The organism is Streptomyces sp. NPDC005374 (genome assembly GCF_042872225.1).
Classification (GTDB): Bacteria; Actinomycetota; Actinomycetes; order Streptomycetales; family Streptomycetaceae; genus Streptomyces.
Window position 1 is genome coordinate 564,331 of the sequence record NZ_JBIAKA010000001.1, and the last position, 56,205, is coordinate 620,535.

51 protein-coding genes and 1 pseudogene (2 of these 52 cut by a window edge) are annotated in these 56,205 nt (G+C 69.3%); 24 read left to right on the plus strand and 28 right to left on the minus strand.

What is annotated here, in order from left to right; genetic code table 11:
* Positions 1–302 carry the 3' portion of an aldehyde dehydrogenase family protein gene (locus ACFYRX_RS02680; protein WP_389096908.1) on the plus strand. The gene continues 1,135 nt to the left of window position 1, outside the view, so only the last 302 of its 1,437 coding nucleotides appear in the window; its start codon lies off the left edge, out of view; its stop codon occupies positions 300–302.
* Positions 295–1,182 (plus strand): aldehyde dehydrogenase family protein, encoded by an 888-nt coding sequence (locus ACFYRX_RS02685; RefSeq protein WP_389095950.1) that lies wholly within the window; start codon positions 295–297, stop codon positions 1,180–1,182. Before ACFYRX_RS02680 ends, ACFYRX_RS02685 begins: the two co-directional genes overlap by 8 nt.
* 105 nt (positions 1,183–1,287) lie before the next feature.
* Here the strand turns inward: ACFYRX_RS02685 and ACFYRX_RS02690 are convergent, their stop codons facing one another.
* Positions 1,288–1,683, minus strand: coding sequence for a hypothetical protein (locus ACFYRX_RS02690; protein ID WP_389095952.1), 396 nt, complete (start codon positions 1,681–1,683; stop codon positions 1,288–1,290).
* A gap of 162 nt (positions 1,684–1,845) precedes the next feature.
* Between ACFYRX_RS02690 and ACFYRX_RS02695 the strand changes: the two genes are divergently transcribed.
* Positions 1,846–2,448: a uridine kinase gene (locus tag ACFYRX_RS02695; protein WP_389096909.1), complete on the plus strand. Its 603-nt coding sequence runs from the start codon at positions 1,846–1,848 to the stop codon at positions 2,446–2,448.
* Positions 2,449–2,652: 204 nt separating this feature from the next.
* Here ACFYRX_RS02695 and ACFYRX_RS02700 read toward each other — a convergent pair whose 3' ends face one another.
* Entirely contained in the window at positions 2,653–3,390 is a 738-nt protein-coding gene (locus ACFYRX_RS02700; RefSeq protein ID WP_389095954.1) for a SigE family RNA polymerase sigma factor, read from the minus strand.
* 254 nt (positions 3,391–3,644) lie between these two features.
* On the opposite strand from ACFYRX_RS02700, the gene afsQ1 reads away from it, so the two are divergent.
* The 5 genes from afsQ1 (at position 3,645) to ACFYRX_RS02725 (ending at position 7,433) form a co-directional block, all read left to right on the plus strand.
* Positions 3,645–4,322 (plus strand): two-component system response regulator AfsQ1, encoded by a 678-nt coding sequence (afsQ1, locus tag ACFYRX_RS02705; RefSeq protein WP_046261189.1) that lies wholly within the window; start codon positions 3,645–3,647, stop codon positions 4,320–4,322.
* A complete protein-coding gene (locus ACFYRX_RS02710) occupies positions 4,319–5,899 on the plus strand; it encodes an ATP-binding protein (RefSeq protein ID WP_389095956.1) in 1,581 nt (526 codons plus the stop codon). The genes afsQ1 and ACFYRX_RS02710 overlap by 4 nt, the downstream gene beginning before the upstream one ends.
* Positions 5,896–6,495: a hypothetical protein gene (locus ACFYRX_RS02715; RefSeq protein ID WP_389095957.1), complete on the plus strand. Its 600-nt coding sequence runs from the start codon at positions 5,896–5,898 to the stop codon at positions 6,493–6,495. Before ACFYRX_RS02710 ends, ACFYRX_RS02715 begins: the two co-directional genes overlap by 4 nt.
* A gap of 93 nt (positions 6,496–6,588) precedes the next feature.
* Positions 6,589–7,140 carry a VanZ family protein gene (locus ACFYRX_RS02720; protein WP_389095959.1) on the plus strand — a complete coding sequence of 184 codons (552 nt, stop codon included), beginning with the start codon at positions 6,589–6,591 and terminating at the stop codon, positions 7,138–7,140.
* Positions 7,141–7,232: 92 nt separating this feature from the next.
* Complete coding sequence (locus tag ACFYRX_RS02725; protein ID WP_037718826.1) at positions 7,233–7,433, plus strand: PspC domain-containing protein; 201 nt, start codon at positions 7,233–7,235, stop codon at positions 7,431–7,433.
* An 84-nt stretch (positions 7,434–7,517) separates the two neighbouring features.
* Here the strand turns inward: ACFYRX_RS02725 and ACFYRX_RS02730 are convergent, their stop codons facing one another.
* Positions 7,518–7,877, minus strand: coding sequence for an ATP-binding protein (locus ACFYRX_RS02730; RefSeq protein WP_389095961.1), 360 nt, complete (start codon positions 7,875–7,877; stop codon positions 7,518–7,520).
* Positions 7,878–8,014: 137 nt separating this feature from the next.
* Positions 8,015–9,178, minus strand: a complete 1,164-nt coding sequence (locus ACFYRX_RS02735; protein ID WP_389095963.1) for an adenosine deaminase — start codon at positions 9,176–9,178, stop codon at positions 8,015–8,017.
* 113 nt (positions 9,179–9,291) lie between these two features.
* On the opposite strand from ACFYRX_RS02735, the gene ACFYRX_RS02740 reads away from it, so the two are divergent.
* Complete coding sequence (locus ACFYRX_RS02740; RefSeq protein WP_389095965.1) at positions 9,292–10,047, plus strand: dienelactone hydrolase family protein; 756 nt, start codon at positions 9,292–9,294, stop codon at positions 10,045–10,047.
* 102 nt (positions 10,048–10,149) lie between these two features.
* Here the strand turns inward: ACFYRX_RS02740 and ACFYRX_RS02745 are convergent, their stop codons facing one another.
* Positions 10,150–11,100, minus strand: a complete 951-nt coding sequence (locus ACFYRX_RS02745; RefSeq protein WP_389095966.1) for a LysR family transcriptional regulator — start codon at positions 11,098–11,100, stop codon at positions 10,150–10,152.
* Between the two features lie 64 nt (positions 11,101–11,164).
* Between ACFYRX_RS02745 and ACFYRX_RS02750 the strand changes: the two genes are divergently transcribed.
* Positions 11,165–12,442, plus strand: coding sequence for an MFS transporter (locus ACFYRX_RS02750; protein WP_389095968.1), 1,278 nt, complete (start codon positions 11,165–11,167; stop codon positions 12,440–12,442).
* Between the two features lie 289 nt (positions 12,443–12,731).
* Positions 12,732–13,745 carry a sigma-70 family RNA polymerase sigma factor gene (locus ACFYRX_RS02755; protein ID WP_389095970.1) on the plus strand — a complete coding sequence of 338 codons (1,014 nt, stop codon included), beginning with the start codon at positions 12,732–12,734 and terminating at the stop codon, positions 13,743–13,745.
* On the opposite strand, the gene ACFYRX_RS02760 is transcribed toward ACFYRX_RS02755, so the two are convergent.
* Positions 13,629–14,015: an STAS domain-containing protein gene (locus ACFYRX_RS02760; RefSeq protein WP_389095972.1), complete on the minus strand. Its 387-nt coding sequence runs from the start codon at positions 14,013–14,015 to the stop codon at positions 13,629–13,631. The genes ACFYRX_RS02755 and ACFYRX_RS02760 overlap by 117 nt on opposite strands.
* A gap of 130 nt (positions 14,016–14,145) precedes the next feature.
* On the opposite strand from ACFYRX_RS02760, the gene ACFYRX_RS02765 reads away from it, so the two are divergent.
* A complete protein-coding gene (locus ACFYRX_RS02765; protein WP_389095974.1) occupies positions 14,146–15,069 on the plus strand; it encodes an AEC family transporter in 924 nt (307 codons plus the stop codon).
* Between the two features lies 1 nt (position 15,070).
* Here ACFYRX_RS02765 and ACFYRX_RS02770 read toward each other — a convergent pair whose 3' ends face one another.
* The 8 genes from ACFYRX_RS02770 to ACFYRX_RS02805 all read right to left on the minus strand — a co-directional run bounded on the left by ACFYRX_RS02770 (position 15,071) and on the right by ACFYRX_RS02805 (position 24,210).
* Positions 15,071–15,655, minus strand: coding sequence for a Uma2 family endonuclease (locus ACFYRX_RS02770; RefSeq protein ID WP_389095976.1), 585 nt, complete (start codon positions 15,653–15,655; stop codon positions 15,071–15,073).
* Between the two features lie 95 nt (positions 15,656–15,750).
* Positions 15,751–17,028 (minus strand): thymidine phosphorylase, encoded by a 1,278-nt coding sequence (locus ACFYRX_RS02775; RefSeq protein WP_389095978.1) that lies wholly within the window; start codon positions 17,026–17,028, stop codon positions 15,751–15,753.
* A gap of 84 nt (positions 17,029–17,112) precedes the next feature.
* On the minus strand, positions 17,113–17,505 hold the full coding sequence (locus ACFYRX_RS02780; RefSeq protein WP_389095980.1) for a cytidine deaminase: 393 nt from the start codon (positions 17,503–17,505) through the stop codon (positions 17,113–17,115).
* Positions 17,502–18,788 (minus strand): ABC transporter permease, encoded by a 1,287-nt coding sequence (locus tag ACFYRX_RS02785; protein ID WP_389095982.1) that lies wholly within the window; start codon positions 18,786–18,788, stop codon positions 17,502–17,504. The genes ACFYRX_RS02780 and ACFYRX_RS02785 overlap by 4 nt, the downstream gene beginning before the upstream one ends.
* Positions 18,788–19,915, minus strand: a complete 1,128-nt coding sequence (locus tag ACFYRX_RS02790; protein ID WP_389095983.1) for an ABC transporter permease — start codon at positions 19,913–19,915, stop codon at positions 18,788–18,790. The genes ACFYRX_RS02785 and ACFYRX_RS02790 overlap by 1 nt, the downstream gene beginning before the upstream one ends.
* Positions 19,912–21,471, minus strand: coding sequence for an ABC transporter ATP-binding protein (locus ACFYRX_RS02795; RefSeq protein WP_389096910.1), 1,560 nt, complete (start codon positions 21,469–21,471; stop codon positions 19,912–19,914). Before ACFYRX_RS02795 ends, ACFYRX_RS02790 begins: the two co-directional genes overlap by 4 nt.
* Before the next feature lie 168 nt (positions 21,472–21,639).
* Positions 21,640–22,701 (minus strand): BMP family protein, encoded by a 1,062-nt coding sequence (locus ACFYRX_RS02800; RefSeq protein ID WP_389095985.1) that lies wholly within the window; start codon positions 22,699–22,701, stop codon positions 21,640–21,642.
* Between the two features lie 288 nt (positions 22,702–22,989).
* Positions 22,990–24,210: a M20 family metallopeptidase gene (locus tag ACFYRX_RS02805; RefSeq protein ID WP_389095987.1), complete on the minus strand. Its 1,221-nt coding sequence runs from the start codon at positions 24,208–24,210 to the stop codon at positions 22,990–22,992.
* A 346-nt stretch (positions 24,211–24,556) separates the two neighbouring features.
* Between ACFYRX_RS02805 and ACFYRX_RS02810 the strand changes: the two genes are divergently transcribed.
* A complete protein-coding gene (locus ACFYRX_RS02810; protein ID WP_389095988.1) occupies positions 24,557–24,754 on the plus strand; it encodes a hypothetical protein in 198 nt (65 codons plus the stop codon).
* Here ACFYRX_RS02810 and ACFYRX_RS02815 read toward each other — a convergent pair.
* A complete protein-coding gene (locus tag ACFYRX_RS02815) occupies positions 24,751–25,152 on the minus strand; it encodes an ATP-binding protein (protein WP_389095990.1) in 402 nt (133 codons plus the stop codon). The genes ACFYRX_RS02810 and ACFYRX_RS02815 overlap by 4 nt on opposite strands.
* Positions 25,153–25,375: 223 nt before the next feature.
* Here ACFYRX_RS02815 and ACFYRX_RS02820 point away from each other — a divergent pair, with 223 nt between their 5' ends.
* A complete protein-coding gene (locus ACFYRX_RS02820; protein ID WP_389095992.1) occupies positions 25,376–26,227 on the plus strand; it encodes a helix-turn-helix domain-containing protein in 852 nt (283 codons plus the stop codon).
* 8 nt (positions 26,228–26,235) lie between these two features.
* Positions 26,236–26,415 (plus strand): DUF397 domain-containing protein, encoded by a 180-nt coding sequence (locus ACFYRX_RS02825; protein WP_389095994.1) that lies wholly within the window; start codon positions 26,236–26,238, stop codon positions 26,413–26,415.
* Between the two features lie 152 nt (positions 26,416–26,567).
* Here the strand turns inward: ACFYRX_RS02825 and ACFYRX_RS02830 are convergent, their stop codons facing one another.
* Together ACFYRX_RS02830 and ACFYRX_RS02835 are read right to left on the minus strand one after the other, a co-directional pair.
* Positions 26,568–27,098 carry a hypothetical protein gene (locus tag ACFYRX_RS02830; protein WP_389095995.1) on the minus strand — a complete coding sequence of 177 codons (531 nt, stop codon included), beginning with the start codon at positions 27,096–27,098 and terminating at the stop codon, positions 26,568–26,570.
* A gap of 10 nt (positions 27,099–27,108) precedes the next feature.
* Positions 27,109–27,321, minus strand: a pseudogene (locus tag ACFYRX_RS02835) (IS5/IS1182 family transposase); the annotation flags it as partial.
* Positions 27,322–27,553: 232 nt separating this feature from the next.
* Here ACFYRX_RS02835 and ACFYRX_RS02840 point away from each other — a divergent pair.
* Together ACFYRX_RS02840 and ACFYRX_RS02845 are read left to right on the plus strand one after the other, a co-directional pair.
* Positions 27,554–28,204: a class I SAM-dependent methyltransferase gene (locus ACFYRX_RS02840; RefSeq protein WP_389095997.1), complete on the plus strand. Its 651-nt coding sequence runs from the start codon at positions 27,554–27,556 to the stop codon at positions 28,202–28,204.
* A gap of 108 nt (positions 28,205–28,312) precedes the next feature.
* Positions 28,313–29,752 carry an ATP-binding protein gene (locus tag ACFYRX_RS02845; protein WP_389095999.1) on the plus strand — a complete coding sequence of 480 codons (1,440 nt, stop codon included), beginning with the start codon at positions 28,313–28,315 and terminating at the stop codon, positions 29,750–29,752.
* A 579-nt stretch (positions 29,753–30,331) separates the two neighbouring features.
* On the opposite strand, the gene ACFYRX_RS02850 is transcribed toward ACFYRX_RS02845, so the two are convergent.
* From ACFYRX_RS02850 to ACFYRX_RS02885, 8 genes are all read right to left on the minus strand, one after another.
* Entirely contained in the window at positions 30,332–31,015 is a 684-nt protein-coding gene (locus ACFYRX_RS02850; protein ID WP_389096001.1) for a hypothetical protein, read from the minus strand.
* 1,399 nt (positions 31,016–32,414) lie between these two features.
* A complete protein-coding gene (locus ACFYRX_RS02855) occupies positions 32,415–37,097 on the minus strand; it encodes a putative T7SS-secreted protein (protein WP_389096003.1) in 4,683 nt (1,560 codons plus the stop codon).
* Positions 37,097–37,714, minus strand: a complete 618-nt coding sequence (locus tag ACFYRX_RS02860; protein ID WP_389096005.1) for a hypothetical protein — start codon at positions 37,712–37,714, stop codon at positions 37,097–37,099. Before ACFYRX_RS02860 ends, ACFYRX_RS02855 begins: the two co-directional genes overlap by 1 nt.
* On the minus strand, positions 37,711–38,109 hold the full coding sequence (locus ACFYRX_RS02865; RefSeq protein WP_389096007.1) for an SseB family protein: 399 nt from the start codon (positions 38,107–38,109) through the stop codon (positions 37,711–37,713). The genes ACFYRX_RS02860 and ACFYRX_RS02865 overlap by 4 nt, the downstream gene beginning before the upstream one ends.
* Before the next feature lie 76 nt (positions 38,110–38,185).
* Positions 38,186–39,250 carry a hypothetical protein gene (locus ACFYRX_RS02870; RefSeq protein ID WP_389096912.1) on the minus strand — a complete coding sequence of 355 codons (1,065 nt, stop codon included), beginning with the start codon at positions 39,248–39,250 and terminating at the stop codon, positions 38,186–38,188.
* Between the two features lie 98 nt (positions 39,251–39,348).
* Complete coding sequence (locus tag ACFYRX_RS02875) at positions 39,349–40,290, minus strand: N-acetylneuraminate synthase family protein (RefSeq protein WP_389096008.1); 942 nt, start codon at positions 40,288–40,290, stop codon at positions 39,349–39,351.
* A gap of 14 nt (positions 40,291–40,304) precedes the next feature.
* The gene (locus ACFYRX_RS02880; protein ID WP_389096010.1) at positions 40,305–41,570 is read right to left on the minus strand and encodes a cytidylyltransferase domain-containing protein; all 1,266 of its coding nucleotides are present in this window, start codon (positions 41,568–41,570) and stop codon (positions 40,305–40,307) included.
* Positions 41,571–41,712: 142 nt separating this feature from the next.
* Positions 41,713–43,074 (minus strand): DUF6716 putative glycosyltransferase, encoded by a 1,362-nt coding sequence (locus ACFYRX_RS02885; RefSeq protein WP_389096012.1) that lies wholly within the window; start codon positions 43,072–43,074, stop codon positions 41,713–41,715.
* Between the two features lie 198 nt (positions 43,075–43,272).
* Between ACFYRX_RS02885 and ACFYRX_RS02890 the strand changes: the two genes are divergently transcribed.
* From ACFYRX_RS02890 to ACFYRX_RS02915, 6 genes are all read left to right on the plus strand, one after another.
* Complete coding sequence (locus ACFYRX_RS02890) at positions 43,273–44,259, plus strand: glycosyltransferase family 2 protein (protein WP_389096014.1); 987 nt, start codon at positions 43,273–43,275, stop codon at positions 44,257–44,259.
* Positions 44,259–45,602 carry an alpha-2,8-polysialyltransferase family protein gene (locus ACFYRX_RS02895; RefSeq protein WP_389096015.1) on the plus strand — a complete coding sequence of 448 codons (1,344 nt, stop codon included), beginning with the start codon at positions 44,259–44,261 and terminating at the stop codon, positions 45,600–45,602. The genes ACFYRX_RS02890 and ACFYRX_RS02895 overlap by 1 nt, the downstream gene beginning before the upstream one ends.
* A gap of 134 nt (positions 45,603–45,736) precedes the next feature.
* Positions 45,737–46,579, plus strand: coding sequence for an FkbM family methyltransferase (locus tag ACFYRX_RS02900; protein ID WP_389096017.1), 843 nt, complete (start codon positions 45,737–45,739; stop codon positions 46,577–46,579).
* Between the two features lie 107 nt (positions 46,580–46,686).
* Entirely contained in the window at positions 46,687–47,709 is a 1,023-nt protein-coding gene (locus ACFYRX_RS02905) for a glycosyltransferase family 2 protein (RefSeq protein WP_389096019.1), read from the plus strand.
* Positions 47,699–48,121 (plus strand): GtrA family protein, encoded by a 423-nt coding sequence (locus ACFYRX_RS02910; RefSeq protein ID WP_389096021.1) that lies wholly within the window; start codon positions 47,699–47,701, stop codon positions 48,119–48,121. Before ACFYRX_RS02905 ends, ACFYRX_RS02910 begins: the two co-directional genes overlap by 11 nt.
* Positions 48,118–49,386 (plus strand): NAD(P)/FAD-dependent oxidoreductase, encoded by a 1,269-nt coding sequence (locus ACFYRX_RS02915; protein WP_389096023.1) that lies wholly within the window; start codon positions 48,118–48,120, stop codon positions 49,384–49,386. The genes ACFYRX_RS02910 and ACFYRX_RS02915 overlap by 4 nt, the downstream gene beginning before the upstream one ends.
* On the opposite strand, the gene ACFYRX_RS02920 is transcribed toward ACFYRX_RS02915, so the two are convergent.
* Genes ACFYRX_RS02920 through ACFYRX_RS02930 form a run of 3 tightly spaced genes read right to left on the minus strand, consistent with a single transcriptional unit; the run spans position 49,376 to position 54,868 of the window.
* Positions 49,376–51,067, minus strand: coding sequence for a hypothetical protein (locus ACFYRX_RS02920; RefSeq protein WP_389096025.1), 1,692 nt, complete (start codon positions 51,065–51,067; stop codon positions 49,376–49,378). The genes ACFYRX_RS02915 and ACFYRX_RS02920 overlap by 11 nt on opposite strands.
* 7 nt (positions 51,068–51,074) lie before the next feature.
* Complete coding sequence (locus ACFYRX_RS02925; protein WP_389096026.1) at positions 51,075–53,408, minus strand: glycosyltransferase; 2,334 nt, start codon at positions 53,406–53,408, stop codon at positions 51,075–51,077.
* On the minus strand, positions 53,405–54,868 hold the full coding sequence (locus ACFYRX_RS02930) for a glycosyltransferase family 29 protein (RefSeq protein ID WP_389096028.1): 1,464 nt from the start codon (positions 54,866–54,868) through the stop codon (positions 53,405–53,407). Before ACFYRX_RS02930 ends, ACFYRX_RS02925 begins: the two co-directional genes overlap by 4 nt.
* 264 nt (positions 54,869–55,132) lie before the next feature.
* On the opposite strand from ACFYRX_RS02930, the gene ACFYRX_RS02935 reads away from it, so the two are divergent.
* A protein-coding gene (locus tag ACFYRX_RS02935) for an acyltransferase family protein (protein ID WP_389096914.1) crosses the window boundary here: on the plus strand, positions 55,133–56,205 show its 5' portion. It continues 25 nt past the right edge of the window; the window shows 1,073 of its 1,098 coding nt (coding positions 1–1,073); its start codon is at positions 55,133–55,135; the stop codon falls past the right edge of the window.

The following is a 56,205-nucleotide window of genomic DNA, read 5'->3' on the forward strand; positions in this document are numbered from 1 at the left end:
TCACCCAGGCGCACACCATCGCGCGGGACGAGATCTTCGGCCCGGTGCTGTCGGTCCTGACCTTCCGTACGCCCGACGAGGCGGTCGCGAAGGCGAACAACACCCAGTACGGCCTCTCGGCGGGCATCTGGACCGAGAAGGGCTCGCGCATCCTGGCGGTCGCGGGCAAGCTGCGGGCCGGGGTCGTCTGGTCCAACACGTTCAACAAGTTCGACCCGACCTCGCCGTTCGGCGGGTACAAGGAGTCGGGCTTCGGCCGCGAGGGCGGCCGCCACGGCCTGGAGGCGTACCTCAATGTCTGACCGTTTGAGCGTCTTCAAGACCTACAAGCTGTACGTCGGCGGGAAGTTCCCGCGTTCCGAGAGCGGCCGGGTGTACGAGGTGACCGACGCAAAGGGCAAGTGGCTGGCGAACGCGCCGCAGTCCTCCCGCAAGGACGCCCGTGACGCGGTCGTGGCCGCGCGCAAGGCGTTCGGCGGCTGGTCCGGCGCGACGGCATACAACCGCGGCCAGGTCCTCTACCGCGTCGCGGAGATGCTGGAGGGCCGCAGGGCGCAGTTCGTCCACGAGGTGGCCGACGCGGAGGGCCTGTCGAAGTCGAAGGCGGCCGAGCAGGTCGAGGCTGCCGTCGACCGCTGGGTCTGGTACGCGGGCTGGACCGACAAGATCGCCCAGGTGGTCGGCGGCGGCAACCCGGTCGCGGGCCCGTACTTCAACCTGTCCTCCCCGGAGCCGACCGGCGTGGTGGCCGTCCTGGCCCCGCAGGAGTCGTCGTTCCTGGGCCTGGTCTCGGTACTGGCGCCGGTGATCGCGACGGGCAACACGGCGGTCGTGGTGGCCTCCGAGAGGTCCCCGCTCCCCGCCCTCTCCCTGGGCGAGGTCCTGGCCACCTCGGACGTCCCCGGAGGCGTGGTCAACGTCCTCACGGGCCGCACGGCGGAGATCTCCACGCCCCTCGCCTCCCACCAGGACGTCAACGCGATCGACCTCGCGGGCGCGGACGAGATCCTGGCCAAGGAACTGGAGATCGCGGCGGCGGACAACCTGAAGCGAGTCCTGCGTCCACAGCCTGTGGGCAACTGGACGGCGACTCCGGGCACCGACCGCCTGACGGCCTTCCTGGAGACGAAGACGGTCTGGCACCCGACGGGTTCGCTGGGCGCGTCGGGCTCGGCGTACTGAGCAGGCCGAAGGCCGCTCAGTAGGGGCGCGGGGAACTGCGCGACCAGCCACGGCGATCCCGCAGTCGGCAACGGTCCGCAGTCCCCCCACCGCTCCCCGCTCGCGTCACCCGTTGCCGAGAAGCCCCGCCACCTGCCCCACCACCGGCATCGAGCCGATCGACTGCGCCTGGGCCACCGGCCCGGTCAGCGCCTGCGTGGCCAGCGGCTGGAAGTCGGCGAGCTGTGTGCCGGCCCCGTTGTCCAGCGGGTCCACGCCCGTCCCCGCCAGCGGGTTCGGCTTGAGACCGGCGACCGGGCCGGTCACATAGCCGACCGTGCCCGTCAGGGACTGCAGCCCGGCCTGAGGGTCGACGTTCCCCAGCGAGGTGGGCCGGGTGCGCACCACGTCGAGGACCGGTTCCGCGGCGGAGGCCGCCGTCGCACCGGCGCCGAGCGCCACTCCGGCGGTCGCGAGGGCGACCAGTGCGCGCTGGGCGGTCGGGGTCTCATGTCGGGCCATCGTTTGTGCCACCTTCTCCGTACAAGGGGTAATCAGGTCGACACGAAGGGTAGTTGAGGTGTGACGCGCGCTTCAAAGCCGACCCGCGGGGTCGATGAACAGCAGGTGAATGCCCCACACTGGTGACCCGTGAGTCCCCAACCACCCATACCGGCCCGAGTCGTGCTGCTCTGCGGCCCCTCCGGCTCCGGCAAGTCCCTCCTCTCGGCCCGTTCCGGACTTCCGGTTCTCAGGCTCGACGACTTCTACAAGGAGGGCGACGACCCGACGCTGCCGCTGGTGGCGGGGAGCTCCGACATCGACTGGGACCACCCCGGGTCGTGGGACGCGGACACCGCGGTGACCGCGATCGTGGAGCTGTGCCGCGCGGGCCGTACGAAGATCCCGGTCTACGACATCTCGCTCAGCGCCCGTACCGGCGAGGAGTCGCTCGACATGGGCCGTGTCCCGCTGTTCATCGCGGAGGGCATCTTCGCCGCCGAGATCGTCACCCGCTGCCAGGAGCTCGGTGTGCTGGCCGACGCGCTGTGCCTGAGCCGGGGTCCGGTGCGCACCTTCCGCCGCCGCTTCCTGCGGGACCTGCGCGAGGGCCGCAAATCGGTGCCGTTCCTGCTGCGCCGCGGCTGGCGGCCGATGCGCCTGGAGCGCTCGATCATCGCCCGCCAGACCGCTCTGGGCGCCCACCGCTGCGACAAGGACGAGGCGCTGGGCCGCCTCGCCGCCGCGGGAGCGGGCCGCCGCCCGGCGGCGACTCCGGCGCGCTGAACACCGACGGCGCCTTCAGCACCGTAGGACAGAGAAAAGCGGGACTGGACGGACCCCCCGGCCCTCCAGTCCCGCTTCTTGGTGCTTCCCCCGTGGTGACGCTCCCCCGCGCCACCGTTTCCCCGTTGTTCCCCGCCCGGGTACCGGCCCCCCAGCCAGTACCCGGGTCCCCCGTTCCCCCCGGTTCCTTGCTTTCCCCCACCCTCAGGCGACGAGCTCCCCGAAGGCGTTCTCCTCGTCACGGCCGAAGCTGAGGACGTCGTCCTCGCGCAGCCGGCGGAGTGACCGCCAGATGCTGGACTTCACCGTGCCGACACTGATGTCGAGGATCTCCGCGATCTCCGGGTCGGTGCGGCCCTCGTAGTAACGAAGGACCAGCATCGTGCGCTGGAGTTCGGGGAGCCGGGCGAGCGCCTGCCACAGGACCGCGCGCAGTTCGGTGCCGCGCATCGCGTCCGTGTCGCCGGGCGTCTCCGGCAGTTCCTCGGTCGGGTACTCGTTCAGCTTGCGGCGGCGCCACGCGCTGATGTGCAGGTTGGTCATGGTGCGGCGGAGGTAGCCCCCGACCGCGGCCTTGTCACTGATCCGGTCCCACGCCCGGTAGGTCGAGAACAGCGCGCTCTGCAGCAGGTCCTCGGCCTCGAAGCGGTCCCCGGTCAGGTGGTACGCGGTGGCGTACAGGGAGGCGCGACGCTCCTGGACGTAGGCGGTGAACTCCGCCTCCGACAGCGAACGGCGCTCCCCCGTGCCCTCCCTGTACGACGATCCCCCGTGCGATTCCCCCGTGAAGGTGTCAACCACCGACATGTACCCGGTGTGCTGACGCCCGGTGCCGCGAGCGCACCCCCGCCCGCTTGCGGCACCGGACTTCTCGGAACCCCGGGTCACGTCGTGCAGCCGCGTGACCACTGCGCTGGTGCTGGTGCTGTGCAGCGTGTTCATCTCGCGCCCCCCGTCGTGGACTTACCGGTGTTCGGCTTGCTCAGGTGCCGGTCCGCCGCTGGTGTTCCGCGGTGCTTCCTTGCCTGTGCCGAGAACTCTGCCGCCGCCACTTCATCGCTGTGTCCGCCGACTGTCACAGACCTGTCACAGGGGTCCGTCCCAGGAATTGCACAGGGGAGGCATTGATGAATGCCGTAGGCACTGCCGTGGCCCACAGGTCGAACAGCACCCCCTCCATGGGCCAGAATGAGCCCGTGCCTTCCCTGTTGCTGATCGAGGACGACGACGCCATCCGTACGGCCCTGGAGCTGTCCCTTACGCGCCAGGGTCACCGGGTTGCCACCGCTGCCACCGGTGAGGACGGCCTGAAACTGCTCCGTGAGCAGCGGCCGGACCTGATCGTGCTGGACGTGATGCTGCCCGGCATCGACGGGTTCGAGGTGTGCCGGCGCATCCGGCGCACGGACCAGTTGCCGATCATTCTGCTGACCGCGCGCAGCGACGACATCGACATCGTCGTCGGGCTGGAGTCCGGCGCCGACGACTATGTCGTCAAGCCGATCCAGGGCCGGGTGCTGGACGCCCGGATCCGGGCCGTGCTGCGCCGCGGGGAACGCGAGTCGACCGACGCGGCGAGCTTCGGCTCCCTGGTCATCGACCGCGCGGCGATGACCGTCACGAAGAACGGCGAGGACCTCCAACTCACCCCGACCGAGTTGAGGTTGCTCCTGGAGCTGAGCCGCAGGCCCGGCCAGGCGCTGTCCCGCCAGCAGTTGCTGCGGCTGGTGTGGGAGCACGACTACCTCGGTGACTCCCGCCTGGTGGACGCCTGTGTGCAGCGGCTGCGCGCCAAGGTCGAGGACGTGCCCTCGTCCCCGACGCTGATCCGTACCGTGCGGGGTGTGGGCTACCGGCTGGACACGCCTCAGTGACCGAAGCGCAGGGCGGGGTCCGCGACTGGTTCGCGGCTCGCAGGGGTGTGTGGTCACGGCTGCGTTTCACCAGTCTGCGGCTGCGTCTGGTGGTGGTGTTCGGCCTGGTGGCGCTGACCGCCGCCGTGTCCGCGTCCGGGATCGCGTACTGGCTCAACCGCGAGGCGGTGCTCACCCGCGCCCAGGACGCGGTGCTGCGGGACTTCCAGCAGGAGATGCAGAACCGCGCGGGCGCGCTGCCCGAGGACCCCACGCAGGACGAACTCCAGCAGGCGGCCGGGCAGATGGCGGGCAGCAGCCAGCGCTTCAGCGTGCTGCTCGTCGCCGACGACGCCAAGGGCCGGACGGTGTACGGCAATTCGGGCGCCCTGGACGGTTTCACACTCCAGGACGTGCCGGTGTCGCTGCGCGAGGCGGTGAACGAGAAGCAGCCCGTCGACTCCGCCAACAAGTACGCCTACCACCTGTACTGGCAGCGGATCGTCAACCACGACACCCCGTACCTGGTCGCCGGTACGAGGGTGATCGGGGGCGGGCCGACCGGGTACATGCTCAAGTCCCTGGAGCCGGAGGCCAAGGACCTCAACTCCCTTGCCTGGTCGCTGGGTATCGCCACCGGGCTCGCCCTGATCGGCTCCGCGCTGCTCGCGCAGGCCGCCGCGACGACCGTACTGAAGCCGGTGCACCGGCTCGGGGTCGCCGCGCGCCGGCTCGGCGAGGGCAGGCTGGACACCCGGCTGCGGGTGTCCGGCACGGACGAACTCGCGGATCTGTCACGGACGTTCAACTACGCGGCCGAGGCGCTGGAGAAACGGGTCGACGACATGGCCGCGCGTGACAACGCGTCCCGGCGGTTCGTCGCGGACATGAGCCACGAGCTGCGTACGCCGCTCACCGCGATCACCGCGGTGACGGACATCCTGGAGGAGGAGCTGGAGGCGGAGACCGGGTCGGTGGACCCGATGATCGAGCCCGCCGTGCGCCTGGTGGTCAGTGAGACGCGCCGCCTCAACGACCTCGTCGAGAACCTCATGGAGGTCACCCGCTTCGACGCGGGCACGGCCCGCCTCGTCCTGGACGACGTGGACGTGGTCGACCAGATCACCGCGTGCATCGACGCGCGGGCGTGGCTGGACGCGGTGGACCTGGACGCCGAGCGCGGCATCCACGCCCGTCTGGACCCGCGCCGCCTCGACGTCATCCTGGCCAACCTGATCGGCAACGCCCTCAAGCACGGCGGCTCCCCGGTGCGGGTCTCGGTGCGGGCCGCGGCCGACGAGGTCGTCATCGGGGTGCGCGACCACGGCCCCGGCATCCCCGAGGACGTCCTCCCGCATGTGTTCGACCGCTTCTACAAGGCCAGCGCCTCCCGTCCCCGCTCCGAGGGCAGCGGCCTCGGCCTCTCGATCGCCCTGGAGAACGCCCACATCCACGGCGGCGAGATCACCGCGGCGAACTCCCCCGAGGGGGGCGCCGTGTTCACCCTCCGCATCCCCCAGGACGCCTCGGAACTGGCCGAGGAACTCCTGGCGGCCAAGAAGGACCACGACGGTTCGAAGAAGGGGGACGCCCTATGAACGCACGACGGCTGCTCGCGCTCCCCGCTCTCGCCCTCCTGCTCGCCGGGTGCGGGATCCGTTCCACGGAGGTGCCCACCGACTTCGGGCCCGCGCCCTCCCGGGTGCGGTGTTCGCTGTCCGAGCCCGATGTGGCGGCGCAGGCCTCGCAGGGGCTGGCCGTGCAGGTGTTCCTGCTGTGCGGGGCGTCCCTGGTGGCCGTGGACCGGACCTTGCGGGTGCCGGACGGCACGGCGGACTCCGAGCGGCGGGTGCTGGTCGCGCAGGGGCTCCTCGACCAGCTCGCCGAGTCCCCGTCGGCCCCCGAGCGCGAGGCCGGCTACCAGACGTACGTCCGTGGCGCCACGACCGTGAGCGGGCCGCGCCCCAAGGACCCCGAGGACACGCTCCGGCTGAGCACCCCGCCCACCGAGCTGTCCGCGTACGCCCTCGCCCAGCTCGTGTGCACGTTCTCCGACTCGGCCGCGGCCGAGGGCGACGGTTCCGTCATCCTCGGCGGCCCCGCCACCACACTGCGCCGCTACGAGTGCACGGACCAGGTCCGCTCCCGGCCGGGCAGCACCCAGCCCCCGTCGCGTGAGGTGACGGGCGGCTGACGCGGGGCTGACCGCCATGTGTGGCGCAGACCTCACCCAGGTACCTCGGGGTGTTCCGGAACCGTTCGTGGCGGGCGTGGCGTCTTGGGGGGCGTGCAGCGTCAAGGCTTCGTCGGCGGCAGTGCCGCCCTTCGCGTCCGTGTGGCAGGAGGTGCCCTCCTGGTCGCACACCTCGCGTTCGTCGCCTGGTTCACGCTGCGGCCCCTGGACGTGCCCTGGGTCGTCCCCCCCAATCTGCACCCGCTCGCCGGTATCCGTGCCGACCTCGCCCTGGGCGGGCAGGAGGCTGCACGCCGGATCGGTGCGGGCCTCGCGCTGCTGGCTCCGCTCGGTTTCCTGATCCCGATGGCGCACGGCAGGCTCCACGTCTCCCCGCTCGGCTCCCTGATCCGTACGTCCGCCGCGGGTGCCCTGATCTCCCTGGGCATCGCGCTGCTGCAGACCGGGGTCCCCGGCCAGGTCCTCGACATCGACTCGCTGCTCCTGAACACCGCGGGCGTGGCCCTCGCGCACGTCGTGGTGGTGCCGACGGCACGGCACTGGCTCCGCCGCGGGTCGGAGCGCCGTCGGCGGACCGCCGTCCGCCAGGAGGAGCCGGCTCAGGGTCTGACCCCGACGATTCCCAGGGTCGGGGTCGCACCGTAGAGCGACGCTTTGTGGCGTTCGTCTCCGTAGCGTTGAAGTCAGTTGGAGAGGGTCACCCGGACCCGACCACCGACGCTCACGAAGGAGCCGCAATGTCCCGCCTCGCCCGCCCCACCAACGGCCGCATGATCGGCGGAGTGTGTGCCGCGCTGGCACGGCGCTTCGGCACCTCCGCGACCACGATGCGCGTGATCTTCCTGGTGTCCTGTCTGCTGCCGGGTCCGCAGTTCCTGCTCTACATCGCGCTGTGGATCCTGTTCCCCTCGGAGGAGAAGGCGCAGGCCGCCTGGTAACCCTCCCCCGCACACGTACGCCGGTGGGGCGCACCCCGTGATCTCGGGGTGCGCCCCACCGGCGCGTGCGAGGAGCGGTACGACTCAGCCGAGCGGCAGGCCGTTCACGCCGGTGCCGGCGCCGCCGGGCAGGAGCTTGCCGACCGGCAGGCCGCCGAGGAGACCGGCGACGGGCGCGGTCGGGCCGTCGGCGAGGACCTTCTGTGCGGCGGGCTGCGCGGCGGCGAGACCCGCACCGAGGGCCGGCTGGGCCTGCGCCAGCGCCTCACCGGCACCCGGCAGCGCCTTGGTGACGTTCTCGGTGGGGAGCCCGTGGCTGACGGAGCCGAGCGCCTGGGTGGCGTCCGGGACTGCCGGAGCGGCGTTCGCGGCACCCGCGCCGACGGCGGCGAAGGCGGCACCGAGGGCGGCGACACCGAGGGTCTTGGCAGCAGACTGCTTCATGAAATGCGTCCTCGAAATGGGGTTTACGGGGATGAGCGGTCCACGACCGTAAACACGTGGACCCGCCCGCCGCAAACATCGAAATGCGGACGGATTGTGAACACCCGCCCGTATTCCGTGCCGCCGGATTTCCCCGGTCAGTCGCCCTCGGCCACAGAACCGCTGGTGGAAGCGGTCTGCTGGAACAGCCATTCGGACTTCAGCTCGGCATATCCGGGCTTGATGACGTCATTGATCATCGCGAGTCGTTCATCGAAAGGAATGAACGCTGATTTCATCGCATTGACGGAGAACCACTGGAGATCATCGAGCGTATAGCCGAACGCCTCGACAAGATGCTCGAATTCCCGGCTCATGCTGGTCCCCGACATCAGCCGGTTGTCGGTGTTCACGGTCGCCCGGAAGTGCAGCCGCCGCAGCAGCCCGATGGGGTGCTCGGCGTACGAGGACGCGGCCCCGGTCTGGAGGTTGGAACTGGGGCACAGCTCCAGCGGGATCCGCTTGTCGCGGACGTAGGAGGCGAGCCGGCCGAGCTTGACCGTGCCGTCCTCGTGGACCTGGATGTCGTCGATGATGCGCACACCGTGCCCGAGCCGGTCGGCGCCGCACCACTGCAGGGCCTGCCAGATGGACGGCAGCCCGAACGCCTCACCGGCGTGGATGGTGAAGTGGTTGTTCTCGCGCTTGAGGTACTCGAAGGCGTCGAGGTGCCGGGTGGGCGGGTATCCGGCCTCGGCGCCGGCGATGTCGAAGCCCACGACCCCCAGGTCCCTGTACCGGTTGGCGAGTTCGGCGATCTCCAGGGCACGGGCCGCGTGCCGCATCGCGGTGAGCAGTGCGCCGACGCGGATGCGGTGTCCGTTCGCCCTGGCCCTTCGTTCGCCTTCCCGGAAGCCCTCGTTGACGGCCTCGACGACCTCTTCGAGGGTCAGGCCCTTTTCGAGATGCTGTTCGGGGGCGTACCGCACCTCCGCGTAGACGACGCCGTCCTCGGCGAGGTCCTCGGCGCACTCGGCGGCGACCCGCACGAGTGCCTCGCGGGTCTGCATGACCCCGACGGTGTGCGAGAAGGTCTCCAGGTACCGCTCCAGCGAACCGGAGTCGGCGGCCTCGCGGAACCAGACGCCCAGCCGGTCCGCGTCGGTCTCGGGGAGCCCGCTGTACCCGGACTCCCGGGCGAGGTCGACGATCGTGCCGGGGCGCAGCCCGCCGTCGAGGTGATCGTGCAGCAGAACCTTGGGTGCTCGGCGGATCTGGTCCGAGCTCGGGGCGCTCCCCGTCCGGTCAGTCTGGCTCGTCATTTCCGCACTCTAACGCCTACGCGCGTAGATCGCCCGCTGTACGAATCCGCCGATACGTAACGGTGACCGCCCCGCCCCGTGTCGTCCACCCGGGCTTCTGACACTGTTCTGTCATGGCACAGCAAGCGACGCCGGTTCGCAGCGCCCGACTGGGCAGGAAACTCGGCCCGGAGCCGGCGGCGGTGAGCGGGGTGGTGCTGCTCCTTCCGGGCGGTGGCGAAACCTCTCTGCGCAAGCCCTCCTCGGTACGACTCCCCTCCGCCATAAGGGCGTTGGGACGCAGGCTGACCCGGGCAGGACACAAGGACGGGCTCGCGGCGCACGTCGTGCACTACCGCTACCGGGGCTGGAACGGCAGCGAGGCGCATCTCGCGCAGGACGCGACCTGGGCCGCGGACGAGGTCGTACGGCGATACGGCGACGTCCCCGTGGCTCTGGTCGGTGTCGGCATGGGTGCGCGGGCCGCGCTGCGGGCGGGCGGGCACGAGGCCGTCAACTCCGTGGTGGCGATCGCTCCTTGGCTGCCCGAGGAGGACGTGGCGGCGACACCCGAACCGGTGAAGCAGCTCGTGGGGCGCCGGGTCCTGCTCGTGCACGGGACGAACGACCAGCGGACCGATCCCGAGTTGTCGTTCCGGCTGGCGTCCCGGGCGAAGAAGGCGAACCGCGAGGTGTGCCGGTTCGAAGTGCACTCCGACGGACACGCGTTGCACCAGTACCGGGCCGAAGTGCAGGCGCTGACCGAGGACTTCGTGATGGGAGCGCTGTTCGGACGGGCACTGTCCCGGCCGGTGCGGGACGCCCTGGCCGCGCCACCGCCGCTGGGGCTGCGGATGCCGCTCGCTTCCGGGTTCGGGCGCAGCCGGTAGGCCGGCCGGGGCAGCGGGTTCACGAACCTGTCGTCACCCCCACACCGCAACCGGCGGCAACCCACCCGTCACCAGGTTGACCAACCTCCCTGGGCAGTACACCTAGGGCAGCAGGTTGCCCCTTCTCGACAGCAGGAACTTCTTGAAGGCGGCCACCGGGGGTGTGTCCGGGTGGCCGTCCAGCCAGGCGACGCCGATCTCCCGTACGGCCCTCGGGGCCGTGACCGTCAGTTCCGCAACGCCCGGGCGGGGGAAGGCGGGTGGGGGCAGCAGCGCGACTCCCAGCCCCGCCGCCACCAGGCCCCGCAGTGTCTCCGCCTCCTCGCCCTCGAAGGCGATCCGCGGCTTGAACCCGGCCTCCTGGCACAGGTCGTCGGTGATGCGGCGCAGTCCGTAACCCGGCTCCAGGGTCACGAAGGACTCGTCGGCGGCCTCGGCCAGGCGTACCCGCCTGCGGGCGGCGAGACGGTGGTCGGCGGGGACCACGAGCCGCAGCTTCTGTTCGTCGAGGCGGCGGGCGACCAGGTCGGGGGCGTCCGGGACCGGGGACGTCAGACAGAGGTCCAGCTCCCCGGCCCGCAGCCGCTCGATCATCGCCTCGCCGTAGTTCTGGACCAGGCTGAAACGGACGCGGGGGTGGTCGGCGCGGAAGGCCCGGACGAGACCCGGGACCGTTTCCGAACCCATGGTGTGCAGGAAGCCGAAGGCGACCTTGCCGGTGGCCGGGTCGGCGTCCGCGCGGACCTCGTCGGCGGCGCGCCCGATCTCGGCGAGGGCCCGTTCGACGGAGGCGAGGAAGGTGCGGCCGGCGGGGGTGAGGGAGACGGTGCGGCCGATCCGTGCGAACAGGTCCACGCCCAGATCCTGTTCCAGGCGGACCATCGCGCGGGAGAGCGTCGACTGGGGTACGTCCATCTCCTGCGCGGCACGGGTGACGTGCTCGGTGCGGGCCACCCCGGCGAAGTAGGCGAGCCGCGGCGCCAGCGCCATCACCATGTCTTCTGTGTCACTGGACGGTGACAGACGAGCCTGTGACCTCTGCTGATGCTCCATGGGAACGATTATGGCGAATCCGTGCATTGGACGGATGAGCGGAGCCGTACGTAACTTCGAGGACATGCCTGCCAGTACCGAGGCGTCCACCCGCGTGGGCGCCGACCCCGTTGTCCCTGCCGCCTCCTCCGTCACCGACTCCCGGCTGACCCCGGGCGGCCCCGGCTACCGCCGGATGAGCTTCGCCCTCTTCCTCGCCGGTGTCGCGACCTTCGCGCTGCTGTACTCCACCCAGGCCCTCCTCCCGCTGATCTCCGGCGAGTTCGGGGTGGCGGCGAGCGACGCGAGCTGGACCGTGGCGGCGGCGACCGGCGGACTGGCGCTGTTCGTGCTGCCGATGAGCGCCCTCTCCGAGCGCTTCGGACGCCGTACGGTCATGACGGCCTCGCTGGGGGTCGCGGTGGCGGTGGGTGTCCTGGTCCCCTTCGCGCCCTCGCTGCCCGCGCTGGTCGCGCTGCGGGCCGTGCAGGGGGCGGCCCTGGCCGGGCTGCCGGCCTCGGCGACGGCGTATCTCGCCGAGGAGGTCCGCCCCAAGGCCCTGGTCACGGCGATCGGCCTGTTCGTCGCCGGGAACAGCGTCGGCGGGATGAGCGGCCGGGTCATCACCGGCTGGGTCGCCCAGGAGTGGGGCTGGCGGGTGGCCGTGGGAGTCATCGGCGCGATCGCGGTGGCCTGCGCGGTGGCGTTCCGTCTGCTGCTCCCGGCACCGAAGCACTTCGTCGCGGGCTCGCTGCGGCCCGGCGTGCTGCTCGGCACGGTCCGCGGACACCTGGCCGACCCGCTGCTGCGCCGCCTCTACGCCATCGGCGCCCTGTTCATGACGGTCTTCGGCGGCGTCTACACGGTGATCGGCTACCGCCTGACCGAGGCGCCCTTCTCACTCCCCCAGGGCATCATCGGCTCGATCTTCCTGGTCTACCTGGTGGGCACCGTGTCCGCGTCGACGGCGGGGCGCCTCGTCGGGCGCCTGGGCCGCCGGGGCGCGCTGTACGCGGCGGGCGGTACGACGGCGACGGGGCTGCTCGTGTCCCTGTCCGGCTCCCTGTGGCTGGTCCTGCTCGGCCTGGTCCTGATCACCGGCGGGTTCTTCGCGGGGCACGCGGTGGCGTCCTCGGCGGTCAGCAAGACGGCCACGCACGGGCGCGCCCAGGCTTCGGCGCTCTACCAGTCCGCGTACTACATCGGCTCCAGTGCGGGCAGCACCGTCGGTGCGGTCGCGTTCCACGCGGGTGGCTGGGGCGGGACCGTCGGGGTCGGACTGCTGGCGGTCCTCGGCGTGGTGTCGATCACCGTGCTCGGCACGCGTGCGGCGAGGGTCGAACGGCGGCTCGCCACGGCTTGAGCGGGCCGATGTTTTTCGCCCCCGCCGCCCCTTCCCGTCCCGTCCTTCGGGGGCTCCGCCCCCGGCCCCCGCTCCTCAAACGCCGGAGGGGCTATTCGTAGCCCGTCCGGCGTTTGAGGACGAGGCCCCTTCAGGGCCGATGGGGGTCTGGGGGCGCAGCCCCCAGGGACAGGACCGGGGCTGAGCTGCAGGTTTGTTCACTCGGCACGCCATTGTCAGACCCCTGCGGTAGCTTCCAAGTACTGGGCGCAAAGGCGCGACACAGCACGGCCACAGGGGTGGGTGGACGATGGACGGTACGGCGACGACAACAGACCTCGACATCAGGCTCGAGAAGCACCGCACCGAGCTGACGGGGTACTGCTACCGCATGCTCGGTTCCTCCTTCGAGGCCGAGGACGCCGTGCAGGACACGATGGTGCGGGCGTGGCGGAGCTACGAGAAGTTCGAGGGCCGTTCCAGCCTGCGCTCGTGGCTGTACCGGATCGCGACGAACGTCTGCCTGGACATGCTGACAGCGGGCAACAAGCGCGCCCGTCCGATGGACCTCTCGGAGTCGACGCCCCTCGCCCAGGCCGCGCTCTCCCCCCGCCCGGACCACACCTGGCTGGAGCCGATGCCGGACAACCGCATCCTGCCCACCGTCGAGGACCCGGCGGACGCGGCGGTCGCGAAGGAGACCGTGCGGCTCGCGTTCATGGCCGCCCTTCAGCAGCTGCCGCCCAAGCAGCGCGCGGTGCTGATCCTGCGTGAGGTGCTGGCCTGGAAGGCGAGCGAGGTCGCCGAGCTGCTCGACACCTCCGTCGCCTCGGTCAACAGCGCCCTGCAGCGGGCCCGCGCCACCCTCGCCGAGCGGGAGCAGCACGGCGCCGACGCGGCCGTGTCCGACCCCTTGGACGAGGAGCAGCAGAAGCTCCTGGAACGCTATGTGAAGGCGTTCGAGGGGTACGACATGACGGCGCTGACGGCCCTCCTCCACGAGGACGCGATCATGTCGATGCCGCCGTTCGACCTGTGGCTGACGGGCCACGAGGACATCGTGGGCTTCATGACCACCCTGGGCGCGGCCTGCGAGGGCTCGCGTCTGCTGCCGGTTCAGGTCAACGGGCTGCCGGGGTTCGCCCAGTACAAGCCGGACCCGGAGAAGGGCGGCTTCACCCCGTGGTCGGTCCAGGTGCTGGAGATCTCAGACGGCCGGCTCACCGGGTTCCACTTCTTCCTCGACACCCAGCGCTGGTTCCCCCTGTTCGGTCTGCCCCTCCACCTCGAAGCGGAGGCCGACGAGATCAAGGAGGGCGTGTAGTCCTGGGTCGGGGTCGCGCAGCCTGATCCGGCCCCCGGCGCGCCGGGCTGCGAGCTGGAGCCGGGCGAGCAGGTCGACGGTCCCGAGCCCGGGCGGCCCGAGCCCGGCGACATCGCACACCACGATCCCGGCGCCGCTCGTCAGCAACAGCGCCCGGACCTCGTCGCTCAGCCCCGCCACCTCGTCCCGGGTGACGGGGCCGGCGAGCACGAGTACGGAGGGTGTCATGGCGTCCACGAGCGGTAGACCGGGCGGGCGGGCGTAACTCATCGGCCGACGCCTCCGGGCGGGCAGGATCACGTTGACCTGGGTGCCGTCTGCCCCCGAGGGTTACCTGTATGCGCCACCCATCAGCACCTCCCCGGATATGCCACGCCCTCTTCACCCCCGGGGAGTCTCCGTGCAGGGGGTGCTGACCGGCTTCGCGGTGATCGCGGTCGTCATCGGGGTGGGCTATCTCATCGGCCTGCGCGGCTACCTCGGCGACCAGGGCCGAGAGGTGCTGACCAAGCTCGCCTTCCATGTGGCGTCCCCGGCCCTGCTGTTCACCACGCTCGCCCGGACCGACCTGTCGGTGATCTTCTCCAGCCGCCTCCTGGTGACCGCGCTCAGCACGGCAGCGGCGGCAGGGGTCTTCGTCGCGGTGGGTGTCGTACGCGGCTGGGGCGTCGGCCGTACGACGATCGGCGCGCTGTGCTCGTCCTACGTCAACTCCGGCAACCTCGGTATCCCGATCGCGGTGTACGTGCTGGGCGACGCGTCGCTGGTGGCGCCGGTGCTGTTGTTCCAGTTGATCGGGGTGACCCCGGTCGCGCTGACGGTTCTCGACCTGGCGTCGGGCGGGGGTGAGAAGAGCCCGTTGTGGCGGCGGCTGCTGACCCCGCTGCGCAATCCGATCGCGCTGGGCTCACTGGCCGGTGTGGCGGTCTCGGCGGCCGGGCTGAAGGTCCCCGCCCCCGTCATGGACCCCCTGACCCTGATCGGCGGCATGTCGGTCCCGGCCGTCCTGCTCGCCTTCGGCATCTCCCTGTGCGGCAGCACACTGCCCGGCCGGGGCCCGGACCGGCAGCTCGTCCTGCTCTCGGTCGCACTGAAGTCGGTGGGACAGCCCGTGGCGGCCTGGGCACTGGCCGCCGGTGTCTTCGGCCTCCACGGAGCCCAACTCCTCGACGTGGTGGTGACATCGGCCCTGCCGGCCGCGCAGAACCTGTACACGTACGCGTCGACCTACGGCGTGGGAGAACGCCTGGCCCGCGACTCGATCCTGGTGTCGACGGTGCTGTCGGTGCCGATGCTGGTGGTCGTGGCGGCGCTGTTGGGGTGAGTCACGTCTCGGGGAATTCGCCGGTGTCGATGACGAGATCGAAGGGCGCCGGGATGGTGAGGAGTTCGCCGAACTTGGCGACGGCCAGGGGGCGATAGACGTCTCCCTGCGGCTCTCCGTAGAGCGTCGCGGTGGGGCCCTCGGGCGCCCAGCGGTCGACGAGGAGGTAGAGCGGGATGCCCGCGGAGGCGTAGGCGGCCGGCTTGCTCACGCGGTCGTGGCGGGCGTTCTTCCTGGAGGTGACCTCTACGACGAGCTCGGCCGCTGCGGCCGGCAGATAGGTCTCCGCCTCGGTGCACTCCTGGATCGGGGCGACCAGGATGTCCGGGATGAACATGCCCAGCCGCGACGGAACGGCGATGGCCTGCGTCTGGAAGACCCCCCAGTCATCGGGGATCACGGAGTACAAGCGACGCTGGATGCGTTCCGCGATCACATTGTGACGCGGCGCCGGAGCAGGTGACACGGTGATGATCCCCTCGATGATCTCCACCTTGCTGCCCTCGGGCCATTCCATCTCCTCCCAGAGCTGGACGAGGTCGTCCCAGCTCTGTCCGGGGTCGTGGCTGACGGTGAGTGCGCTCATGGCGGTCTCCTATCGGTGCGTCACCGAGTCCAGCATGCCGAACGGGACCGGCGGTGGTCCACCGATCCCGTTCACCCGAATGAGGAAACTGCAGGTCAGGCGATGCGCTCCAGCACCACCGGCGACGCCGTGAGCGCCGTACCCGTCGGCGCGATGTCGTAGGAGCCCTCGATCGACTTCAGGGCGTACTCGAAGCGTTCCGGGGTGTCGGTGTGGAGGGTCAGGAGGGGCTGGCCCTCGGTGACCGTGTCGCCGGGCTTGGCGTGCATCTCGACGCCCGCGCCCGCCTGCACCGGGTCCTCCTTGCGGGCCCGGCCCGCGCCGAGGCGCCAGGCGGCGACGCCGGTGCCGTAGGCGTCGAGGCGGGTCAGGACGCCGGAGGCACCCGCCTTGATCACGTGCTGCTCGCGGGCCACCGGGAGCGCCGCGTCCGGGTCGCCGCCCTGGGCCGCGATCATCCGGCGCCACACGTCCATCGCCGAGCCGTCGGCCAGGGCCTTCGCCGGGTCGGCGTCCTTCACACCGGCCGCGTCCAGCATTTCGCGGGCCAGGGCGAGGGTGAGTTCGACCACGTCGGAGGGGCCTCCGCCCGCCAGGACCTCCACCGACTCGCGGATCTCCAGGGCGTTGCCCGCCGTCAGGCCGAGGGGGGTGCTCATGTCCGTCAGGAGCGCGACCGTCTTCACGCCGTGGTCGGTACCCAGGCCCACCATCGTCGAGGCCAGCTCGCGGGCGTCCTCGATGGTCTTCATGAAGGCGCCGGTGCCGACCTTGACGTCCAGGACCAGGGACCCGGTCCCCTCCGCGATCTTCTTCGACATGATCGAGGACGCGATCAGGGGGATCGCCTCGACCGTTCCCGTGACGTCACGGAGGGCGTACAGCTTCTTGTCGGCGGGGGCCAGGCCGTCGCCGGCCGCGCAGATCACCGCGCCGGTGGTGTCGAGGACGTGCAGCATCTCCTCGTTGGACAGCAGCGCGCGCCAGCCGGGGATCGACTCCAGCTTGTCCAGGGTGCCGCCGGTGTGGCCGAGGCCGCGGCCCGAGAGCTGGGGCACGGCCGCGCCGCAGGCCGCCACCAGGGGGGCCAGCGGCAGCGTGATCTTGTCGCCGACGCCGCCGGTGGAGTGCTTGTCGGCGGTCGGGCGGGACAGGGACGAGAAGTCCATGCGCTCGCCGGAGGCGATCATCGCGGCCGTCCAGCGGGCGATCTCACGGCGGTTCATGCCGTTGAGCAGGATCGCCATCGCGAGCGCGGACATCTGCTCGTCGGCGACCTCCCCGCGGGTGTACGCGTCGATGACCCAGTCGATCTGCTCGTCGCTGAGTTCACCGCGGTCCCGCTTGGCGCGGATGACGGAGATGACGTCCATAGCTGTGGCTTTCCTTCCAGAACGTTCAAAGCGACGGCCCCTCCGAGCCGTAGAGATGGCCGACTCGGAGGGGCCGCGCGGGAGTTACTTGGTGAGATGCCCCGGCCCGAAGGCCTGCGGGAGCATCTCCGAGAGCGGCAGGATGCCCGCCGGGGTCTCCATGACCAGGTCGGGTCCGCCGAACTCGTACAGCAGCTGGCGGCAGCGGCCGCAGGGGACGAGGACCTCGCCCCGGCCGTCCACGCACGTGAAGTGGGTGAGGCGGCCGCCCCCCGTGTTCTGCAGCTCCGAGACCAGACCGCACTCGGCGCACAGGCCGACGCCGTAGGAGGCGTTCTCGACGTTGCAGCCGGTGATCGTACGGCCGTCGTCGACGAGGGCGGCCACGCCGACCGGGTAGCCGGAGTAGGGGGCGTACGCCCGGGACATGGCGGCTCGGGCCGCCGTCCGCAGGGCCTCCCAGTCGACGTCCGTCACTTGCCCTGCCCCTTCCGGTAGCGCATGCCGTCGGCCTTGGGCATCCGCAGGCGCTGCGCGGACAGCGACAGCACCAGCAGCGTGACGACGTACGGGGTGGCGCCCACGAAGTCGCTGGGGACCTCGTCGGTGGTCAGGTACCAGACCAGGACCGCCACGGCCACGACCGCGCTGATCACACCCTGGACCAGGGCCTTCTTGTACAGCTTCCAGCCGGCCATCGCGAGGAGCAGCACGAACAGCAGCAGGAGGAGCGCGTGGACGGTCTCGCCGCCGTTGCGCAGCTGCAGTGCGTCGGAGTAGCCGAACAGGCCGGCGCCCATGGCGAGGCCGCCGGGACGCCAGTTGCCGAAGATCATGGCGGCGAGACCGATGTAGCCGCGTCCGCCGGTCTGGCCCTCGAGGTAGGTGTGCGAGGTGACCAGGGCGAGGAAGGCGCCGCCGAGGCCGGCGAGGCCGCCGGAGACGGCCACGGCCGCGTACTTGTAGCGGTAGACGTTGACGCCGAGGGACTCCGCGGCGATCGGGTTCTCACCGCAGGAGCGCAGGCGCAGACCGAACGGGGTACGCCACAGCAGCCACCAGCTGCCCACGAACAGCGCGAACGCGAGGATGGTCACCACGGACAGGTCGGTGAACAGGCCGCCGAGGATGCCCGCGATGTCGGAGATCAGGAACCAGTGGTGGTTCTCGATGGAGTGCAGTCCGCTCGACAGGCCCGGTACGTCGAAGTTGGGCAGCGAGTCCACGGGCGGGGACTGCTTGGGGTTGGAGCCCGCGTCGGCCGCCTTGCCCTCGGTGAAGAAGAGCTTGGCGAGGTACTGGGTGGCGCCCACCGCGAGCAGGTTGATCGCGACACCGGAGACGATGTGGTCGACGCCGAAGGTGACGGTCGCGACCGCGTGCACCAGGCCGCCGAGGACACCGAAGCCGATGCCGCACAGCAGGCCGAGCCAGGGGTTGGACTGCCAGCCGATCCAGCCGGCGCCGAAGGTGCCGAGGATCATCATGCCTTCGAGGCCGATGTTGACGACACCGGAGCGCTCGGACCACAGACCGGCCAGACCGGCGAGGCCGATCGGCACGGCGAGACTGAGCGCGGCGGAGACCTGGCCCTCGGAGGTGAGCTGGTCGGAGCCGGAGATGACCCGGACCGCGGCGACGAGGAGCAGCGCGCCGGCGACGATCATCAGGATCTGGCCGACCGAACGGCCCGAACGGGAAGGCGCGTTGTCCGCCTTGGGTGCCGCGGGCGGCGGTGTGTCGGTCATCGTGGCAGTCATCACGCCACCTCCTGCTTCTGGGTCGGGGCGGCGGCCTGGGCGGCGAGCTCGGCGCCGACCCGCTGCTGCTGTCGCTTCAGGCCGTAGCGGCGTACGACCTCGTAGGCGATGACGACGCACAGGACGATGACGCCCTGGATGACGCCGAGGATTTCCTTGTCGTAGCCCTCGAACTCGAGGTGGTTGGTGGTGCGTTCCAGGAAGCCCCACAGCAGCGCGCCCAGCGCGATGCCCACCGGGTTGTTGCGGCCGAGCAGCGCGATGGCGATGCCGGTGAAGCCGATGCCGGTCGGGAAGTCGTTGCTGAACTGGTGGCTGTCGTTGAGCAGGGTCGGCATGCCGATGAGACCGGCGACCGCGCCCGAGATGATCATGCTGGTGGCGATCATCTTCTTCACGGACACACCGCTCGCGGCGGCGGCGGACTCGGACTGGCCGACGGTGCGCAGGTCGAAGCCGAACCGGGTGCGGCCCAGCACGAACCAGTACGCGATGCCGACGAGCACGGCGATGACGATGAAGCCCCACAGCTCGCCGGCCGCGCCGGTGTCGATCTGGAAGAAGTACGAGGACGAGGGCAGCGGCTTGGTGGAGACGACCGTGCCGCCCGCCTGGAGCTCGGCGAGCTTTCCGGGCTGGAGCAGGTAGGCGATGATCGCGGTGGCGATCGAGTTGAGCATGATCGTCGAGATGACCTCGCTGACCCCGCGGGTGACCTTGAGGATGCCCGCGATGGCCGCCCAGACGGCGCCGGTGCCCATGGCGCACAGGATGATCAGCGGGATGGAGATCCAGCCGGGCGTGGTCAGCGCGCCGCCGAGGACGGCGGCGAAGAACGCGGCGATCCGGTACTGGCCGTCGACGCCGATGTTGAACAGGTTCATGCGGAAGCCGACGGCCACCGCGACGCCCGCCAGGTAGTACGTCGTCGCCTTGTTGAGGATGTAGACCTGGCTGTCGCTGGCGGTGCCGTAGGTCAGCATGTCGCTGAACGCGGCGCCCGGGTTCTTGCCGGTGGAGAGGATCACCAGGGTGGTGACGACGAGCGCGGCGACGATCGCGAGCAGCGGCGCCGCGATGCCGAGGAGCAGCCGCTCCCTGTCGATGCGTTGGGTCAGCTTGTTCATCGGGCGTCGTCCTCTGCGTGCTCCAGGTGGCCGGTGGCCGCACCCGTCATGGCGGAGCCCAGCTCCTCGGGGGTGATGGTGGCGGGGTCGGCGTCGGCGACCAGGCGGCCGCGGTACATCACCCGCAGGGTGTCGGAGAGGCCGATGAGCTCGTCCAGGTCTGCGGAGATCAGCAGCACGGCCAGGCCCTCGCGGCGGGCCTCGCGGATGTGGTCCCAGATCGCGGCCTGCGCGCCGACGTCCACACCGCGGGTGGGGTGGGCGGCGATGAGCAGCTTGGGCGCGTGGCTCATCTCGCGGCCGACGATCAGCTTCTGCTGGTTGCCGCCGGAGAGGGAGGCGGCGGTGACGTCGATGCCGGGGGTGCGGACGTCGTACGCCTCGATGATGCGCTCGGTGTCGGTGCGGGCCGCCTTGATGTCGAGGAGCTGGCCGCGGGAGTTGGGCTTCTCGGTGACGTGGCCGAGGATGCGGTTCTCCCACAGCGGGGCCTCGAGGAGCAGGCCGTGGCGGTGGCGGTCCTCGGGGATGTAGCCGACGCCGGCCTCGCGGCGGTGGCGGGTGGGGGCGTGGGAGAGGTCGGTGTCGCCGAGCGTGATGACGCCGGCGTCCGGGTCGCGGATGCCCATGATCGCCTCGACCAGTTCGGACTGGCCGTTGCCCTCCACGCCGGCGATGCCGAGGACCTCGCCCTTGTGGATGGTGAAGGTGATGTCGTCGAGGATGATCCGCTCGACACCGTCGAGGTCGGTCTGGGCCAGGCGCAGTCCGTCCAGCTTCAGCAGCGGGACGTCGGTGACCGTGGACTCCTCGGTTTCCGGCGTGGGCAGTTCGCTGCCGACCATCAGTTCGGCGAGCTGCTTGGTGGTGGTGCCGGCCGGCTCGACCGTGCCGACGGTGGTGCCGCGGCGGATGACGGTGATCTCGTCGGCCACGGACAGGACTTCGCCCAGCTTGTGGGAGATGAAGATGACCGTGAGGCCTTCGGCCTTCATGCCGCGCAGGTTGTCGAAGAGGGCGTCGACCTCCTGCGGCACGAGGACGGCGGTGGGCTCGTCCAGGATGAGGGTCTTGGCGCCGCGGTAGAGGACCTTGAGGATCTCCACGCGCTGGCGGTCGGCGACGCCGAGTTCCTCCAGGAGGACGTCGGGCCGTACGCCCAGGCCGTACGCGTCGGAGACCTCCTTGATCTTCGCGCGGGCCTTGGCGCCGATGCCGTACAGCTTCTCCGCGCCGAGGACGACGTTCTCGAGGACGGTGAGGTTGTCGGCGAGCATGAAGTGCTGGTGCACCATGCCGATGCCGCGGGCGATGGCGTCGGCGGGGTTGTGGAAGGTGACCGTCTCGCCGTTCACCGTGATGGTGCCCTCGTCCGGCTGCTGCATGCCGTAGAGGATCTTCATCAGGGTGGACTTGCCGGCGCCGTTCTCACCGCACAGGGCGTGGACGGTGCCCGTGCGGACGGTGATGTCGATGTCCTTGTTGGCGACGACGCCGGGGAATCGCTTGGTGATGCCGCGCAGTTCGACGGCAGCGGGAGGGCTGGACGCGTTGATGGCGCACTCTCCTCGGGGGAAAGGGGCTGCATAGGGGAGGGCAGGCGTCGGCGACGCTAGCGCGGCAACTCCGTGCTACACGCGTAGAGTTGACACATTGTTATGGCTCGGCGAGAGGGGCGGACACGCCCCCTCCCGCCGAGCCTGGTTCCCGCGGGAACCGTCAGGTCACGGGGTGGTCTTGACCTTGATGGTGCCGTCGACGATCTTCTTCTTCGCGGCGTCCAGCTGCGGCTGGATGTCGTCGATGAAGCCACCGCTGGTGGCCAGGCCGACACCGCCCTTGGCGAGGGAGTACACCTGGTTGCCGGTGAGCGGCTTGCCGTCCTTGACGGACTTGATGAAGTCGTAGACGCCGACGTCGACGTTCTTGACCATCGAGGTGAGGATCGAGTTCTTGTACTTGCTCAGACCCGCGATGTTGTACTGGTCCGAGTCCACGCCGATGGCCCAGGCGCCCTTGACGCCGGAGATGGCCTCGATCGCGCCGTTGCCGGAGGAGCCGGCCGCGGAGTAGATCACGTCGGCGCCGCCGTCGAGCTGGCCGGACGCGGCCTCCTTGCCCTTGTCGGGGCTGGCGAAACCGGAGAAGTCCGAGCCATGGGTCAGGTACTGCACGTCGACCTTGACCGCGGGCTTGGTGTCCTTGACGCCCTGGGCGTAGCCCGCCTCGAACTTCTTGATCAGCGGGGTGTCCACACCACCGATGAAGCCGACGTGGTTCTTCTTGGTCTTCAGAGCCGCGGCGACACCGGCCAGGTAGGAGCCCTGCTCCTCGGTGAACGTGATGCTGTCGACGTTCTTGGCGGTCGCGACCGCGTCGATGAGGCCGAAGTTGACCTTCGGGTACTTGGCGGCGACCTTGTCGACCGAGGTGGCGTAGGAGAAGCCGATGGCGACGATCGGGTTGTAGCCCGCGTCGGCGAGGTCGGTCAGGCGCTGCTCACGGTCGGCCTCGGTGTCGGAGCTCTTGGCGGTCAGCTCCTTGATGGAGCCGCCGAACTCCTTCTCGGCCTTGTCGGCACCGCGCGCGGCGGAGTCGTTGAAGGAACGGTCACCACGGCCGCCGACGTCGTAGGCGAGACCGATCTTGATGCCGCCCTTGCCGCTGTCCGCGGAGGCGGACGACGAGCTGTCGTCCTCGGAGGACGTGCTGCCACAGGCTGTGGCAGTCAGTGCGAGAGCTGCGGTTGCGATACACGCAGCGGAAAGCTTGGCTACCCGGCGCACGGGAGGCTCCTTCACCTGACCTGAGCGCCTTGTCGGCGCTTCATGTGAGCACCATGCCAGTGCCCGGGCCTGGACGCCCCTGCGGCGTCGGCTTCGCGGCATCGTAACGCGCGTAGATGTCGGAAACAGACCTCTTCCGAAGCCGTTATCGATTCGAGGCAAACACCGTCTGAACTGAGGCTCTACGGGCCTCGCACACCGGGATTTCGATGTGCGCACGATTGGCTTACGGGCATGTTGCGCCGGTCGGCGGAACGGCCCCCGAAGAGGCCGTTCGTCACGCCCGGATCACTTCGCGGCGTCCAGCAGGGCCGCCGCCGTGAACAGTTCGACACCGACCGTGATCGCCGACTCGTCGGCGTCGAAGTCGCCCTGGTGGAGATCGCGCACGGTCCGCTCCCCCGGAGTGCGCACCCCGAGCCGCGCCATGGCGCCCGGCACCCGCTCCAGGTACCAGGAGAAGTCCTCGCCGCCGAGGCTCTGCTCGGTGCTCTCCACGGAGTCGGCTCCGCGCCGGGCGGTCATGGCCTCGCGGATCAGCCCGGTGACGTCCGCGTCGTTGACGACGGGCGGGACACCGCGGACGTAGTTGATCTCGGACTTGGCCCCGTGCAGATTGGCGACCTCGTCGATCGCCGCGACGACGATGTCCGGGGCCTGCCGCCAGGTGTCGAGGTCCAGGCAGCGCACGGTCCCGGAGATCTCGGCGTGCTGCGGGATGACGTTGGGGGCGTGCCCCGACTCGATCCGTCCCCAGGTCACGACGAGCCCGGCACGGGTGTCGACCCGCCGGCCGACGACCGCGGGCACGTCGGTGACGACGCGGGCGGCGGCGGTGACGAGGTCGGTCGTCAGATGCGGCCGGGCGGTGTGGCCGCCGGGTCCGTCGAGGGAGATCTCCAGCCGGTCGCAGGCAGAGGTGATCGCACCGGCCTTGAGCCCGATCCGCCCTGCGTCGACCCTCGGGTCGCAGTGCACGGCGAGGATCTTGCCGACGCCCTCCAGCACCCCGCACTCGATGGCGTCCGCGGCACCGCCGGGCAGCACCTCCTCGGCGGGCTGGAACAGCAGCCGCACGGGCCGCGGCAGCAGTCCCCTCTTCTCCAGGTCGGCGAGGACGAGCCCGGCGCCCAGCACCACGGTCGTGTGGACGTCATGCCCGCAGGCGTGCGCCCGATCGGGCACGGTCGACCGGTACGAGCACTCGCTCTTCATGTCGGGGATGGGCAGGCCGTCGATGTCGGCGCGCAGGGCCAGCATGGGCCGCTCGCCGTCCCACTCTCCGATGTCACAGACGAGGCCGGTTCCCACGGCGAGCACCCGGGGCTTCAGCCCGGCCTTCTCCAGCCGCTCCTTGATCGCCGCGGTGGTACGGAACTCCTGGTTGCCGAGCTCCGGGTGCATGTGCAAGTCACGCCGGAACAGCACGAGTTCGGCGTGCAGCTCGTCGCTCAGCGTACCGGGAAGCGCGGCTTCCCCGGGAAGATCGACCTCGGACTCTGGTGACATCAGTTGCTTCACCCTTTTAAGCGTAGGACGCGGGAGTGGCCGACCGACCCTCGATCAACAAAAGTTCAACCCCTGAGGGGAAGAAAATCTGGCCGCTCGACGCATGGGGGTGGATGGAGATGGGTAGGAACCCCGTTTCTCCACGCATACCATGCCTACGCTTTTGCATGCCGATCTGTTCACCTTTCGGAACTCCCCGAAGGCGGAACGGCAACAGAACGGGGCCGGAGTCCCGGAATCATCACCACCGCGCGACGATTCCGCCACGCAGCGCGATCGACCTGCGTGAGCTGGGAAACCTCCCCGCATGAACGCATGCGGATGTGGCGAGGACCAGATTCCCTGGATGCTGACGAAATTCGGCTTCCTGGGCTCGGCGGCGCTGATCCTGGGAGTGCTGATCGTCATGATTGCGGCGGGCTGGCTGCTGTCCTCGCTGGTGTGGCTGGTACGGCGACGGCACGCGGCGGTGTCGCTGGACGAGTCTTCGCCGACGGGCCTGTCGGAGTTCACCTGGACGGAGGAGCCGCCGCGCCCTCACTAGGCCGCGGCCAGCTCGCACCACACGTACTTTCCGCGCTTGCCGCGCCTGGACAGGGGCTGCCACCCCCACAGATCGGCACAGGCCCGCACCAGCGCGAGCCCGCGCCCGTCCTCGGCCAGCACTTCGAACTCCCCTGGCGGATGAAGCGGTTCGGGATCGGCATCCCACGCCCCGATCCGCAACACGCCTGCCGCGTAACGCACCCGCAGGGCGGCCGGCTCCTTGGTGTGCCGTACGGCGTTGGAAACCAGCTCGGTTGCAAGGAGCTCCGCGGTGTCTACCAGGCGGATCAGGCCGTGCATGGTGAGGATGAGGCGGAGGGTGCGGCGGCTGACGGTGACGGCTCGGGGGTCGTTGGGGATGTGGAGGGTGTACTCCCAGGGGGCGGTTTCGGGCATGGGGCAGCTCCGTTGCAGTGATGAGGAACGCAGTAGGCGGGCGGTGGCAATGCCGCAGACGTCATGGCAGGACGGAGCGGTGCGCTTCCGGGATCCCGATGTTCCGCAGGGTGTGCGTCGCGTCACCGACGGTAGACCTTAGTTTTAAGAATCGGCAAGCCGGTCGCGTAATCTGCCCCCGAACGAGTCGTGCTCCCAGGCACGTTGAGCTGAAGGGTGGTCGATGGGGACCAAGCGCGAGCCCACGGCGCGGCAGATGCGTCTGGCGGTCGAGTTGCGCAGGCTCCGCGAGGCGGCAGACCTGAGTGCCCGCGAAGCAGCGGCGCTGCTCGGAGTGAACTCCGTCCAGATCAGTCAGATCGAGTCGGGTGTCTCGGGTGTGAGCGAGAAGCGCCTGCGCCTCCTCGCCGCCAACTACTCCTGCTCGGACAGCGAGTTGATCGACGCCCTGATGGTCATGGCGACCGACCGCAGCCGCGGCTGGTGGGAGGAGTACCGAGGGCGGCTGCCTTCGCCGTTCCTCGATCTCGCGGAGCTGGAGCACCACGCCACGTCCCTGCGGGAGGCTCAGTTCCTGTACATCCCCGGCCCGCTCCAGACGGAGGACTACGCCCGCGCCGTATACGCCTACAGGGTCCCTGAACTCCCCGACGACGAGCTGGAGTTGCGCGTCGAGCACCGAATGCGGCGCAAGGTGCTCCTCGATGGCCCCGCCCCCAAGCCGTACGAAGCCGTGATCCACGAAGCGGCGCTGCGCATCATGGTCAGCAATCGCGCTGCCTCGCGTGCCCAGCTCTCCCGCGTCCTTCAGCTCTCAGAAGCGGACCACGTCACCGTCCGCGTCATCCCCTTCGCCCTGGAGGAGTTCGCAGGTGCGGCGAGCGCCATGGCATATGCGGGAGGAGCGGTACCGAGACTGGACACCGTCGTACGGGACGGTCCTCACGGTGCGGCCTTCATCGATGCCGAAGCCCAGCTCAGCGCCTTTCGAACGCTCTTCCGTAAAGTGGAGGCCGTGTCGCTCGACCCGGAGCGGTCGCGTGACTTCATCCACAGGTTGGCGAAAGAGCTGTGAGGCACCCTATGGACACCCCCGGCAACTGGCGGAAGTCGTCCTACTCAGGCCCCGGCGACGGCGACTCCTGCGTCGAGATCGCGAACTCCCCCACCCACATAGCCATCCGCGACTCCAAGGTCCCGGCCGGCGCCACCCTCACCGTCCCGGCCGAGGCCTTCACCGACTTCCTCGAATCCCTGAAGTGACCACGTCTCGCTGCCAGATGACCGTCACCCAAGGACCGGGGGACCGACCACCCAGTGGAAGAAGTCGCCGTACTCCGGCCACGGCCTTCACCCCCTTCACAAGACGTCGTTTCTTTTGGTGAACGTCCGTTGCTTGCTGCAGTTGTCGATCGCTAGGAGCACTCCTGTTGAAGGGCGGCGAACGCGGTGCTGGCGGAGCCTGAAGGGAACATCTGCAGAACGGAGGCATGGTCCGGCTTCGTGATCACGTAATGCTGCGCAAGGTAGGAGAGGCCACCCCAGGATTCCCGTGTGTGGGCTCGCATCAGGACCTGACCGCATCGCGCACAGACGATCCAAGGCACGAGGACGAGGTCGGCCGGGTCATGGCCGGACTCGGCCAGCGCCGCCTCGGCGCTCCCGCCGTCCAGCTCGATCAACTTCAAGCAGGCGGTCTGGTCGGCCCGACGGCATTGGAGGATCTGTGGTGTGAGGGCCTCTCTCTCGCCCCAGACCTCCGCAAGCACAGACAGTTGGGCTCTGGTCGTCTCGCTGATCGGCGTCTCATGGGCGAGGAGCCCGGAAACGAGCTGGCGAAGCCCCGCCTCTTGTTCCCCGATGTCCCAGCAGTCCTTGACCTCTTGGGCCTCGGCCTCCGGCAGCAAAGCGGCGAGCCGTTCCCAGACAGCAACGTCATCAGTCACCTGACAGACGCTACCGGGCGGCGCGGCCTCCCAGACGCCGGACGCAAATGGGCTTCACCGCAATCGCGGTGACGCCCATGAAGTGCTCAGACTTGCGCTCGTGGCGCCGATGCAGCCGACGGCACCCCGTCAGCCACGACATCGTCCGTTCCACCACTCAGCGGTGCCGACCGAGGCGAGCCGAACTCTCGACGCCTCGGCGGGCAATTCGTGGGGTGATTCCACCGGAACAACTCCCACAACTCGTCCGGGTCCGGGTGCTCGACAAGCCGTTCCATGCGGAACCGATGCTCCAGCTGCGCCAAAGGAAACGGCGTCCAAGGGTCCTGAATTCACCGCACTCGGACGTCGCCAACTCCCGTCGGTAGACCGGCCGGTGGCCACCAAGGGAACTCCGCGAGGCGCACCGACCCGCTCCGCACGGTGAGCCCAGCGACCCGGCTAGGGTGCAGCGGGTGAACGTCGACTTCATACAGGCCACCCGAACCTCGTACGACACGATCGCCGATGCCTACACCGAGCAGTTCTCGGACTGGTCCGGCATCCCGCTGCTGGACAGAGTCCAGATCAACGGCTTCGCGGAGCTGGTGAAGGAGCAGGGCGCGGGCCCTGTGGCCGACGTGGGCAGCGGTCCCGGCCACGTCACCGCCCAGCTCTCCGCGCTCGGACTCCAGGTCTTCGGCGTGGACGTCTCACCCAGGATGGTGGAACTGGCCCGCCGGGCCCACCCCGGCCTGCGCTTCCACGTGGGTTCGATGACGTCACTTGACCTGCCGGCCGAGACCCTGAACGGAATCACGGCCCTCTACTCGATCATCCACGTCCCCGACGAGCACCTCCCGAGGGCGTTCGCCGAGTTCCACCGCGTCCTGAAGCCGGGCGCCCACGCCTTGATCGGCTTCCAGTACGAGCCCGGCGGCGGCCACATGCACCTCGATGAACGCTTCGGCCACAAGATCTCCCTCGACTACCACTGGCGCACCCCGGACGAGGTAGCGGAACACCTCACGGAGGCGGGCCTTCAGGTGATCGTCCGGGTACTGCGGGAGCCGCTGGACGAGGAGAAGCTGTCCCGGGCCTACCTCGTGGCAAGGAAACCGGCGTAGGAGAGGGTCGCCCCGCCTCGTCACCGCTCGACCTGATAGGTAGCGAGGACTGAAGTAAGATTCAATCTACGTAAGAATGGATCTACCTTAGTCGCCGGAGGTCATCTCATGGAGTTCCATGGTCGGGCCGCAGATCTCGGACTCTTGGCTGAACAGCTCACCTCGGTGACAGAAGGCAGTGGAGCCACGCGGGGGCGGGCGGTGGTCATGACTGGTCGGCGCCGAGTGGGGAAGTCGCGGCTGGTCCAGGAATTCTGCGACCGCTCGGGAGTGCCGTACGTGGTGTTCCAGGCCACCCGCGGACGCAACCCCGCGACGGAACGTGCCGAATTCGCCACGGCTCTGGCTCAGTCCCCGCTGCCGGAGGCGGAGCTGGTCGCCGGCCTCCAGGCGCAGGACTGGAATCAGGCCCTGCGCTCGCTGGCGCTCGCGGTCGCCGATGACTCTCCCAGCATCGCGGTGATCGACGAGGTCCCCTGGCTGGTCGAACAGGATCAGGAGTTCGAGGGCGCACTCCAGACAGTCTGGGACCGTCATCTGTCTTCCAAGCCGGTGTTGCTCCTGCTCGTCGGCAGCGATGTGTCGGTGATGGAGGCGTTGCAGTCGTACGGACGTCCGTTCTTCGGCCGGGCGGCGAAGATGACCGTCCAGCCCCTGAACCTGGCCGACGTCCAGGCCATGACCCAGCTGAAGGCGGCTGACGCCGTGGACGCCCATCTGATCACTGGGGGGTTTCCGGAGATCGTGCAATCGTGGCGTCCGGGAACGAGTCGTGTCGACTTCCTCCGGACCTCCGTCGCCAACCCCCTCTCCCCCTTGCTGGTGGCCGGCGAGCTGTCTCTCTTGGGCGAGTTCCCCGAAGCGTCGCAGTCACGGGCGGTACTGGAAGCCGTCGGCAGTGGTGAGCGGACGTTCAGCGCGATCGCCGCACAGGCCGGGAGTGGCGGAGCGCTGCCGTCCGGCACGCTTTCCCCGCTGCTGACCACCCTGCAGGCCAAGCGGGTTCTGGCGGCTGATCTCCCCCTGTCCGTCAAACCGGACAGCAAGAACAAGCGTTATCGGATCGCCGACCCGTACCTGCGGTTCTGGCTGGCGTTCCTGCAGCGGGCGATTCCGCTCATCGAGCGTGGGCGTGGTGACGTGGCGCTGGAACGCATCGAGCGATCCTGGTCCACCTGGCGCGGTCGTGCGGTCGAGCCACTGATCCGCGAATCCTTGCAGCGCCTGCTTCCCGACATTGAGTGGCCCGAGACCGAGGCCATCGGCGGCTGGTGGAACCGTCAGAACAACCCCGAGATCGACCTCATCGGCGCAGACCGTGAGCCGGTGGCCCGGCAGGTGCACTTCGTCGGATCGGTCAAATGGCTCGAGAGCCAGCCGTTCGGCCGTCATGAGTACGACGCTCTCGTCCGGGACATGCTGGCCGTCCCCGGCACCGATCCCGACACCGCACGTGTCGTGGTCTCACGCTGCGGGGTGACCGAGGGCCTGCCGCTGACCGCACATTGGGGGCCCGAGGATCTCGTACGGGCATGGCAGCCCCGGTAGCCCGCCGCCTGCGGGCAGCATCGGTACGTGCAGAGTTACCGAAGGAATATAAATCCGAGAATTTTCCGAGTAGCTTGCTCGACGAACCTCAGCGCCACGCGTGAAAGATAGGCACACCAGAGGATGCCTCAGAGAACGGCATCCCATTCTCCCAGGAGAAAACGTAGCGAGAATTCGCGGAGTCGTACTCCACATCGATGCCGACAGGTGACAAATTGAACTCCTGTCGAAGCCACCCCTCCATGGCGAAAGCTGCCACTTCGGGGACATAGTCGCTTGTCGGGAACGTAAGGTCACCCACTCTGATTATGAGACCCTGTGGGTGCAACGTGTTCAGGACGTCCGAGTGCACTGATATTCCGTACATGATCCAGGCAGCGTCACGCCAATGTATTGGGGAGTGCGGAAGCTCCAGCCAGACCTTTCTATGGATCTGCACGGCGCTCACGGGAGCGCTTCCAGAAATAGTGATCTCCGCAGTAATATCCGCAGCCAGTCCACCGATGGGGCTGCGCTTTCTGAATCGAAACGCCTTCACGGAATTACCTCGTCAGATCAAAATACTTCAAGTGGTCTTCACTAGTCAGCCGTTGAACCGCGGAACATGTCCCAAAGCTCGCGAATGGCGGCATGGAGTTCCCCATCCGGCAAGTCGCCAGCCTCTCTGAGATCCGGATCGGAAGTATAATCCTCTAGGATCATGAAAACACGGTCGAACAGATCAGAAAGAGGCGCTTTGAGGCGTTCGCCGTTTGCTTGGGAAATACGGCGAGCATCCCACCAATCGTGCGCGAAATCCGACGAGGACCGCGTGCCGTTTACGAATTCATTCAACAGTGCCAGTTGTCTCGCTGTCTCACTGTCAGGGGCGGCGTCATCATGAAGGGACCACGCTGTGTGCCGGGGTGGGTAAGCCCGAGCCACCGTCATCAGAGTGGGGTACCGGGACGACAGGGCGCGGGCATAGCGTTCGAATCGCACACGTGCTGCATCGACACCCTCGCCGACGGCATTGGCCATGAATCGGGTGCTTCCCGCGACGGCGGCATAACCACCCTCTCGAAATAGCACGGCACCTTGCCTGTCAGGCGTGTAGATGACCGACGGCGGGCGGATTCCTTGCTGCCCGGAGTCGATGGGGAACTGCTGCAAGGCGCCGCCGGGGGCGATGTTGGGAGCTGCTGCGAGACTCTCACAGAAGACAACTGTTGCACCGACAGCTCGGCAGCCGGACGCGATGCGCCGAGTCAGCGCGGCATCCATGTGCGACCCCGCCGGTACGGGGGCGACCGATTTTCCCTGCAGCCACACCACGGAGAATTCCCCGCGTGTATTGACCACGGACTCGGGGCCGTGAGGCTGATTGCGTCCCGGCTGCATCACCAGAGAAATCCTTTGTCGATAATATCTACGAATTGCCGGTCCGACGGTTTCCAAGCAGACCAGAATTTTCCATCGGCAAACCATTCGCGAACCGGCTACGGCTGAACCGGGTATGGGAAGGCGAAGCACATGAAATAAGGGTCCATTTGAACACACAACCGGACTCCGATAAGGAAAACTGGCCACCCACACGGGGCCAGGAAGAAACACGTACGGTGGATCCATATTGGACTAATCGCAACGACCCTCGCGGATACAGCGGTTGGCTCCTACGCAAGCCCATTCACTCTCATGCGGGACGCCTACCTGCATTGCGACGACGGAACCGACGACATGTTGCAAATGGCCTTGCACTGGACGAGTGCGGCCTCAGCTTGGCGGTCACGAGCTACGTGGCTCTACCCGACGGAGAGGCAATCTCGGCAGCCCGTCTACTCCTACGGCTATGGAACACAGGAGGCAAGTTCGCTGCTGTCCACAGGCACGCGGTGCGAGCGGCTCTGCTTTCCTTCACCCCGGAGGCAACAGAGTTCACCAAAGGCTATCTGACTGCCGTTATACGCCAATGAAAGTTGGCCAACCGTCCCGTGCTGCAGGATTGGTTGAATCGGGCTTTCGATGCGATCAACACAAGGGCGCCCTACGAATCGCGTAGTTCCCTCCTTGAGGAGCCGCCCTACCCGCCCGACAGCGATATATAGCCGCCCCACGGCACGAGACCCCAGCCTCGATCGTTCATGAATGAGATCACTTGGCCGGCTCTCACGGGGTAGGTGCCGAGGATGTACTGCGAATCATAAATGCGGTGATGGACCCATCGTCAGCCAAGTGCACTTGAGCATCTCCGCACTCAAGTATGCGAGATGTGCGATCTTCAGAGAAAGACAGAAGCACGGCATCCTCTCGCTTACACAACGTCACTCTTTCGCTGGACGCCAAGACTCCCGACGTGAATTCTGAATAATCAGGATTTTCGGCGACTCCCCACGCGGAGCAGTCGAAAACAGGGATCCCCGGTTCAGGATCCGGTAGCAAGCCTGAGATTACGTCACCTACCGATCCGGAAGGTTCGTCAATGACGATCAACTCCCGCAGAGCTCCGGAATGCGGGTCCACCTTGATCTCCAGCTCTGCACCCGTGTCGCTACTGATCCTCCAGTACAGGGGCTGCTCACTGCCACCCACCCCCCAAGTCACAGTGAGAGGAATATAGGGGTCACTCACAATCTCTACTGTGGCGCACCCCGTCACGCCGATGACTCTGATCACGTAAGTTGCCTTATCCTTTATAGAGTGCGTGCACCAAAGCTGGCAGCGGGTCTTCCGGTCGCTTGTTGAACTTCAGCTCCCAGTCGGCCACCTCAATCATCTTACCCAACGGGATTCCGTCTTTCGTAGCTGCAATCACTGCCTGTTGCAGGCTACCGAGTTGGGCCTGGTTGATCAGGGCTATCTGACCCGGGGAAGCCATCGCAGATATCCTCCCCTGTACATATTCATTCATATGTTTCGTTGCATTCCCATGAACCCATACACGCTGCTCTCCAGCCTGCATTTCGAATGACTTCGGAAGCTCGGTCCCCGGATAGTTGGGCTGTGTCGGTTTAATTTCATCCCAGATCTTCTCTGAGCCGCAGCCAGGCGCCAGACCCAGGACGTCGACCCAGGTTTGTGGATTGTTGACGTACGTCGCCGGGTTCGGCGCCGGCGTCAAGCCCAATGGATCGGGGGTGGTGTACCGCGCGGTCTCGGGGTCGTAATAACGGAAGTAGTTGTAATGCAGGCCGGTTTCGGGGTCGTAGTACTGGCCCGGGAAGCGGAGGGGGGTGTAGGTGGTGCTGTCTGTTGACCAGGCTGTGGTGCCCCAGAGGGTGCTGCGGGTGCGCCAGGCTACGTCGCCCTGTTCGTCGACCAGTTCGGTGGGCGTGCCCACCAGGTCGGTGATGATTGCGAAGAAGCGGGAGTCTATTTCGGCCTGGGAGGCGTCGGCCGCGGTGATGCGTTCCGTCTGGGCGATCGGGTGCAGGCCCTGGTGGTCCCAGGTCAGCGTCACCGGGTTGGGGAGGGACGGGGACGTCGTGGTCTGTTCGCAGAGGGTCGTGCCGTCCCAGGTGAAGTCCACCTGTTCCAGGACTGATTCGCCGTCCGGGGCCAGGCGTTGTTTGGCGATACGGCGGCCCAGGGCGTCGTATCGGTAGCGCCAGGTCGTACCGTCCGGGGTCCTCACCGACGTGAGGCGGTCTTCCGCGTCCCACTCGTAGCGCCAGGTGTCCGGCTTGCGGGACAGGCGGGTTTTCTGGCGGAGGGTTACGCGGCCCGCTTCGTCGTGTTCGTAGCGGATGGCGCCGGCGCGGGTGATGCGGGTGCCCGTGTAGGTGCGGGGGCCCTGTGCTTCCTGGCCCGGGTGCGTGGAGGGCCAGCTTGCTGACGTCTGGTTGCCCGCCTCGTCGTAGGCGTACGTCTCCGACCAGTTCGGCGCGTGGACCGCTGTGACCCTGCCCGTCTGGTCCAGGTCGAAGGTGCGGGTGCCGTTCAGGTCGTCGGTGATCGCGGTGAGGTTGCCGTCGGCCCGGTAGGTGTACGCACGGTGGTGGAGGCGTTGGGTGCTGGGGCCCGTGAGGTCCTGTTTCGTCAGGCGGCCCACGGGGTCGTAGGCGCTGGTGAGGGTGAGGGCCTCGCCGACCGCGCGGGTCAGTTCGCGGCCCGCCGCGTCGTGGGTGAATGTCAGGGTGCGGCCTGACGTGGTCAGCTCTGTGCGGTTGCCTGCCGTGTCGTGGGTCCAGGCGCTGTTCGCGCCGGTGGGAGTGGTGCGGCTCGCGCGGCGGCCGAGTGCGTCGTACGTGTACGTCATCTCGCGGTCGTTGACCGTCTCCGACAGTACGCGGCCAGCCTGGTCGCGGTGCAGGGTCAGGGTCGCGTCCGAGGACGCTGCTTGCGTCAGGGCGCCTGTCAGGTCGTACGCGTACGTCGTGGTCGTGCCCGGCGCGTCCTTGCGGATCACTTGGCCCAGGACGTCGCGTTCGAAGTGGATCCTCTGACCGGTCGCGGTGGTGCGGGCTGTCAGTTGGCCTGCCGGGTCGTGTTCGTACGACACCCTGCGGTTGTCGAAGTCCGTCTCCGCGATCAGGCGGCCCGTCGCGTCGTAGTCGTAACTCCAGGTCAGGCCCTGGGGGTTGGTGACCTGGGTTAGGTGGAGTTCCGTGTCGTGGGTGAACTCGTAGCGCACTCCGTCCGGGCCCGTGCGGGCCGACATCAGGTCGAAGTGGGTGTACTCGTAGCGGGAGACCGCGCCCAACGCGTCCGTGTGGGTGGTGCAGTTGCCCTCGCCGTCGTACGTCCAGGACTCCGTTGTGCCATCGGCCGCCGTACGGCGGGACAGGCGGCCCTCCACCGTCCAGGACAGGTGTGTGACCGCGCCGAGTGGGTCGGTGATCGTCACCGGGCGGCCGAAGGGGTCGCGGTCGTAGCGGGTCACCGCGCCCAGGGGGTCCGTGATCTCCAGCGGCAGGCCCGCCTCGTTGGAGTGGACCCTCGTCGTCGCGCCCGTCGCGTCCGTGAGCGAAGTCAGGTGGCCACGGTCGTCGTAGGTGAAGCGGGTCGTCACGCCGGACGCGTCGGTCACCGATGTGCGGTTGCCGAACTCATCGTATTCCTGGGTGACTTGGGGGCCACTGGGGCCGGTCACGGTGACCGGCAGGCCGGCTGCGTTGTACGCGACGCTCGTGTAGTGGCCGTCCGGGCGGACCGCCAGCACCAGGTGGCCTGCCTCGTCGTACACGTAACTCACCGTGCGGCCCAGGGGGTCGGTGACGCTGAGCGGACGGTCGTGGGCGTCGTGGGTGGTGCGGATCGTCGTCCCGTCGGGGGCGGTTTCCGCGACCACTTGCAGGTCGGCGTTGATCTCGTAACGGGTGCTGTGTCCCAGGGAGTTGACCGCTGTGATGGTCCGGCCACCGGTCTGCGGGTCGATCTCGCCGTAGTCGTACGTGTTGTGCAGGTGGCCGGCCTCGCCGCCCTGGGAGGTGCAGCGGTTCTCGGTGTCGTAGGTGTAGTGGTACGACGAGTCGTTCGTGTCCGTCCATGCCGTGATCCGGCCGAGCGTGTCGTTGGTGAAGCGGGTGGGCAGGCCCGAGGAGTTCGTCACGGACGCCAGGTGGCGCTGGTCGTCGTAGGCGAAGCGGACCAGTTCGATGTCGTCGGCCAGTCGCAGCGCCGTGATACGGCCGCCCTCGGTGGAGATCCTCACGTGGTAGCCGGCCGAGTGGACGATCCCGGTGGGGGCGCCGTCGTCGTCGTACTCGAAGGTGAGCCACTGGCTGCCCGAGCGGTCGATGACCTGGGACAGCAGGGCGATGCCGTCGCCGCCCGGGCCCGCGAAGTCCCAGAGGCGCCCCGACTCCGGGTCGGTGACCGTGTAGTCGCCCCGGTCGTCCACCGTCAGCGGCCAGGGGGCGCCTGCCGACGGCAGCACCGGGACGCCCGGCGCGGGGTGCGGGTAGGCCAGCAGGGAGCCGTCCTCGCGGACGAAGATGACGCCCTCCGCGTCGATCTCCAGGCGCTGGTCGGCCGTCGAGGTCCAGCGGGGGCCGAACCAGCGGCCTGCCTCGTACGACGACTCGAACTGGCGGGAGAAGACCAACGGGAGGCGGGCGGGGAGGGTCACGTCCATCTGCGGCAGGGACATGCGGCCCGTGGCCATGTCGATCGGGTCGCCGCCGAACACCCTGCATTTCAGCTCGCGGGCGAAGTTCTTCAGCGAGCTGGTCACGCCCCTGCGTCCCGCCTGCGTCGCCGCGCCCTTGCCGACGCCTCTCAGCGCGTCCCGCAGGCCTGCCCGGCCGAGCCCGCCCGCGCCCTTCCCCCCGACCAGGTTCGAGATGAAGTACCCGCCCGCGTCGCCCGGGTCGCTCGACCAGCCCGTGCCCAGGAGCGACATCGGCAGGCGTTCCGGGTGGGCCGCCGTGCCGACCAGGCCTGCCAGCAACATGCTGGAGTTCTTCGACCAGTCGCCGGGGTGGGTGAGGTTGTAGGGGTCGAGCGGGTTGACCGTGCGGGCCAGTTTCAGCATGTCCGTGCCGCCGCGCAGGAAGCCGCCCAGGACGTGGACCGAGTTGAGCTGGGTGCCGACGAACAGGTCCGCCGCGTCGGCGCCCATGCGGTCGGTGAAGTCCGGCTTCTTCGGCGCCGATTCCAACGCGGCAGCTATCTTGCGGCGAGCGTCATCTGCCGTATCGGTGCGCTGGCGACGCGCTGCGGACAGGGTTTCCTGCGCCTCCTCGCGACCCGCAGTGCCCGGGTCGACGAACTCGCCGGGCCTGGTCGGCTTCACACCCGGGTCGCCGCCCGCCTCGGCGGTCGCGTTGTACCGCTCGGCCGCCTGGTTGTACGCCGTCGCCTTCGCGTCGTAGGCCTCCGCCGCCCGCCGGGAGGCGTCCTGCGCGCTGCGGTAGGTGTCGATCGCCAACTGCGCCTGCCGCTGCGCCCAGCTCACCATGTCCGCGTACGCCTCCAGCGCAGCCGCCGCGGCCGTGCACGCGTCCGCCGCCGTCAGCCACTGCTTGGGCTGTACGTCGAACTTGGCGCGGAAGGCGTCCGCCGCCTGGCCGCGCCACTCGCCCGGGTCCAGCGAGCGCATGCCCTGGCCGACGTTCTCGAAGGCGGTCGCGAACTTCCGCAGATGGCCCGCACGGGCCCGCAGCGCCCCCTCGCTGCCGTGGATCAGTTCCCTCGGGTCCTCGGTCTGGCCCAGCTCGCGTTCGGAAACCGTGCCGCCCAGGCGGTTGTTCACGCTCTCGCCGAAGTCACGGACCTTTTCGGCGGCGCCTTCCGCGCCCACGTCCGACAGCAGTCCCGCCGTCTTGTCCGTGCCCCAGTTGACCACCTCGCCGACGCCCTTGTTCAGGCTGTCGGAAGCGCTCTCCAGGCCGTCGCCGAAGTCGTCGACCAGGTCCCCGAAGCCCATCAGCCCTCACCCTGCTCATCGGCGGAGGGAGGCCCGCTCCACTGCCACTCGGTGTCCGAACCGAACAGCCCCGTCGGGTCGAGCATCGCGTCCGGTGTCACCGTCGACGTCTCCAGGTCCTCCGCCGCCTGCGACCAGGCCGCCTTCACCTCGTCCTGGCCCGATGTGAAGGACTCCGCGCTGTAGTCCGCGTTCGCCACCTGCGAGACCGGGTTGTCCTTCAACGTCTCCGACCAGGAACGGTTCTTCACCTCGTCCGGGGAGAGGTAGGGGTTGCCGGTGCCCGTCGTCCACACCGTCTTCAGGGTGTTGGAGACGTACTGCTCCTGCTCGTGGTAGATCCCCGCCGACAATCCCAAGCGGCCCGCGAACTCGTTCGCGTCCTGCATCAGCGAGCGCACACCCCAGCCCCAGCGGTCGCAGAAGTCCGCGAACACCTGCTGGAGGGCGTCGTCTCCCGCCTCAAGACCCGTCATCGCCAGATCACCGAAGCCGCGGCCCAGGTTCGCCTCGATGTCGAAGCCGAACTCCTTCAACTCCGCCATCGCCTGGTTGATACCGCGGGTGATCCGCTGCATCGCCTCCGGATCGACCTGATAGCCGTCAGCCCCGCTCATGCCGCCGACTCCTTCGAGTCGACGTCCACGGCCACCGCGTCCGGCACGATCCCCGCAACCGGCGGCAGGACGAAGCCAGTTGGACTCCCCGCGTCCACCGCGATGCCCACCGGCCCGTCGATCGCCGGGATCACCTGGTCCAGCAGTCGCGCACCGAACACCGGCACCCACCCAGGGGCGGCCTCACCCCGAGCGGCGGCGAACCCTTCCAGCGCCGCGACTTCCGTAAACGCGAACAACCAGCGGATACCGCCCGACTCCGCCGACAGCAAGGAGCCGTCCACCACCGGCACCAGCACCTCGCCGCGCCGGAACTCCCCCACCAGCGCCCGTGGATCACCCTGGCCTGAAGCCGCCAGCTCCGTCAGCCGGTCCCGCAACGCCTCGGCACTCACGTCAGCCGCCCCCGTCGTAGCCATCATCGAACGTCGCACAAGTGAACGACGATGCTAGACGATGACAGCTGAGCGCTCAGCCCGCCACGACCGCCGACAACCGGTGCACACCCCGCGCCGTCCCCGTGACCCCCGACAGGAACCCCTGCGCGCGCGGGGAGGCCGTCTCCGTCAGCCAGTCCGGGTCGATGTCGCAGACCGAGACGCGGACCTCCGTGCCGGCCAGGGCGAGGGGCAGGGTGTGGACGACCGTCGACGGGAAGCTGAGGATCGTACGGCCGATGGGGCCCCGGCGGGCGATCAGTTCCAGGGGGAGGTCGGGGCGGACGATCTCCAGGCCCGTCTCCACAGCCAGCCGGTGCAGCTTCTCCGTGGACTCGCGGCGGTGAGCGAAGTAGCGGGTCGTGCCGTGGGCCTTGGCGAGGCCCGTCACCGCCTCCAGATAGCGGTCGCCGTCCACGACTCCCGTCTCCACCAGCGAAGTGCCCACCATGTCGGCGCCCTTGGTGATGCGGGGCGGGCCGAAGCGGGAGCGGGTCCAGGCGAAGGCGTTGGACGAGACCGTCACCCCGGCCGGGGTCTCCTCCATCGGCATGGAGGAGAAGATCTCGACCCTCCGGCCCTCACTCGGCGTCAGTCGCTTGCGGGCCGCCGCCGAGACCGGGGCGAAGGCCAGGTCCCGGGGGCTGGGGCGGCCGCCCTTGCGGTGCCAGCGCACGAGGCGTTCGCCGCGGGCGAGTTGGGCGACGAACTCCATGGTGGCCGTGCCGTCGTCGACGACGACCAGGTCGGGGGCCTTGGTGATGGTGAGCAGCAGTTGTACGTAGCGGGAGAAGGGGTCGCCCAGGACGATCCGGTCCGCCTTGCGCAGGCTGCCCGCGAGGCCCCCGATGGTCTGGAAAGGCGCCGAGGGGCCGCCTCTCGCCTCTTCCCAGCGGACCTGGTGGCCCTCTTCGCGGGCGAGTTCCGCCATCCGGCGCAGCTGGCCGCGGGTCATGGGGTCGGTCGGGGACAGCACGACGAGGGTGAGCTCCGCGCCGGGCGCGTGGGCGTGCGCCCACTCCAGCACGTTCAGCAGCTGGACCGGGCTCTCGACGAAGGCGAGAGTGCGGTGGCCGGTGTTCCCGGCTCGGGGGCTCATCGACGTACGACCGTCCCGTCGTAAGGCGCTCATGAAGCGCGGGTGTTGAACACCGGGTCCCCGGAGCGGCAACCGCCGGGGACCCGGTATCTGGTGGGTCAGACCGAGACCGGCTCGCCCGCGGCGGCGGCGATCTCCGCCTCCGCGACGACGCCCGAGACGCGGCGCAGCTTCTTCATGGGGCCGAGCTCGGAGTCGTAGACCTTCTTGACGCCGTCGCCGAGGGAGGCCTCGATGGTGCGGATGTCCCTGACGAGCCTCTGAAGGCCCTGCGGCTCCACCGACGCGGCCTGGTCGGAGCCCCACATGGCGCGGTCCAGGGTGATGTGGCGCTCGACGAAGGTGGCGCCGAGGGCGACCGCCGCGAGGGTGGTCTGCAGGCCCGTCTCGTGGCCGGAGTAGCCGATCGGGACGTTCGGGTACTCGTCCTGGAGGGTGTTGATGACGCGCAGGTTGAGCTCCTCGGCCTTGGCCGGGTAGGTCGACGTGGCGTGGCAGAGCAGGATGTTCTCCGAGCCGAGGACCTCGACCGCGTGGCGGATCTGCTTCGGGGTGGACATGCCGGAGGACAGGATGATCGTGCGGCCCGTGGAGCGCAGGGCGCGCAGCAGCTCGTCGTCGGTGAGGGAGGCGGAGGCCACCTTGTGGGCGGGGACGTCGAACTTCTCGAGGAAGGCGACGGCCTCGGTGTCCCACGGGGAGGCGAACCAGGCGATGTTCCTGCTCTTGCAGTACTCGTCGATCTGGCGGTACTCGTCCTCGCCGAACTCCACGCGGTGGCGGTAGTCGATGTACGTCATCCGGCCCCAGGGGGTGTCGCGCTCGATGTCCCACTGGTCGCGCGGGGTGCAGATCTCGGGGGTGCGCTTCTGGAACTTCACGGCGTCGCAGCCGGCCTCGGCGGCCACGTCGATGAGCTTGAAGGCGTTCTCCAGCTCGCCGTTGTGGTTGATGCCGATCTCGCCGCAGATGTAGACGGGCTGACCGGGACCGGCGATGCGCTCGGTGCCGAAGGTGCGCAGGCGGGAGTTAACAGACATGGCGGGACCGTTCCTTACTTGTTGAGGGAGTCGAGAGAGGGGCCGAGGATCCAGCTGGCGATCTCTCGGATCGCGCCGTCGCCACCGGGGACGGTGGTGACCGCACGGGCGGCGCCGCGTACCACGTCGTGGGCGCTCGCGACCGCCACGGGCCAGCCCACGAGGGCGAAGCACGGGAGGTCGTTGACGTCGTTGCCGACGTAGAGCACGCGCTCGGGCGCGATGCCCTGCTCCTCGCACCACTGCTTCAGTGCGAGGTCCTTCCGGTCGATGCCGTGCAGGACCGGGATCTTGAGCTTCCGGGCCCGGGCGGCGACGACCGGGTTCTGCTCCGTGGAGAGGATCAGCATCTTCTGGCCGCTCTTGCGCAGGGCGGCGATGCCGAGGCCGTCCCCGCGGTGCACGGAGACGAACTCCTTTCCATCGGCGTCGATCAGCACCCGGTCGTCGGTCTGGGTGCCGTCGAAGTCCAGTACGACCGCGTCGACGTCGTCCGCCGTCGGCAGCGAGCCGGTGCGGCCCGCGTCGAACAGGGGGGCCAGCGCGCGGGCGCGGGCCAGGTCGTGCGGGTCGTCGATCTCCAGCACGCGCGCGGGGTCGGTGCGCACGAGTTCGGTGCGGCCGAAGAAGCGGTGCTGGTGCTTGCGGAAGCCCGCCGCGTCCATCGCGTAGGCGGCGCCGGTCTCCAGGAGGTCCTGGGGGCGGTCCTGGCGGCGGGGGCGGTAGGACTTGTCGTGGTTGACGCCGTAGCCGCCGCCGGCTTCGGCGTCCGCCTCCGCGACGGTGCCGGCCGCGGCCTCGTCGTCGGCGTCGCGCCAGACGAAGCCGTGGAAGGGGGCGACGGTGACGGCCGTGTCGGCGCCGTTCTCGGCGATCGCGGCGGCGACCCCGTCGATGTCCTCGCGGACGATGAAGGGGCTCGTGCACTGCACGAACACCACGACGTCGACGGCCGCGCCGTGCAGGGCCTCGTGGGCGTCCATGGCGTGCAGGACGGCGGCCTCCGAGGTCGCCGTGTCACCGGCGATGGCGGCGGGCCGCAGTACGACCTCGGCGCCGGCCTCGCGGGCGGCGGCGGCGATGGCCTGGTCGTCGGTGGAGACCACGACGTCCGTCACCAGCCGGGTGGCCAGGCACTCGCGCACCGCCCTCGCCACCAGCGGCACTCCCCCGACGGGGGCGAGGTTCTTCGCGGGCACGCCCTTGGAGCCGCCGCGCGCGGGGATCACCGCGAGGACCCGGCGCACGGTGGCGCGTTGGTCGGCTTGCGGGTGGGGCATGGGATGCGCTCCTTGGGCTGCGGCGGAGAGTTCGGGGGTCGTTACGTCGGGTGCGGGTGTGTGGGGGGCTGGTCGCGCCCCGCGGCGGAGCCGCTGATCGATACAGCCCCGCGCCCCTAGGTGGGTTGGCGTTCAGCTGTGTTCACAGCTCGCCCATCCGGCGGATCACCGGGGCCACCCGCTGTACTCCGTGGCGGTATGCGCCCCTCGCCGCGCGGCGCACGATCTGCCGTACCGGGCCCGGCTCCCGCTCGTGGGCCGGGGCGCCCGGCAGCGGGGTGCCATCGGGGCCGAGGTGGTGGCGGGCGAGGATGCCGGGGAGGTAGCCGGGGGCGGTCACCGGTGTGTAGTAGGGGGTCAGCGGGGGGCGATGCGGCGAGGCCAGCAGCTTGGTGATGCGCTCCCGGGCCGCGTCGAAGGCCCGCCCGTACGAACCTCCCCCAGAGGGGGTGCCCCCAGCGGCCACGCCCTGCCGGGCCACCCACTCCTCGTCGGGCACCGGGCGGTGTCCGGCGTCCAGTTGGTCCCAGGAGGCGAGGCAGCCGGAGCCCACGAAATGGTGGTTGCCGAGCACCTCACGGATGCCGAGGTCGGTGAGGACGGCGGTCGGGATCCGGCGGTGCAGCGACTCCAGCGCGGCCGTCGAGCTGATCGTGACCAGCAGGTCGGTACGGTCGAGGACCTCGCCCATGTTTCCGTACACCAGGCGGAAGTTGGCCGGCGGGTCGAGCCGCTGGATCAGCTTCTGGTACGGCAACTCCTCGATGTGCGTGGTGTGTTCGCCGGGCCTGGAGCGAAGCTTCAGCAGCACCTCGCGCTCGGGGTGCAGCCGGGCGTGCCCCACGAGCCGCTCCAGCAGGTACACCCGGTCCCTGCGGTTGTCCGGCACGGAGGGCTGGACCGCGAACACCACGGTGTACGGGTCGTGTTCGCCCTCGTACGCAGCGCCGCCGAGGAACGGCAGCGCCACCTCGGTCACGGAGGAGGCGTCCGCGCCCACTCCCTCGTACACCGCGCGGAACCGCTCGGCGTCCTGGCGGGAGTTGGCGAGGACGAGGTCGGCTCCGTGCCGCAGGAGCAGACCGTCGGCGAGCTTCTCGTAGACGACGCCGACGTAGCCGGTGACGACCACGGGGCGCTCGTCCTGGCCGTCCCAGACCCGCGCGAGACCATGCAGCATCGCCTGGACACCGCCGCCGACCAGGGCCAGGACGACGATGTCGTACGACGTCTCGGCCATGGCGCGCAGGAACTCGACGGCGGTGACCTCCCGCATCGAGTCGGCGCGCACGCCGACCTCTTCGAGCTGGCGCGGGGTGGGGGTGGCCCGGCCGCGCAGCAGGTATCCGTCCAGCGCGAGGCCGACTTGCGCCCCGCCTCGCGGTCCGGCTTCCATGGACGGACCCGGAGCGATGCGGTCGGCGGTCAGCGCACCCCATTTCCAGCGGGTGTCGGAGTCCGCGAGGACGGCGATTCGGAGGGACTTCGGTGTACTTGGCGGCACGACGAAAACGCTAGGAAGCAATTTCTAGGTGCGGCCCAACCGCGAATCAACGAAAAGTTAACAACAGACCACCGAGAGCCGAACTGGCCCGCTGAAGACCGGGAAGTAGACGGGATGCACCGTTCCGACACATTGAGTTCACCCTCAGTCCCCTTGCCGGAAAGTTCCGCTGCCGGACCACCTTCTAGCGTTTCCCGGGTGCCTAAGCTCTCCGTCATCGTGCCGTTCTACAACGTGCAGCAATACGCCCCGGACACCCTGAGAAGTCTCCGCCTGAATGCGCGGCGAGATTTCGAGTTCGTGCTGGTGAACGACAAATCCAAGGACGAAACTCCGGCCATCCTCGACCGTGCGGCCGAGGAGCTCTCGGACGTCGCCCAGGTGCAGGTCATCCACCACGGGACGAACGGGGGGCTCGCCACCGCGCGCAACACCGGCCTGGACGCGGCGCGCGGCGAGTACCTGACGTTCCTGGACGGTGACGACTGGCTCGCGCCGGGCTACCTCACGGAACTGGTCACCGCCATCGAGGAGTTGGGCTGCGACTTCGTCCGCACCGACCATGTGCAGACCGTCGCCCGCGCCCGCACCGTGCACCGGGTGCCGATCGGGCGCCGCAACGAGGTGCTGAACCCACGGGACGCGATCCTGCCCGCCGACCGCACCACCTCCGTGGACTACGCCTACGCGTGGGCCGGTGCCTACCACCGCCGCCTTCTCGACAGGGGCCTGCTGCACTTCACCGACGGGCTGCGCACGGCCGAGGACCGGCCGTGGATCTGGAAGCTGCACCGCGAGGCGGAGTCGTTCGCCGTGGTGAGTCTGCTGGGCGTGTTCTACCGGCGCGGGGTGGCGTCCTCCCTCACCCAGATCGGCGATGCCCGCCAGCTCGACTTCATCCGCGCCTTCGACCAGGTCATCGAGGAGACGGCCGCGGACCGGGACGCCGACCGGCTGCTGCCCAAGGCGGTGCGCACCTACTGCGCGATCATCGCCCACCATCTCTCCGACGAGTCCAAGTGGGAGCCGTCCGTGGCCAAGCAGCTGCGCGCGATGAGCGCGGCGGCCATAAAGCGGATGCCGCAGGACATGCTCGGTGACGTGCTCGACACCATGGACCTGCGCCGCTCCGCCAAGTTGCGGCGGCTGCGGCGGCGGGTCACCTCTGCTAAGGCGGCCGCGTGATGTCCCCGACCAGCTCCCGCACGACCCAGATCTTCTGCGCCTCCACGCTGTACGGCGCGGTCACGCTGGCCGCCGCGATCGACTCCGACCTCTTCGAGGAGGCCGAGCGGCGGGTGCTGCTGGTGTTCAACAACACCGCGACGCCGGAGACCTCGCTGCCGCTGGACGCGATGCCGGGCTTCGAGCCGCTGCGCGACCACTTCGACGAGGTGCTGTCCTGGAACGAGGCCATCCGCCCCTTCCACCCGGGCTCCTGGACCCCCCGCCCGGACGACGTGCCCCTCTTCGAGCGCTATCTGCGGCTGTTGTGGGGACTCGGCGACGACCGCGTCGAACTGATCATGGAGTCCATCCAGGTCACCCCCGCCCTCACCGTGGCCCAGCTGTTCACCGGCGCCCCCATCGACGTCTACGCCGACGGCCTGATGAGCTACGGCCCCACCCGCAGCAAGCTCGACCCGCTGGTCGGCACGCGGGTGCGGCGGCTGCTCCACCTGGACCTGATCGCGGGCCTCACGCCGATGCTGCTGACCGAGTTCGACGTGCCGCCGGTCGTGGTGCCGACGTCCGTCTTCCTGAAGGCGATGAGTGAACTCACCGCGGCCGTCGAGGAGTTGCCGCCGCTGCCGGAGAACGCGGCACTGCTGCTCGGCCAGTACCTCTCCGCGCTGGACATCCTCTCGCCGGAGGAGGAGGAGAACCTGCACGTACGGATGCTGAAGGGCGCGGTCGCCAAGGGGCACAGTTCGGTCGTCTTCAAGCCCCACCCGAGCGCGCCGGCCCGCTTCAGCCGCGCCCTGGAGGCCGAGGCCGGGAAGCTCGGCGTGGACCTCACCGTCCTGGACACGCCGGTGCTCGCCGAGGTGCTGTTCGAGCAGGCCCGGCCCGCGCTGGTCGTCGGCTGCTTCTCCACCGCGCTGTTCACGGCCTCCGCGCTCTACGACCTGCCGGCTGCCCGCGTCGGCACCGACATGCTGCTGCAGCGGCTGACGCCCTACCAGAACAGCAACCGGGTCCCGGTCGTGCTGGCCGACGCCGTGCTGCCGGACCTGGAGGGCCGTGGCGGCGAGGAGGCGGTCCCCGAGGACACCCTCAACGCCCTGGTATCGGCGTTGAGTTTCACGCTCCAGCCGCAGATCCACCCGTCGCTGCGTCCGGCCGCGGAACGCTATCTCGCGGGGCACCTCGGCCCGCGCACCCGGCGGTACTTCAGGAAGAAGCGCCTGACCTCGCTCGGTCTGCCCGGCGGTATCCCGGAGCGGCTTGGCTTCCTGCCCCGCAACGCGACCGCGCGCCGGGTGGTGCGCAGGGCGCGGGCTCTGAAGAAGGCCGTCAAGCGCTGAGCGGAACGTGGGGTGAACCGCGGGGAAATCTCGCGCGACCCTTCGAAAAAGGCCAGGTCATGAGCCTATGACCTGGCCTTTTCCATGTTTACGGAACCTGTGACAAGTCCACACGGCGCCCCTACGATCGCGGCATGCGTATCCCCCAGCTCGAAGAATCCAACGCCCGCATGCTGGCGCACGCACCTTCGGTCCGGCCGGTCGCCACCGGCGACATCATCCGCACCCACCGCAAGAAATTCCCTTATCGCGGCTATGTGGAGATCGACTCCCCCTATTGCCCGCCTTTCGTGATGTTCTGCGTGAATGACGACGCGGTCGGCCTGGACACGCTGTGGAACGGCCGGTTCGGCTACGAGCCCGGCAGCCTCGCCACCTGGTCCCGGCTCGCCGCGAAGAGCGCGACGATCGCGGACGTCGGGGCGCACGTGGGCTACTTCTCGATGATCGCCGCCCTCGCCAACCCGAAGGCGAAGGTGCACTCCTTCGAGCCCGTGGACCAGATCCACGCCCGGCTGTCGGTGAACGTCCGGTCCAACGGCGCGCAGAACGTCAAGCTCCACCAGGCGGGCGTGTCCGGCGAGGCGGGCTGGGCCGACATCAGCGTCCGCTTCGCGGGCAACCTCCTGTCCACGGGTTCGACCCTGGAGGGCGGCGCCGCCGACGCGGAACAGAAGCGGATCCGTCTGGTCTGCCTCGACGAGGTGTTCGCCGAGACCAGGCTGGACCTCATGAAGATCGACGTCGAGGGCCATGAGATGTCGGTCCTCAAGGGGGCCCGTCAGGTGCTCGAGCGGGACCGGCCGACCGTGCTGCTCGAAGCGCTGCGGGACGCGGACATGCAGACCCTCCTCGCCGAGTTCGATCCCCTCGGCTACGACTGCCACTGGGTCACCGAGCACGACGGCACGCTCGTCCCGTGGTACGCGCCCCGGCCGCCCAAGACGCGGAACCTGCTGTTCACGCCGAACCACTGACGCGCCACCGGCCAGAGCCGGGGCCGGGAGGGAAGCGAAAGGGGGCCGACGGCTCCCGGCCACGGCCAGTTCGGCGGGCGTTCACAGACCTTCCATAGCTTCTCCCAATGCCCCAGCAGGACATTCGACCACGAATACCCGATGTCGTCCCGGCGCAGCTGACGCTGCCGGAACGGCAGCCCGTTCGCCGATCCCTCGTCTCGTACGTCCTCCCGGTCTACAACGAGGAAGCCGGCATCACCGCGTTCCACACCGAGCTGGTCGCGGCGCTCGCCGAACGCCCCGAGTTCGACTACGAGGTGCTGTACGTCAACGACGGCTCCGGTGACGGTTCGCTGGCGATCCTCAGGGATCTCGCCAAGAACGACGAGCGGGTCCGGGTCGTCGACTTCGCCCGCAACTTCGGGCACCAGATCGCCATCACCGCGGGTCTCGACCTCGCGCAGGGCGACGCGGTGATCGTGATGGACACCGACCTCCAGGACCCGCCGAGGGTCAGCCTGGAGCTGGTCGACGCCTGGCGGGCGGGTGCGGAGATCGTGCACGCGCGTCGGCGGTCCAGGCAGGACACCGCGTTCAAGCGGGCCACCGCCCACCTGTACTACCGGGTCCTGCGCTCCTCCACCGACGTGGACATCCCGCTGGACACCGGGGACTTCCGGCTCCTGGACCGGCGGGTCGCCGACCAGCTGCGCAAGTACCGGGAGCGCAGCCGGTTCGTGCGCGGCATCGTCGCCTCGATGGGCTACCGGCAGACCGAGGTGGCCTTCGACCGCGACGAACGCTTCGCGGGCGAGACGAAGTACCCGCTGCGCAAGATGGCCCGCCTCGCGGTGGACGGCATGACCAGCTTCTCCACCGCCCCGCTGAAGATGATCACCCGGCTCGGTTTCGTGGTGCTCGCGCTGTCGCTGCTCGGCATCCTCTACGCGCTCGCCATGAAGTTCTTCCGGCCCGAGATCACCGTCTCCGGCTGGACGATGATGATGTGCGTCGTGCTGTTCCTCGGCGGCACGCAGATGCTGTCGCTGGGGGTCATCGGCGCGTACGTCGGGCGCATCTACAGCGAGGCGCAGGGCCGGCCGCTGTATCTGGTGCGCGATGTGATCGGCGGCGACGGTGATCGTTGACACCGCGTCGGCCGGGGCCACCGACGCTCCCGCCCGGCGCCGGCTCTCCCGGCAGCTGCTCAGTTACGCCCTGATCGGCGGCAGCGGGGTCGCCCTGGATCTGGGCGTCTTCCTGCTGCTGCACAACGTGGCCGGGATGAACGAGCAGATCGCCAACGCGCTCAGCACCACGCTCGGCATCGCCAACAACTTCGTGCTGAACGCGCGGTTCACCTTCGAGCGCCGCGACCGTCTCGTCGTGCGCTTCCTGCGGTTCTACGCCGTCGGCCTGACCGGCATCGTCCTGACGAACCTGCTCTTCCTCGCCTTCACCGACGGTCTGGGGATCGACGCCAACCTGATCAAGGCGGGTTCGCTGCCGCTGGTCCTGGCGCTCCAGTTCGTGCTCAACAGAAAGTGGAGCTTCGCATGAACCTCGGCATCATCGGCGCGGGGGCCACCGGCCTCACCGCCGCCTGGGACGCCGTACGCGCCGGCCATCAGGTCACCGTCCTGGAGGCGGCCGACGAACTCGGCGGTTTGGCCGCGTCGTTGGAGATCGGCGGGGTTCCGCTGGAGCGCTACTACCACCACATCTTCCGCAGCGACAAGGCGATGATCGCGCTGATCGAGGAGCTGGGGCTCGGTGACGCCCTGCGCTTCCACAGGCCGACCACCGGCATCTACCGGGGCGGGCAGCTGATCGACTTCACCACGCCCCTCGACATGCTCCGCTTCCCGGGGTTCGGCCCGGTCGGCGCCGTGCGCTTCGCCGGTTCGTCGGCGGTCCTGAAGGCGGTCCGCAAGGGCGACCGCTTCAACGACCTCACCGCGCTGGCCTGGCTGCGCAGGTGGGCCGGGAAGAAGGCCACCGCCGCGATCTGGGAGCCGCTGCTGCGCGGCAAGTTCGGGGACCGCGCCGAACAGGTGTCGATGGCCTGGCTGTGGGCGCGGATCCACTGCCGGACCTTCGAACTCGGTTATGTGGACGGCGGGTTCGAGCGCGTGTACGCGGCGCTCAGGGACGGGATCGAGGAGCACGGCGGCAAGGTCGAGTTCGGCAAGGCGGTGGAGACGATCCGGCAGCCCGGGGCCGACGAGGCCGTGGTGACCTGCGCGGACGGATCGACGTACGCCTTCGAGCAGTTGATCGTGACCACCCCGCAGCCCGCCTTCGCGAAGGCGGCCGGGCTGCCCGACGACAGCACCGTGTGGAAGAACCAGTACCTGGGCGCCACCTGCTTCGTCCTGGAGCTGGACCGCAGCGCCATCCCGTACTACTGGCTCAACATCAACGAGCCGGACTTCCCGTTCCTCGCGGTGGTCGAGCACACGAAGATGATCGACCCGTCCGTGTACGGCGGCCGGCACATCCTCTACGTCGGCAACTACGTGGAGCGCGAGGACTGGCGGTTCACCACGGACCCGGGCGAGCTGCTCGACGCGTTCGTGCCGTATCTGCAGCGGATCAACCCGGCCTTCGAGAGGTCCTGGATCCAGACCTGGCACTTCTCGAAGGCCGGGTTCGCGCAGCCGGTGGTGACGCCCGAGTACCGTGCGCTGATCCCGGCCCATGAGACGCCCCTGAGCCGGGTCACGCTGGCCACGATGGCGCAGATCTACCCGCAGGACCGGGGGCAGAGCTACTCGGTGGCGATGGCCCGCGAGGTCACCGCCTCGCTCGGGCTCAACGCCTGACGCACAGCACGAGCCGCTCCCCCGTGTTCCCGCGCGGGCAGTCGTAGACCGCGGTGACCCGGCGCCACAGTGCCGGGTCGACGTGGCCCGGCTGGAACCAGGGCCGCTCCAGCACCGCGTACGGGGCCGGGTCGTGGTCGACGCAGTCGGCGTTCTCCTTGAACGACTTCAGCTCGGCGACGTCCGGCAGATAGCGGGTGCGCTGGAGGAACGTGGAGATCGGGTAGCGGCACTGCGACGGGTGGTCCAGGTCGTACGCCGTCTCGCCGAAGGCCAGGTACAGCACCGGGACGCCGGGGGGCAGTTCGGCGGCGATCTTGTCGACCTGGTCCGCGGTGCGCCGCTGCTCCGCCAGGTATCCGGAGCCGGTGACGGTGACCTTGCCGTGCAGCACCAGGTGCGGGGAGCCGGGCCAGATGCTCGCGGCCAGCAGCACGACGCCGGACAGGACGACCAGGACCGCCGACCGGTTCTTCAGCCGCTTCTCGAGCAGGACGTCCACGGCGGCCGCGAGCAGCGCGACCAGTCCGGCCGCCCAGACCTCCCACGGCCGCTGGAACCTGCCGGGCAGCTGCGCGTAGACCACGGGAAGCACGCCGTACAGCAGGGACACGGCTCCGAAGAACCACGGTGGGGACTTGCGGGCGCCGCTCACCGCGACACCCCAGACGACCGCGGCCACCACGGGCATCTGCGCGCCGTGGTAGAGGAACCAGTTGCCCTGTACGACCACGACCGCCTGCGCGGCGAGGCCGATCAGCAGCGCGATCGCGAGGAGTTCGGCGCGGCGCAGCCGGCCCCGTACCCGGGCCAGGACGAGCAGCAGGGCGCCCGGCAGGAGGAGCAGTACCGGGCTGGTGACCGCGCGGTCGGCGAGGAAGTCCACCGTGCGTTCGAGGATGAAGTGCGGGTGGATGCCGGTCCGGCTGAGTGCGGACTGGTTGATCTGCGGCATGTCCTCGGTCCACTGCCACTCGTGGGTGCCCGCGAGGACGCTCAGCCCGAACAGGGCCAGTGCGGCCGGGATGCCGACCGCGGCGATGCGTACGGCACGGCCCCGGTCGACCGCGTAGACGAGGAGCACCCCGATCGCGGCGGTGGCGGCGGTGGAGTACTTCATCATCACCGCGAGCCCGAGCGGGAGCGCGGCGAGCAGGGCCGCGGGCCAGGGGCGCCGGGGCCCGAGGGCGGCGGCGACGGCGAACACCGTGAGGACGATCGCCGCCCATTCCGGCTGGAGGAAGTCGTTGCGGGGAGCGAGGGCCAGGGCGAGCCCGGTGGCGCCGGCCGTCACCGCCGCCTCGCGCACCGTGACCCGGCGCACCAGTGTCACGTACAGGGCGTAGGCCGCGGCGGCGGCGAGCAGGACGCCCGCCGCGTTCATCACGGCCTCGCGCACCGCCGTACCCCCGAAGAAGGCGAGGCGGTCGAGGAGTGCGACGAACCACCGGTAGAAGAACGGGCGGTGGGTGAAGACCTCGGAGGGGGAGTAGCCGCCCGCGCGGCCGGTGCGCAGGGCGGCCAGGACGTAGTGGAGGTCGCCGGTGAGGCCGCGGGTGAGCACCGTGTACAGCACGGCGGCCGCGGACGGCACGGCGACCGCCGCCCACCTGAGGGGTGAGCGGCGGCCGCCGGGCGCGGCGGGCCGTACGGATCTGTCGTCGGCCAGTGTCGTCGTCATGATGTGCTCAGCCGCCCAGGAGGACCCGGAGGTCGGCGGCGTTGGCCTCGGTGGCCTTCCACAGCTCCTGCTGGCGGCCGTGGACGTCGGCGACCGTCTTGTCGTGGTCGGCGAGCAGGTCCTTCGAGCGCTCCACCAGACGGTCGGCGAGGTGGCGGTCGTGGACCGAGACACCCCACTCGGGCCGCTCGATGTCCCGCAGGAAGTACGCCATCTTCGGGTGTGAGATCAGGCTGATGATCGGGGTGCCGCAGCCGAAGGGGATCATGCCCGCGTGGCCGCGCATGCCGATGACCAGCTTCGTGCGGGCGTAGAGGTCGAGGATCTCCTTGTTCTCGAAGTCGTACATCGGGATGACGGGCATCGAGATGCCGTGCTCGCGCCGCAGGTCGAAGACGATCTTCTCGTCGTCCAGTGAGTGCGCCACGCACTGGACCTCGGCCAGCTCGCCCAGGTCCCTCACGGCCTTGGCCATCTGGGCCAGGAAGTAGTCGTAGTCGTGGCCGAAGCGCAGGCCCGCACGGTCGTAGGCGGCGTTGATGAGGATCGTGTCGTCGCGCTTGGCCGGGTCCTGCCAGCCGGGGACCAGCTGGCGGGTGACCGTCGTCGGGCAGGGCTGGAAGCGGATCTTGTCGTGGAGGTGGGACGGGACCATGGCCCGGACCTTCTCGATCGAGCCGTGGTTGCGCAGGCCGAAGAAGGAGGACTGCTCGACGAGGAGCCTGAGCGACTCGCGGAAGCGGCCCGCCCGGTAGGACTGGCCGTCGAAGGCGTTGAAGCCCACCGCGAAGACCGCGATCGGGACGTCGATGCGCTTCAGGAGCTCGTCGGGGACGTTCCACTGCCAGGCGCTGTTGCCGTTGGGCATGGTGTCCGGGATGAACAGGCCGCCGCCGCCGATGACCATGCCGCGGCGGCGGTTGACCCGCTGGAGTGCGGCCTCGTCGAAGAGGCGGTGGGCGTGCACCGGGTGCCATCGGCGGGAGGTGGTGTCCGGGCCGAAGGCGGAGCGGACGCTCTCCGGGAGGAGCTTGTCGCCCGCGTTGCCCTGCCGGTCCATGTAGAAGGCGACGTGCGCCAACTGGTCCTCGGGGGCGCCCAGTTCCTGTCCCGGCACGGCGGCCGCACGCTGCGCCCACAGCCGGCTGGAGCGGTGGGTCGGGTCGACGGACATGCCGGCCGTGGCGTACCGCAGGGCCTCGGTGTTGTCGCCGCGCACCCAGGCCATCTGGGCGAGGCGGGCGTAGGCGGTGGCGGCCCGGTTGGGGGCGGCGGCGGCCAGCAGGAGCTGGGTCTTCGCCTCGTCGTAGCGGGAGACGCTCATCAGGGCGTGGCCGAGGACCTCGTGCGGCCAGGCCTCGTCGAGCGGGATGCGGACGCTGCTCAGGATGTCGACGGCGTCCTGGTAGTCGCCGGACGCGATGTGCGCGGCGGCCACCTTGCGGGCCACCTCGACGTCCCCGGTGCGCGCCACGTGCGGGGTGCCGTAGTGCACGACCAGGTCGTGGTGGAGTCCGCCGGAGGACTCCAGGTACGCGGCCTGGAACTCGGCGTCGGACAGCTCGAACTCGCGCCAGCGCTCCTCGGCCCGGCTGTAGCCGGTCTCGCCGCCCTGCCAGGGCTTGTGGCGGCCGGTGAAGTGCAGGATCGCGGTGTCGTCGGGGACCGGCAGGTCGCCGGACAGCCGCCGCTTGACGAAGTTGTAGCGGGCGTCGAGGCGGACGAAGTCCCCGGCCAGGACGGCGTTGAGGATGCCCTGGTCGTGCTTGTCGAGCTCGTAGTCGCCGGAGCGACCGCACTTGTCGAGCTTCGCGCAGAACGCGTCGCTCAGGTACTCGCGCTGGATGACGAGCAGACCGGAGTTGAGCTTGTGCTGCCCGTAGAAGAACTGCGGGACGGCCGCCAACCCCTCGCGCAGCCGCAGGAGTTCACCGAGGTCGCCGAGGACGACCATGTCGGTGTCGAGCGTGATGACGGTGTCGTACTCACGCAGTTTGAAGACGTCCAGGATGAAGTACGCCTTGCGGACCAGGTAGTTGTCCTGGTCGCCCTTCTTGTACGCGTCGTAGTGGTCGGCGTCGACCCGCTTGAGGACGATCCGCGGGTGCAGCGCGCGGATCCGGGCGATCGAGCCGGGGCGCAGGTCGTCGTAGAGGACGACGAAGTCCTCGCACACGCCGGGGTTGGACAGGGCGAGGCTGCGCAGCAGGGCGAGGAAGCCGGGCAGGTAGTTCTCGTCGACGAAGCTGGCGAAGGCTGTCTTCCGCTTGCCAGTGAGCGCGTGCGCGTCGGTCACCGGGGCCAGGGGGGCGGCGGTCCCGATCAGGGAGTTGCTGGTCATCGCAGGGATATCCTCATGTCGGTCACGTTCTGGGCCCGCTCCATGACCCACGCCTTCTCGCTGGTGTATTCGTGCACGGACGTGATGGCGAGCTTCATCGCTTCCTGGAGGCGGTAGGCGCCGCTCTCGTAGAAGTCGAAGCCGATCAGGTCGAGCTTCGGGCTCACGTCGAGGAAGTCGAGCAGCCAGAGCATGTTGAAGCCGGAGGTCGGGATGCCCGACCAGACGTCGGTGGTGACCTTGCCGATGTTGCGCACGGGCCAGCGCAGCGACTCGTCGCCCAGGTAGGTCTGGGCGCCGGGCACCAGGCGGTTGCGCAGCGAGTACTTCCAGTCGCCGGAGACGCCGCCGAAGACGAGCCGGGTGGTGACCTGTTGGTCCCAGTTGAAGCCGTGCTTGTGGATCGTGGCGTGGACGTCCGTCCTGCTGCCGGTGTGCTTCGGGTCGATCCGGTACGAGTTGAAGCGGACGACGATGTCGTACGCGTCGATCTCCGCGCCCATCGAACTCGTGCCGACGCGCCCGGAGTTGGCGATCAGGCAGATCGACTTGCCGGCGATCTGGTTGCGGAACTCGCCCAGGGTGATCCACTGCACGCCGCCGACGGAGGGGTCGTCGACCGGGCCGCGCATGCGGTTGCGGCGCTGTTCGGCGTAGAGCTCGACGGCCCGGGTGAGCGCGGCGATGTCGGTGTCCTCGGTGGAACGCAGGTCGAGGTACTGGCTGAGCAGTTCCTGGCGTTCCGGCACGGGGGCGTTCTCGTCGGTCAGGGCGAGGAGCGCTCCCACCAGACGGGGCTCGGCCTCGGCCCAGTCGCCGACGGCGTGCGCGGCGAGGCCCTCGGCCCACACGTCGGTGGCGGGGCGGGCGGCGAACGAGCGGGCGCCGGGAACCTGGCGGGTGAGCAGCTCCAGCAGCTCGCGCTCCTTCTCGCCCGCGATGCGCAGGCCCGCGATCCGGGCGCGGACGCCGAAGCCGTCGTCGTCGGTGAGGGCGATGTAGCGCTCGTAGGCCTCCAGCGCTTCGCCCTCCTCGCCGAGCGCCTCCAGGAGGCGGGCGCGCAGCCGCCAGCCGGCGCGGGAGTTCCTGCGCTGGGCGAGGACGGTGTCGCTGATGATCAGGGCGAGGTTCAGCTCGTCGTCGTAGCCGCACTCAAGTGCCTTGTTGGCGACGGCCAGCAGGGCGTCGAGCAGCTCGGCGGGGATGTTCGCGGAGGGGGTCGCGGCACCCTTGACGGCCCGCTTCAGCAGGGCGGTCGCACCGGACGGGGCGGGAGTCGCCGGGGCCGCCGTGGCGGTCGTCCCCCACACGACCAGCAACTTGCGCAGCTGTTCGCCGAGTTCGACGCGGCGGCGGTCGACGCTGCCCACGACCTTGCCACTGTGCGCCGCGCAGGCGCGCAGGCATTCGTCCAGCTCCCCTCCACGCGCGCGTGCACGCCTTTTCTGGACCGTCGTCATGGCACTCCTGTTGTTTTCTTGCCAATGCAAAGACAAGTTCATGGGTTTACTGCGACGTGGGGGGATTCTGAGCGAACTTAGGAAGCCAAAACGACATCCAGGTGAACTCACCGGGACCGGACGGCTAATCGTTGGCCCGCCGAGTAAGACATCGTCGTGATTCGGACTAACGTGCTGGGGCGCGTCCACAGGAGCGACTTAGGCTCTTCAGAGCTTGCGAAGGGGATTTCCGTGACCAGCTTGACCGTCCGGTCGGCACCTGACCTGCCCCGGCGGCCGGAAGGGCCACTGCCGGCACCGCGCCCCCGGGAGACCCGCCTGCGGGCCCTGGACGGACTGCGGCTGGTGGCCGCGCTGATGGTGGCCGCGTATCACTACGGCGGCCGCGGCGGCGAGATCACCCGGGCCTGGGGAGGCTCCGCGCAACACCAGTTCCCGACGCTGCACAGCTATTTCTCCTACGGCTGCCTCGGCGTCCAGGTCTTTTTCGTGATCAGCGGATTCGTGATCTGCATGAGCGGCTGGGGCCGGCCGCTGCGGTCCTTCTTCGCGTCCCGGGTGTCCCGGCTGATGCCCGCGTACTGGGCGGCCGTCCTCCTGGTGGTCGGGGTCTTCGCACTCCCGTGGGTCGTCTACGAGACGGTCTCGCCGAGCGACGCCCTGGTGAACCTGACCCTGCTGCAGCAGCCGCTGGGCGTCGACCGGGTGCTGGGCGTCGACTGGACCCTGTGGGCGGAGATCCGCTTCTACGCCCTGTTCGCCCTGGTCGTGGTCCTGCCGGGCGCGAGCCGGCGCCGGGTGATCATGTTCTCGGCGTGCTGGACGCTGGCCGCGGCCATCGCCCAGGGCTCGAAGATGCCGCTCCTCGACCTCGTCCTGATGCCGGAGTACGCGCCGTTCTTCATCGGCGGGATGGGTCTCTACCTGGTCCACCGCGACCGCAGGGACGTCTACGCGTGGGGCATCGTCGCCGTCAGTTTCCTGATCGGCCAGCACTACGCGGTGCGCTCCCTGTGGAACGTCTCGGACCCCAACGCCTTCGCGCACCGGACGTCGTACGGCATCGTCCTGGTCGTCGCCTTCGGGTTCATCGCCGTCGCCGCGATCGCGCTCGGCTGGCTGCGCTGGGCCAACTGGCGCTGGCTGACGGTGGCCGGGGCGCTGACGTACCCCTTCTACCTGGTCCACGAGCACCTGGGCTGGGTGGTCGTGCGCGTCCTGCACCGCGGCCTGGGCCTCCCGTCGTCGGTGACCTTCGCCCTGACGATCGCCTCGATGCTGACGCTGGCCTGGCTGCTGTACCGGCTCGTCGAGACACCGCTGACACCGCGGCTGCG

Coding starts and splice junctions, on each gene's coding strand:
- ACFYRX_RS02700 (WP_389095954.1), bottom strand. CDS start 3,390: ATGAACACGCTGCACAGCACCAGCACCAGCGCAGTGGTCACGCGGCTG.
- ACFYRX_RS02785 (WP_389095982.1), bottom strand. CDS start 18,788: ATGACTGCCACGATGACCGACACACCGCCGCCCGCGGCACCCAAGGCG.
- ACFYRX_RS02880 (WP_389096010.1), bottom strand. CDS start 41,570: ATGCCCCACCCGCAAGCCGACCAACGCGCCACCGTGCGCCGGGTCCTC.
- ACFYRX_RS02925 (WP_389096026.1), bottom strand. CDS start 53,408: ATGACCAGCAACTCCCTGATCGGGACCGCCGCCCCCCTGGCCCCGGTG.
- ACFYRX_RS02725 (WP_037718826.1), top strand. CDS start 7,233: ATGTCCCGCCTCGCCCGCCCCACCAACGGCCGCATGATCGGCGGAGTG.
- ACFYRX_RS02875 (WP_389096008.1), bottom strand. CDS start 40,290: ATGTCTGTTAACTCCCGCCTGCGCACCTTCGGCACCGAGCGCATCGCC.
- ACFYRX_RS02750 (WP_389095968.1), top strand. CDS start 11,165: ATGCCTGCCAGTACCGAGGCGTCCACCCGCGTGGGCGCCGACCCCGTT.
- ACFYRX_RS02860 (WP_389096005.1), bottom strand. CDS start 37,714: ATGAGCGGGGCTGACGGCTATCAGGTCGATCCGGAGGCGATGCAGCGG.
- ACFYRX_RS02850 (WP_389096001.1), bottom strand. CDS start 31,015: ATGGATGCCGCGCTGACTCGGCGCATCGCGTCCGGCTGCCGAGCTGTC.
- ACFYRX_RS02685 (WP_389095950.1), top strand. CDS start 295: ATGTCTGACCGTTTGAGCGTCTTCAAGACCTACAAGCTGTACGTCGGC.
- ACFYRX_RS02905 (WP_389096019.1), top strand. CDS start 46,687: ATGCCCCAGCAGGACATTCGACCACGAATACCCGATGTCGTCCCGGCG.
- ACFYRX_RS02770 (WP_389095976.1), bottom strand. CDS start 15,655: ATGAGCGCACTCACCGTCAGCCACGACCCCGGACAGAGCTGGGACGAC.
- ACFYRX_RS02895 (WP_389096015.1), top strand. CDS start 44,259: ATGTCCCCGACCAGCTCCCGCACGACCCAGATCTTCTGCGCCTCCACG.
- ACFYRX_RS02815 (WP_389095990.1), bottom strand. CDS start 25,152: ATGCCCGAAACCGCCCCCTGGGAGTACACCCTCCACATCCCCAACGAC.
- ACFYRX_RS02745 (WP_389095966.1), bottom strand. CDS start 11,100: ATGGAGCATCAGCAGAGGTCACAGGCTCGTCTGTCACCGTCCAGTGAC.
- ACFYRX_RS02790 (WP_389095983.1), bottom strand. CDS start 19,915: ATGAACAAGCTGACCCAACGCATCGACAGGGAGCGGCTGCTCCTCGGC.
- ACFYRX_RS02805 (WP_389095987.1), bottom strand. CDS start 24,210: ATGTCACCAGAGTCCGAGGTCGATCTTCCCGGGGAAGCCGCGCTTCCC.
- ACFYRX_RS02735 (WP_389095963.1), bottom strand. CDS start 9,178: ATGACGAGCCAGACTGACCGGACGGGGAGCGCCCCGAGCTCGGACCAG.
- ACFYRX_RS02820 (WP_389095992.1), top strand. CDS start 25,376: ATGGGGACCAAGCGCGAGCCCACGGCGCGGCAGATGCGTCTGGCGGTC.
- ACFYRX_RS02845 (WP_389095999.1), top strand. CDS start 28,313: ATGGAGTTCCATGGTCGGGCCGCAGATCTCGGACTCTTGGCTGAACAG.
- ACFYRX_RS02900 (WP_389096017.1), top strand. CDS start 45,737: ATGCGTATCCCCCAGCTCGAAGAATCCAACGCCCGCATGCTGGCGCAC.
- ACFYRX_RS02855 (WP_389096003.1), bottom strand. CDS start 37,097: ATGGGCTTCGGGGACCTGGTCGACGACTTCGGCGACGGCCTGGAGAGC.
- ACFYRX_RS02810 (WP_389095988.1), top strand. CDS start 24,557: ATGCTGACGAAATTCGGCTTCCTGGGCTCGGCGGCGCTGATCCTGGGA.
- ACFYRX_RS02825 (WP_389095994.1), top strand. CDS start 26,236: ATGGACACCCCCGGCAACTGGCGGAAGTCGTCCTACTCAGGCCCCGGC.
- ACFYRX_RS02760 (WP_389095972.1), bottom strand. CDS start 14,015: ATGAGTTACGCCCGCCCGCCCGGTCTACCGCTCGTGGACGCCATGACA.
- ACFYRX_RS02775 (WP_389095978.1), bottom strand. CDS start 17,028: ATGGACGTCATCTCCGTCATCCGCGCCAAGCGGGACCGCGGTGAACTC.
- ACFYRX_RS02920 (WP_389096025.1), bottom strand. CDS start 51,067: ATGACGACGACACTGGCCGACGACAGATCCGTACGGCCCGCCGCGCCC.
- ACFYRX_RS02740 (WP_389095965.1), top strand. CDS start 9,292: ATGGCACAGCAAGCGACGCCGGTTCGCAGCGCCCGACTGGGCAGGAAA.
- ACFYRX_RS02930 (WP_389096028.1), bottom strand. CDS start 54,868: ATGACGACGGTCCAGAAAAGGCGTGCACGCGCGCGTGGAGGGGAGCTG.
- ACFYRX_RS02690 (WP_389095952.1), bottom strand. CDS start 1,683: ATGGCCCGACATGAGACCCCGACCGCCCAGCGCGCACTGGTCGCCCTC.
- ACFYRX_RS02755 (WP_389095970.1), top strand. CDS start 12,732: ATGGACGGTACGGCGACGACAACAGACCTCGACATCAGGCTCGAGAAG.
- ACFYRX_RS02730 (WP_389095961.1), bottom strand. CDS start 7,877: ATGAAGCAGTCTGCTGCCAAGACCCTCGGTGTCGCCGCCCTCGGTGCC.
- ACFYRX_RS02715 (WP_389095957.1), top strand. CDS start 5,896: ATGAACGCACGACGGCTGCTCGCGCTCCCCGCTCTCGCCCTCCTGCTC.
- ACFYRX_RS02870 (WP_389096912.1), bottom strand. CDS start 39,250: ATGAGCCCCCGAGCCGGGAACACCGGCCACCGCACTCTCGCCTTCGTC.
- ACFYRX_RS02915 (WP_389096023.1), top strand. CDS start 48,118: ATGAACCTCGGCATCATCGGCGCGGGGGCCACCGGCCTCACCGCCGCC.